This is a genomic window from Tsukamurella pseudospumae (genome assembly GCF_001575205.1).
GTDB lineage: Bacteria > Actinomycetota > Actinomycetes > Mycobacteriales > Mycobacteriaceae > Tsukamurella > Tsukamurella pseudospumae.
This window is the reverse complement of record NZ_LSRE01000018.1, coordinates 53,937-107,323: the sequence shown is the minus strand read 5'-3', so window position 1 is coordinate 107,323 and position 53,387 is coordinate 53,937. Positions and strand designations below refer to the sequence as shown.

Genomic DNA, 53,387 nt, shown 5'->3' with positions numbered 1-53,387 from the left:
GGCGCGAGGCGCCGGGTGCGAGCGCACCGGAATCGCCCGGCGCAGTAACGGTGCTGGTCACGAGGACCGCCTCTCTGAAGACTGAACGAATGTGTGTAACATACATATCGTTGAACACTGCAACTGTATGCCCCGTGAGCATGCGGTGCAACACGGACATTCCGCCGTGCTGACAGAATCAGCGCACCGGTGCAGACCCGAGGGAGGACCCATGGACGACGCGGCCCGCAGGCTCGAGCGCGAGATCAACGCGCTCGGCCAGCACATGCGCGCGCGACCGCGGTCGATGGAACTGCACCTGGACCGCTCCGCCTACCACGTGCTGCTCCTCCTCGACTACACCGGCCCGCGCACCCTCAAGGAGATCGCCACCGAGCTCGAGCTCGAGCAGTCGACCGTGAACCGCCAGGTCAACAAGGCCATCGAGCACGGGCTGCTCGAGGCCGACGGCGCCGTCTCCGGTCCGAAACGCATCCGCCCGACGGCGGCGGGGCAGGCCGCGTACCTGCGCGACCGGGAGATCAAGCTGCGCGGAATCGGCGAGATCCTCGGCGACCTCGACGAGGCCGACCGCGAGGCCCTCATCGGCGGGCTGACCGCCCTGAACGCGGCGCTGGCGGCGCGCGCTACAGCTTCGTCCGGGTGACCGACAGCCCCGGATCGGTCGCGGCGCCGAGGTCGGTGGGCGTCGGGTCCGCGTCGATGACGTGTGCGCCGAGGGTCGCGATCATCACGCCGTTATCGGTGCACAATCGCGGCTTCGGGACGCGCAGCTCGATTCCCGCTGCGTCGCACCGCTCCTGAGCCAGCGACCGGATGCGGGAGTTCGCGGTGGCGCCGCCGCCCAGCACCATCGTATCCACGCCCGTGTCCTGCACCGCGCGGATCGCCTTGAAGGTCAACACGTCCGCGACCGCTTCTTGGAAGGAGGCGGCGATGTCCGACACGTTCAGCGCGCGGCCGGCGGCGTTCTCCGCCTCGACGTGCCGCGCGACGGCCGTCTTGAGCCCGCTGAACGAGAAGTCGTACCGCGCGTCCTGCTGCCGGGTCATGGCGCGCGGGAAACGGATGGCCTTCGGATCACCCTGGCGTGCGAGCTCGTCGATGACGGGCCCGCCCGGGTAGCCGAGCCCCAACAGCCGCGCGACCTTGTCGAAGGCCTCCCCCGCGGCATCGTCGACGGTGGTCCCCAGCTCGGCGATCGGGGCACCCAGGTCGGTAACGTGCAGGAGGTGGGTGTGGCCGCCCGACACGAGCAGCGCCACGCACGGCGGCATCGGGCCGTGTTCGAGGGTGTCGACGGCCACGTGCCCGCCGAGGTGGTTGAGGCCGTAGAAGGGGATGTCCCACGCCGCCGCATAGGCTTTCGCGGCGGCGACGCCCACGAGCAGCGCGCCGGCGAGGCCGGGGCCGATCGTGACGGCGAGGGCGTCCGGACGGTCGATGTTCGCGGCGGCCAGGGCACGGCGCATCGTCGGGACGACCGCCTCGAGGTGGGCGCGGGAAGCGACCTCGGGCACCACTCCCCCGTACCGGGCGTGCTCGTCCTGCGAGGATGCGACCTCGTCGGCGAGCAGTCGCGCCGTCTTCGACTCCGGATCCCAGTCGACGATGCCGACGCCCGTCTCGTCGCACGAGCTCTCGATGCCCATGACGATCATCGCTGTTCCTGCGCTTCCCGCTTCATCGTGTACGCATCCGCCCCGGAGGGACGGTAGTAGTTCTTCCGCACCCCGACGGTGACGAATCCGTTGCGCTCGTACAGGGTCCGGGCCGGATCGTTGTCGGTGCGAACCTCCAGGAAGACCGCGCCGCCGTGCCGGTCGGCCTCGTCGAGCAGGGTGCACAGCAGCGCGTAGCCCACCCCGCGCCCCTGGTACGCCGGGTCGACGCCGATGGTGAGGACCTCGGACTCCGGGAAGAAACTGTTGCCCAGCAGCCCGATCCCGGCGTAGCCGACCAGACGCCCGTCGTCCCGCGCGGCGAACAACCGGGTGTGCCGCTCGGGCACGAACGCCGAAGCGGGCCACGGGCTGTCGCCGTCGAACAGGATCGTCTCCAGTTCGGCGCACCGCTCGGCCTCGTCGGGACGCAGGGACCCGATCGCGATGTCAGGCACGCGCTGCCGTTTCGACGGCGTCGGGGCGACGCAGGTACAGCGGCACGAGGGCCTGCGGATCGGTACCGAACAGGGCCTCCGCGACGGCGACGAGGCTCGCCGGGTCGGGCGATCCCTCGACGATGCGGGCCCCGTCGGTGTTCAGCTCGGCGGGCTTGACGACCCCGGGACCCTCGACGCGGGCACCGTCGGAGTACCGGGCCCAGTAGACCTCTTTGCGGCGAGCGTCGGTCACGACGACCACGTCGCCCTCCTCGCCGTGCGCGATCGCGTCGAGGCTGCAGACACCGTGCACCGGGATGCCGAGGGCATCGCCGAACGCGGCGCCGGTGGCCATGCCCACGCGCAGGCCGGTGAACGGGCCGGGACCGCAGCCCACGACGACCGCGCCCAGGTCCTCCCGGCGGAGCCCCGCCTCCGCCAGACATTCGAGCAGGTACGGCACGAGGACCTCGGCGTGGCCGCGGGCGTGCACGCGATCGCGGCGGGCGAGGACGACGCCGGAATCGGTGTCGACGATGCCCACCGTGAGCGCCGGCGTGGCGGTGTCCAGGGCGAGCACGTGCATACCTGCAGGTTACCGCCTCGATGGCGTCGGACTCGAATCAGCGGGCGCAGGATCGGGCGTACCGCCGCGCCCCGCGGGCAGCATCATCGACCGGACGAACTGCGCGATCACGGCGCGGATCTCGGCCAGCGCGGAGTCCGGCTCGTCGGCGCGGGTGATGTACAGCGCGGATTCGTCGAGCATGCCGAGGATCACGTGGGCGAGAGGACGCGTGGGTTGCGGCGCCATGTGCCCCTTCCCGATCGCGTCCGCGACGAGCGCCTCGATCACCGCGAGCCCGTACTTCTCGCCGCGGGCGCGCCAGCCGTCCCACCCCAGCACGGCGGGCGCGTCGATCATCGTGATCCGCGTGATGCCGGGCGCCGCGATCGCCGCCATGTAGGTGTCGACCGCGAGCAGCATCGTCTCGACGGGATCCAGGTCGCCCGCCTCGAGGACCGCCCGCGCCGCCCCGCCGATCGTCTCCTCCTCCACCGCGTCGAAGACGGCCTCGAACAGTCCGCGCTTGTCGCCGAACTGGTGGTACAGCGCGCCGCGGGTCACGCCGGCACCGTCGACGATCGCCTGCGTACCCACGCCCGCGTAACCGTGCTCGGCGAACAGGTCGCGCGCGGCGGTGATCAGCGCGGCCCGGGTCGCGGCCGTCCGTTCGGCCTGCGTCCGGCGACCGGCCGGTTCCCCACCATTGACTTCCATACAGAGTGCACGTAACTTTCACACCGAGTGTTCGCAACTACGCTCAGACCTTAGCCGGACTTTCCGAAGGGTGTGCCATGCGGTGGTTCTACCTGGTCATGATGGTCGTCGGCACCGTGGTGCCGTGGGTCTTCTTCGGCGGATTCTTCGCCGCCGAGGGCCTCGACCTCCCCTTGTTCGTGACGAGCCTGTTCCGGGGCGGCGCTGCGGCCGGCTTCACCGCCGACGTCCTGCTCTCGATCGTCGTGTTCCTCGTGTGGTCGTCGACCGACGCACAGCGGGTCGGCGTCCGCCGCTGGTGGCTCGTGGTCCCGGCGACGTGCCTCGTCGGGTTGTCCCTGTCGCTGCCGCTGTACCTCTACCTGCGGGAGACCCGCGCCGGTCAGGGACTCGCCGGGCGCGCCTCTGCGGCACCGTCGGGGGTGGCGGCATGAGCCTCGCCTCGCTCCCGTCCGGCACCGTCGACTTCCAGGTGTACGGCCCCGAGACCACCGATCGACCGCCCGTCCTGTTCGTGCACGGCGTGCTCGTCGACATGCAGTTGTGGGACCGGGTGGCGGGCTCCCTCGGCGCAGCGGGGCACCGCTGCTGGTCGGCGACCTGGCCACTGGGCTCGCACCGGATCGCCTGCCCGGACGCCGTCACCGACGGTCCGCGCGGGGTCGCCCGGATGGTCGCCGACTTCATCGAGGACCGGGGCATCGAGGGCTGCACGCTGGTCGGCAACGACACGGGCGGCGCGATCTGCCAGTACCTGCTGCACGAACGTCCCGAGCTCGTCAGCCGGGTGGTGCTCACGGACTGCGACGCCTTCGACGTGTTTCCGCCGCAACCCTTCTCGGCCCTCTTCGCACTGCTCCGCCGCCGCCCGCTGCTGCAGCCGCTGATGGCGACGATGCGGGCTGTCGCCCTCCGGCACTCGCCGCTCGGATTCGGGCTGCTGCTCACCGAACCCGATCCGGAGCTCACGGCGTCATGGGTCCGTCCGGCACAGGTCGCGGCGAAGATCCGCGCGGACCTCGTGGCGCTGCTGCGAGCCATCGATCCGGCCGAGCTGGCCCGGATTACACCGACGATGCGCGACTTCCCCGGCCCCGTCACCCTCGTGTGGGGAACGGCGGACCGGTCCTTCACCCCCGCGCTGGGGCGGCGGCTCGCGGCCGCGTTCGGCGACGACCGGCCGGGCGGCGTCCGCTTCGTCGAGGTCGACGGTGCCCGCACCTTCGTCGCCCTCGACGCCCCGCAGGCCGTCGTGGACGCGATCGTCGACATCGCCGACATCGGCTGAGTCCGAGCCGGTCGAGCTCGACGGATTCCGTGAACCTGTCGGACGTCCGGCGCACTATGAAGGGCATGAGCGAGAACACCGATCCCCTTCCCGACTGGGCGCCGCTCGTCCGCGGCCTGCACGCCCGGTTCCGCACCCGCGACTTCGCCGCCGGCCTCGAGTTGGTCACGGCCTTCGCCGCCGAGGCGGAGGCCGCCAATCACCACCCCGACCTCACCTTGCGGTACGGCACCGTCGACGTGCTGCTGTACAGCCACGACGCGGGCGGCGTCACCGATCGCGATCATCGGCTCGCCGCACGATTCTCGGAGATCGCCCGCGATCGCTCGATCAGCGCGAGCCCCGGGGAGCTGTCGGTGGTCGAGCTCTGCCTCGACACCGCGGACGCCGCCGAGATCGCACCGTTCTGGTCGGCGCTCCTGGGCGCCGAGATCCAGGACGACGACGGCGATCTCGAGGTCCGCGCCCACGGCGCGGACGCGGTGCTGTGGTTCCAACGCACCGAGCCGCACGACGTACCGCGCCAGCGCTTCCACCTCGACGTGTGGGTCGACCCCCGCGAGGCCCGCGACCGCATCGACGCCGCGCTCGCGGCGGGTGGCCGGCTGGTGTCCGACGAACGCGCACCGTCGTTCTGGGTGCTCGCCGACACCCAGGGCAACCACGCCTGCATCTGCACCGTGGCGGGGCGTTAGACCCCGTCGCCGGTCGCGACGCAGCGAGCCGGATGACACCCGTCGAACGCGACAGGATGCTGAATTTCGACGCGGAACTCTACGACGAGGAGACGGGGCTGCCGACATGATCGTCGACACCTCCGCGGTCCTCGCGATGTTGGCGAACGAGCCGGACGCCCATCGCTATGCGCTGGCCGTCGCACTACATCCGGCTCGAATGTCCGCAGGCAACCACCTCGAAGCAGGAATAGTCGCGGACTCGATTCTCGATCCGGTCGTCGCACGACGCCTTGACGAGGTTCTCGCCGAGTCCGACATCGAGATCGAACCGGTTACCCGGCTCCACGCGACCCTCGCCCGCCAGGCCTACCGCGACTTCGGGCGTGGCAGCGGTCACCCCGCAAAACTCAACTTCGGCGACTGCTTCGCCCACGCGCTCGCCGTCGACTCCGGCTAACCCCTGCTCTGGAAGGGGGACGACTTCGGCCGCACGGGCATCGCGTCGGCGCTGCCCGACGAGAGCTAGGCCCCGTCGACCCATTCCCAGGTCACGGTGCGGACGTCGGTGCCCTCTGCCCGGCGCAGCCGGACCATGAGGTGCCGGTCCGCGAGGCGCTCCGCCACGCCCTCGCCCCACTCCACCACGACGACGCAGTCCTCGAGGTCGGTGTCGAGGTCGAGCGCGTCCAGTTCGTCGAGCCCGCCGAGGCGATAGGCGTCCACGTGGACCAGGCCGGGGCCGCCGGTCTCCCCGGGACGGTGCTCGCGGGCGATGATGAACGTGGGCGAGGAGACGCGACCGACGACGCCCAGGCCGGCGGCGATCCCGCGGGTCAGCGCCGTCTTGCCGACCCCGAGCGGACCGTCGAGGATGACGAGGTCACCGGCGGCGAGCTCCCCCGCCAGTTCCCGGCCGAGCGCCTCGGTGTCCTCGACCTCGGGCAGCACCCGCTCGAAGGAACTCACGATCCACTCACCCGCGCAACCAGTTCCGCGATCGCGCGCGCGACCCGCGGAGCGGATTCGAGGATCAGCATGTGCCCGGTGTCGGCGAGCACGACGAGCTCGCAGTCCAGTTCCTCGGCGAGCGCCTTCGATTTGCGCAACGGCGTCATCCAGTCGTGGTCGCCGCACACCACGGAGGTCTCGATCCGGCGCAGCACGGGCACGGCGCCGCGCTCGTCGTACTCCTCCAGCGCCGGCATGAATCCCGCGTACGTACCGAGCGGCGCGGACAGGCTCATCGTCGACGAGAAGTCCGTCATCGTCGCGCTCCGGTCGCCCGGGGCGTAGGCCCCCGCCGTGACGAAGGGGGTCGCGATGGGCTTGATCGCCTCGCGCCCCCGGCCGACCACGGTGGGCAGGAAACGGATCGCGGCGCGGACCACATCCAGCACGGGATTGCGCAGCGCCGCGGCCAGTCCCACGTCGGTGAGCGCGTGCGACGCGGTGCCCAGCAGGGACGCGCCCACCACCCTCGACCCGATCAACTCGGGATGCCCGGTGGCCAGCGCGCAGATCGCCATGCCACCCATGGAGTGTCCGGCGAGCACGACCGGGCCCTCGGGGACGAGAGTCCTGATGACGGTGGCGATGTCGTCGCCCAACAGCCCGACGGTGCTCTGCTCGGGCGTGCAGGACCCGGAGTCGCCGTGGCCGCGGCAGTCGGGGAAGACCATGCGGACGTCGTCACCCCAGCGGGACTGGAGTTCGTTGCGCACCAACACCCACGACCCGGTGCGGAGCGTGAAGCCGTGCACGAACACCACCGTCATCGACGCGGTCCGCGGGCCGACCTCCCGAACGTGCAACGGCACACCGTCGGAGCTCATGACGATCGACTCCCGATCCGACCGGAACACGAGATCGTCGGGCGCGATCGGATCCTCGCCGCCACCGCGCACGCCGAGTGCCCGTGCAGCGGCGGCGATCCCGGTGAGGGCGGCCACCGCGACGCCCGTGCTCAGGCCCGCGAGCAGCGCGGGACCGGGCAGGTGGATGCGCTCGGGGATGTGTACTCGCCCGCGGCCGTCGTCGTTCACAGCTCCCCCGTGTACGTCCGGACGGCGCGCCCACGCACGCCGGTGAGGACCTCGTAGTCGATGGTGCCCAGCTTCTCCGCCCAATCGGCGGCGCGGTCGGCGCCCGGCGCGTCACCGAACAGCACCGCCGTATCGCCCTCGGCGACCCCGCCACCGTCGGGACCGAGGTCGATCACGCACTGGTCCATGCAGACCCGGCCCACCTGCGGGAAGCGGCGGCCGCCGATCGCGACCTCGATGCGGCCGCTCAGCGGTCGCCACACGCCGTCGGCGTAGCCCGCCGGGATCAGGCCGACCACCGTGTCGTGCGGCGCGATCCAGCTGTGGCCGTAGCTGACCCCTTCCCCGGCGCGGATCCGCTTGATCAGGATCACCGGCGCGGCGAAGGTCATGACCGGCCGCAGACCGAAGTCCCTGCCGGGCACCGGGATCCCGCCGTACAGCGCGATGCCGGGGCGGACCAGGTCGAAGTGGAGGTCGGGACGGGTGAGGGCGGCCGCGGAGTTCGCGGCGTGCACCAGGTCGGGCGTCAGGCCGTGGGCGCGGGCATCGGCGACGATGGCCGCCAGCGCGTCGCGCTGCACGTCCAGGAAGGGATGCTCGGGTTCGTCGCCGTGCGCGAGGTGCGTGAACACGCCCTGCAGCCGGACGCGCCCCGCGCGCTCCGCGTCGACGAGGGCGTCCCGGGTGGCAGCCCACTCGGCCGGGGCGACGCCGTTGCGGTTCAGGCCCGTATCGACCTTGACGTGCACCATCGCCGGGCGGCCCACCGCGCGCGCGGCCTCGACCACCTTCGCCAGCTGCCGCGGCGAGCTCACCCCCAGCCGCACGTCGGCGTCGATCGCGCGCTCGTAGCCGCTGGTGCTGAGCCAGCTGAGCAGCGGCACCGTGACGCCGCCCTCGCGCAGTGCCACGGCCTCGTCGATGGTGGTCACGCCCAGCTCCGCGGCCCCGCCCGCGAGTGCCGCCCGCGCCACGGGCAGCGCGCCGTGACCGTAGGCGTCGGCCTTGAGCACGGCCATGAGCGCCGCTCCCGGCGCGTACGCGGCGACGGTCCGCGTGTTGTGCGCGAGCGCGCCCAGGTCGATCTGTGCGGTGAGTCCGTCCAGCCCGGACGCCGGGATCTGTGTGTTCATGGCGTCGTCAGCCTAGCGGCGCAGAAGTTCGCACAGCACGTCCGGCACGGCGGCGCTGATGGCGGACGCGTGGGTGGGGGCCCCGTCGGCGGCGCGGGCGGCGGCGAGGCCGTGCACCCGCGCTGCGCAGGCGGCCGCATCGAGCGGCCCGAGGCCGGACGCGAGGAGCTTGCCGATGATCCCCGTGAGCACGTCACCGGAGCCGGGCGTCGCGGCCCAGGACGACCCCGCGGTATCGACGACGACCCGGCCGTCGGGGCCCGCGACCACGGTGACGTGCCCCTTGAGCAGCACCGTCGCATCGAACTCCCGGGCCGCCTCGCGCGCCGCCGCGACCCGGTCGTTGCCGACCGGGCCGGCGAGCCGCGCGAACTCCCCCGCGTGCGGGGTGAGCACCGTCGGCGCGGTCCGGCCCGCGAGCAGCCCCGGATGCTCCGCGAGCAGGGTCAGGGCGTCGGCGTCGAGCACCGTCGGGAGGTCCAGGTCCAGGCCCCGGGCCAGACGGTCCGCCGCGGCACCGTCGACGCCCATCCCCGGACCGACCGCCCAGGCCTGCACCCGCCCGGCGGTGGCGAGGTCGTCGCTCGCGACCGCCTCGGGCCAGGCGGCGAGCACCGCATCCCGCGCAGTGCCCGCGTACCGGACCATGCCGGACGTGGCGCGGATCGCCGATCCCGTCGCGAGCACCGCGGCGCCCGGGTACGTCGCGCCGCCGGCGACGACGCCGAGCACGCCGAGGCTGTACTTGTCGTCGGCGGCGCCCGGCACCGGCCAGAGCGCGGCGACATCGGCATCGTCGAGGGACCGCAGGTCACCCGGGCCGAGGCTCAGGCCGATGTCGATCGACTCGACCCGACCGCACCGCGCCGGCGCCAGCGCGTGCACGGGCTTGAGCGCACCGAAGGCGACGGTGACGGCCGCCGTGACGGCCGGGCCGTGGACGATCCCGGTGCGCACGTCCACGCCGGACGGCGTGTCCGCCGCGACGATCGGGGCCTCGATCGCGTCCACGATCCGCGCGGCGTCCGGCCGGAGCGACCCGCGGCCGCTGATCCCGACGATGCCGTCGACCACCAGGTCCGGACGGTCCGGCGCCGTCGCGACGCGGCCACCGGCACGTCGGAAAGCGGCCAGCCCGGCGGGGTGCGCACGGTCCGGCGCGAGCAGGACGGCCTCGACGGCGACGCTGCGTCGCCGCAGGTAGGCGCCCGCGAACAGGGCGTCACCGCCGTTGTCGCCGGAGCCGACGAGCAGGGTCACCCGCCGGCCCGCGACACCGCCGGTGCGGGCCGCGAGCTCGGCCGCGCAGACCCGCGCCAGGCCGTACGCGGCGCGCCGCATCAGCGCACCGTCGGGCAGCGAGGCGAGCAGGGGCGCCTCCGCGGCCCGGACCGCGTCGGGAAGGTGATAGTGCCGCACGCCGCCACGGTACGGCAGATCGACTAACGTGAGGGCCGTGACGGATCCGAACAAGCTGGTGAAGCAGTTGCAGCGCCGCGGCCCCCACCGCGTGCTCAAGGGCGACCTCGGCGTGGCGGGCCTCCCCGGCGTGATCTACACGCCCGAGAGCGGCTCGAACCTCCCGGCGGTGGCGTTCGCGCACGACTGGGTGACGCCGGCGAAGCGGTACCGCAAGACGCTCGAGCACCTGGCCTCCTGGGGCATCGTGGTCGCGGCCCCCGACACCGAGCGCGGCGTGCTCGGCGCCGACGGACGGCTCGCGCTGGACCTGGGCACCGCGCTCGACGTGATCACCGAGGTGCGCCTGGGCACCGGCGACATCACGGTGAACCGCACCAAGCGGGGCGTCGTGGGCCACGGCTGGGGCACCGGTGCCGCGCTCATCGCCGCCGCCGCGGACAACCGCGTCGAGTCGGTGGCAGCCCTGTTCCCGGCCCCCACCTCGCCGCAGGCGGAGAAGGCCGCGGTCGGCACGAGCGCGAGCGCGCTGATCCTGGCCTCCGCCGGCGACGAGCATTCGATGACCTCCAACGCCGGCGTGCTGTCCCTGCGCTACGCGGGCCCGACGGAGCTGCGCATCGTCCCCGATGCGCAGGCCGGCGGCCTCGCCGAGGGCATCTCGCTGCGCGGAGCGCTGGGCGCGGGCGGGTCCGACAAGGCGACCCAACGGATCGTGCGCGCCCTGCTCACGGGGTTCCTGCTCGGCGGCCTCGCCGAGGTCAAGGAGTTCAAGGCGTTCGCCGAGCCCGGCGCGGACCTCGGCGACACCTCGTTCGTGTGGGACCCCGACGCGGAGCCCACCAAGCCCAGTGCCATGCAGCAGCTGCGCAGCCTGGTCTGAGGATCAGCCGCCGCTGAGCCAGGACGCGGGCCGGTCCGTCCGGGCGACCACCGCGATCGGTTCGGTGATCACCGCCGGTTCCGGCGCGACGCCCACGGCCCGCATCAGGTCCGACAACACGGTCTCGCGCGCCGCGATCCGCTGCGCGCGGGCATGGTCCTCGGCGTTCCACGCGGGTGTGCTCACGACGGCCTCCTAGGGGACGGTGACGGCGAATTCGGCTCCGCTGCCCTGCTGTTCGGCCGGTGGGCAGGGCTCTTCGGCGGCGCCCGACTGTGCGGGGTCCGGCCGCGCGGGATCCGGCTGTGCGGTGATCTTCGGATTCACCGGGGCAGGAGCGGGACTCGGTGTCGGCGACGCGGTCGCTCCCGTGCCGGCGCCCTCCCCGGTGCCGGTTCCGGCGCTCGGCGCAGCATTCGGGTTGGACGGTGCGCCGCCGTCCGTCGCGCCGGTGGGCGGAGCGGACGGCGTTCCGGCGGGAGTCGCCGCGGGGTTCGGTGTCGGTGTCGCGGAGGGCTTCTCGGCCGTACCCGGCTTGTCGGCAGTCGACTCGCCGGCGCCGGCCCTGGCCGCGGTCCCATCCCCGAGCGGCGTCAGCGTGCCGTCCTCTCCGACCTTCAGCGTGATCCTCTGCTCGGTGCCGTCCGGGCGCCTGGCAGTGATCTCGACGGTCTTGCCGTCCGGACTCAGGGTGGCGGTCACGGTGCGGCCCAGCGCATCCGTGCCGATCGCCTTCGCGCCGCCCTTCTCATCGGTGCCCTTGCCGGCCTTGTCCTCGTCCTGCCCCTTGCCGCCGGTCTTGTCGTTCGAGGCACCGTCGGCCTTGTCGAGGCCCAGCTTCTCGGTCAGCGTGGGCAGGAGCTTCGACAGCCAGGAGGGCATGCCCGTGTCGCCGGCCGACGGCGTGCCGCCGCTCGGCGTCGCACTCGACGGCGTGGTGGCGGACGGCGTTCCCGCGCCGCTCGTCGTCGGGTTCGAGGGGCTGCCGGACGACGGGGTCGCCTTCGAGGCGGTCGGCGTCGCGGTCGTGGGCGAGCTCGTGGTCGGGCCGGCCGACGACGGAGCCGCCGAGGAGGGCGATGTGGACGTCGGGGATGCGGTGGTCGGGCTCGAGCTCGACGGGGCGCCTCCCCCTCCCCCTCCCCCTCCGCCACCGCCTCCGGTGCCGGTGCCGGTGCCGGTCACCGGGGCCGGAGTGGTGGGCGAGCCCGGCGTCGGGGTGGACGTCGCGGAGATCGCGGTGAAGACCGGCGCGGGGAAGGCCGAGGAGTCGGCCCCTTTCGCCGCCGCCGGGACCGCGGCGTACGCCGCCCGGATGGACGTGCCCGCCGTGTCGTTGATCGCGTAGAACCTGGTCAGGTCCGCCTGCAGCTGCTGCTCGAAGGCGGCGACGACGGCGCGGTCCAGGTCGTTCGTTCCGCCGGGCACGATCTCGCGGCCCAGCACTCCCCGGGTGAGCGCGGCCGTGTCGACGGACGATACCGAGAACTCGGTGAGCGCTTTGATCTTGGTCGCGACCGCGGCGACCACGGCGCCCGGGATCGCCTCCGCGGCCTTCGCGGTGGCCTCGATCAGCGCGGCCGCGCTCGTGCTGCGGGTGTTCTGCGCGGCGAGGGTGGTGACCGCGGCTCGGCCCGCGTTGTCGGGCCAGGCCGCGTTCACGGAGTCCTTGGCGGCGCTCTGGTCGGTGATCGCCTGCGCGGCGGCCGTGGCCTGCGCCCGGAGCATCACAGCGTCCCCGCGCAGGGCAGCGAGGTCGATACCGCGCTCGCGGTCGTAGGTCCTGCACACGTCGCGGATCCAGTGCGGCCAGCGCCGGGTGGAGATGCGCCGCGCGATCTCGAGCATCAGCTTGAAGTACTGGAGGGGCTCCGCACCCGCGTCGAGCATCTGGTCGACGGTCTGCTCAGCCACCGGCGCCGGCCCCCGTGACCGCGGTGGCGGCACCGTCGTCCGTGCGGACGTGGGCGCTCGCGGAGTTCGTGAGGCCCGTCCCGCAGGCCGTGGCGCCCGCCTGCCAGGCGGCGGCCACCGTGGCGACCGTCCCCAGCGCCGCCGCGTAGGCCGCGCCGTCGGAGTGGTAGTTCCGCCCGAAATCCCCGGCCTCCGCTGTGAACCCGCGGATCCTGCCGGCGATCGTCCCGAGCGTCTCACCCACCGCCTGGTACCTGCCGCCCGCGGTGCGGATCGCCGCCGCATCGATCTTCGTGCCCATCGCGATCCCCCATCGCCCGCACAACCCCGTCATACATTGGACGCACCAGCAGGCGGATCGGTTCCGCGCGACCCCTCAGATCACGCCGGCCTGCCGCACGGCGTCGAGCAGTCCGGAGGGACGCCGATCCACGGGCAGAGGATCCACCTGCGCGAAGCCGCACCCGATCGCGCGGGAGGCACCGTCGGCCTCGTGGCTGTCGCCGACCATGAGGACCCGCTCCGGCACCAGCGCCAGCGCCTCGGCGGCGATGCGGAAGACCTCGAGGTCGGGCTTGGCGTGCCCCGCCTCGAAGGAGAGGACGAACTCGTCGACGAGGCCGTCGATCCCCTCCCGCTCGAAGGCCGGGCGGATGTCGTAGCCGATGTTGGACAGCACGCCCACCCGGAGGCCGGCGTCCCGGACCGCGCGCAGGACATCGGCGGTGTCGGGGTAGATCGTCCAGTTCAGCGGGTTCGAGAACTCGCCGTAGAGGCGCTCGCGATCGGCCTCGTCGGCGACGCCGGAGTGCTCGAGCACGTGCAGGTAGGCGCCCCGATGGTCCGCGGTCGAGAGGTCGCGGGCGTGCCAGGTGCGCAGCGCCTCGCCCTCCATCGGCACCGGGAGCCCGACGGGGACCGTCATCCGGTGCAGGAGCTCGCGCTGGGCGGCGTCGTCGAGCGGGCGCCCGTCGGCGGCGGCGAGGCCCGCGAACCACTGCGGGTCCGGCTCCAGCCGGAACAGGGTTCCCGAGAAGTCGAACAGCACACCCTCATAACCGGTCATACCCACACGGTACCGGTTATGAAAACGTTTCGATAGGCCCCGTCAGGAGATGAGACCGGCGAGACGCTCGGCGGTGCCCCGCGCGACCTCCTCGGTCGGCGCCTCGACCATGACCCTGACCAGCGGCTCCGTGCCCGACGGGCGCAGCAGGATACGGCCGGCCTCGCCCAGCGCGGCCTCCTCCGCGGCGAGCGCCGCGACCAGGTCCGACGAGGACATCGCCGCGGCCTTGTCGATCACCTTCACGTTCACCAGTACCTGCGGCAGGACGGTGAGCACCGACGCCAGCTCGGCCAGCGACGCACCGGTCTGCGCCATCCGCTCCATGATCTTGAGTCCGGTGAGGACACCGTCGCCCGTGGTGCCGAGCGCCGGAAGCACGACGTGCCCCGACTGCTCCCCACCCAGGGCGTAGCCGCCCGTACGCAGCTCCTCGAGCACGTAGCGGTCGCCCACGGCGGCCGTCCGCAGGGTGATGCCCGCGGCCTTCATCGCCAGGTGCAGGCCGAGGTTGCTCATCACGGTCGCGACCAGCGTGTGGTCGGTGAGCTCGCCGGCCTCGTCCATCGCGATGGCGAGGATCGCCATGATGGCGTCGCCGTCGATGGTCCGGCCGGCGGCGTCGATGGCGAGGCAGCGGTCCGCGTCGCCGTCGTGGCCGAGGCCCAGGTCGGCCTCGTGCGCGAGGACCGCCGCACGCAGGCCCTCCAGGTGCGTCGAGCCGCAGTCCCGATTGATGTTGAGCCCGTCGGGAGCGTCGTGGATGGCGATCACCTCGGCGCCCGCGTCGCGGTAGGCCTTGGCCGCCACCGTCGAGGCTGCGCCGTTGGCCGCGTCGACGACCACCTTCAGTCCGGCGAGCGAGACGTGCACCGCCGACTCGAGGTGCGCGACGTACCGGTCGACGGCGTCGAAGGCGCGCTTGACGCGGCCGATCGCGGCGCCCGTGGGGCGGGGCGGCGCGGGATCGTCGAGGGCCGCCTCGATGGCGTCCTCCTGCGCGTCCTCGAGCTTGTGCCCGCCGCGCGCGAAGAACTTGATGCCGTTGTCGGGCATGGGGTTGTGCGAGGCGGAGATCATCACGCCGAGCGCGGCGTCGTACTCGGCCACCAGGTGCGCGACCGCGGGCGTGGGCAGGACGCCCACGAGCAGGACGTCGACGCCGGCGCTGGTCAGGCCCGCGGAGACCGCCGCGGACAGCATCTCCGACGATGCCCTCGGGTCCCAGCCGACCACGGCGAAGGGCCGCGCTGCGCCCCTTCCGCCATTCGCCGGGTCGCGACGGCCGTTCGGCTCACCTTCAGCCGTGCCCCACCTCTCGTACGGCGCGCCCAGCACCGCCGCCGCGGCCGCGGACAGCCGCAGCGCCAGGTCGGCGGTCAGGTCCTTGTTGGCCAGGCCGCGCACACCGTCGGTCCCGAACAGACGCCCCATGGGTCACCTCACAAGTAGAGAAGAAGGGTGGAAACGAGACCAGGGCAGGCGCCCGCACGGATGCGGGTGCCTGCCCTGGTGAAAGCCTGCAATCAGCGCTTGCTGTACTGCGAAGCCTTGCGGGCCTTCTTCAGGCCGTACTTCTTGCGCTCGACGGCACGCGGGTCACGCGTGAGGAAGCCGGCGCGCTTGAGCGCGGGGCGATCCTCGGGCGAGACCTCGATCAGCGCGCGGGCGATGGCGAGGCGCAGTGCGCCCGCCTGGCCCGACGGGCCGCCACCGGTGAGGTTCGCGGCGATGTCGAAGGACTCGAGGCGCTCGACGGTGACCAGCGGCGACTTCACCAGCTGCTGGTGCAGCTTGTTGGGGAAGTAGTCCTCGATGGTGCGGCCGTTCAGCACGAAGTTGCCGGTGCCGGCGGTCAGGCGCACGCGGACGACGGCCTCCTTGCGGCGGCCGACGGTCTGGATGGGACGCTCGACGACCACGGGGCCACGGGGGGCGCGGGTCTCGGCAGCGGCCTCGGGGGTCTCGGAGGTGTACTCGTTCAGTACGACCTCGGCGTCGCCCTCGACGTTCTCGATGGTCTCGCTCACTGGGCCACCTGCTTGATCTCGTAGGGAACCGGCTGCTGCGCGGTGTGGGGGTGGTTCGGGCCGGCGTAGACCTTCAGCTTGCCGCCGATGGCGTTGCCCAGCTTGTTCTTGGGGATCATCCCCAGAACGGCCTTCTGCACCACGCGCTCCGGGTTCTTGGAGCCGAGCACCTCAGCCATCGTGCGCGAGCTGAGACCGCCCGGGAAGCCCGAGTGGCGGTAGTGCCGCTTGTCGGTGAGCTTGGCGCCCGAGAGGGCGACCTTCTCGGCGTTGATGATGATGACGTAGTCGCCGCCGTCCACGTTGGGGGCGAAGGTCGGCTTGTGCTTGCCGCGCAGCAGGGTTGCAGCTGCGACAGCGAGACGGCCGAGCACCACGTCAGAAGCGTCGATGACGTACCACTGCCGGGTCACGTCACCCGCCTTCGGGGTGTAAGTAGGCACAGGAGATCCTCTGCTCGATGGTTCGGTGCCGGTCCATGCGCGACGAGAGCACCCCCGGCGACCAACGGAGACCCGGGACTCGACTCCGCACAGCCAGGAACTGCGGCGCGGCGTCACACACCAGCGGACCAGAGTACGCGGGTACAAGGGCGCAGGTCAAAACGCCCGACGGTCCGCCGCACCCCCGAACCGGAATCAGGGTGCGGCCCAGGGACGTCCCGGATGTGGCCGAGCACCGTCGGGACATAGATTTCCGACCATGACCTCCCAGACAGTGGAGGCGGCACCGTCGGCGCCCGAGAACGCGCCCGTGCCCGCCTGGACCACCGCCCAGAAGATCGGCTTCCGGCTGCTGTTCACCCTCGGCGGCGGGCTGACCCTGCTCGCCGTGTTCGGCAGCCTGCAGCTGGGAATGATCATGCCCGCGGTGCAGGACCCGTTCGCGCGACTCGGCGCGCTCGTCACGGGCACGGAGGTGCAGCTCCTGGCGCTGCGCGGCGCGGGCGACTCGCTGGGCATCTGGCAGTACCACATCGGCTGGGCGGTGACGGCCGTCGTGATCACGGCGGTGTGGACGCTGCTCGACCGCGGCCGGCGCGACTACCGCGGCCTCGGCGGCCTGCTCTGGCAGGTGGGGCGGATCGCGCTGGCGAGCGGCATGATCTTCTACGGCCTGGGCAAGGCGATCCCCACCCAGATGGCGTTCATGGAGCTGCCGACCTACGCGCTGCAGCCCGCGGGCGACATCAGCCGGATGAACATGCTCTGGGGATTCATGGGCGCGTCCGACGGCTACTCGATCGTGACCGGCCTCGTCGAACTGATCTCGGGACTCCTGCTGCTCTCGCGGCGCACCTGGATTCTGGGAGCCCTCGGCTCGATCATCTCGATGGTTCAGGTGGTGCTGATGGACACCTTCTACAACGTGCCGGTGAAGTTCCTCTGCGTCGAGTTCCTGCTCATCGCGATCACCCTCCTCGCACCCCAGTGGATCAACCTGATCCGCGTCGGATTCGGCCGCGCCGCCGGGCCGATGCCGGCGATCTGGCGTGCCGCGGGCGCCGAGCGGACCTGGCTGCGACGCTGCGGCAAGGCCCTCGCCGTGCTGGCGATCGTCACGATCACCGCCTTCGGCGTGGTGTCGGGCGTGAGCTCCAAGGCCGCGCTCGCCGAGACCCGCAGCGACATCGACGGCGTGTGGCACGCCACCTCGTTCCGGGTCGACGGCGCGGAGGCGACGCTGTCCGCGGACCCGCTGTGGGTCAACGTCGCGATCACCTACCGCGGCCGCGGGATGTGGGAGTCCACCGGCGACGGCTACACGTCGTTCGTCACGCAGGACTCCGCCGCCCGCGCGACCCCCTGGGTCCTCGAGGTCGACGACGCCTCCCTCACGATCAAGCCGCGCGAGTCCGGCCCGGAGACGGTGCTGCGGTACACCCAGCCCGACCGCGACCACCTCACCCTCGCCGGCCGCGTCGACGGCCGGGAGATCACCGCGGCGTTCGAGCGCCGCCCGATGAAACGCGCCTCGGAGGACCTGCGGTTCACCCACCCGATACCCGACGAGGACGCGCCGAGCCTCGATTTCCCCTGACATCCGGTTACATCTGTCACTAGGAGGGACTCGTGAGTGAGCCATACGATTCGGTCATGAGCGCACCGCAGAGCCACGGAACGCAATCGTCGCCCGCCCCGGCCGCACCGCAGCCGTCCGATCCGGGCGCCTCCGATCCGGGCGCCTCCGATCCGGGCGCGCAGTGGTCGGGCGCGCAGAAGCTGGCGTTCCGGTTCCTGTTCGTGATCGGCGGCGGCATCCTGCTGCTGTCGCTCTACGGCAACGTCGGACTGGCGATCATCTGGAAGTTCAGCGGGATCTGGTGGCTGTTCGCCCAGATCGGCAGTTATGTCGCACGCGGGCGGGGCGTGGACATCGTCCTCACCGGCGGCGGCGACAACATGTGGCAGTGGTGCATGCACCTCGGCTGGATCATCGTCGGCATCGTGATCGTGGCGGTATGGACCCTGCTGGACCGGAACCGCGCGGACTACCGCTCGCTGCTGGGACTGCTCGGGGTCCTCGCCCGGTTCTGTCTCGCACTGTCGATGATCATCTACGGCCTCGCCAAGGTGATCCCCACGCAGATGGGTTTCATGGCGCTGCCCTCGCAGCAGTTGCAGCTCACCGGCGACACCAGCCTGTTCACCACACTGTGGGGCTTCATGGGTGCATCCGTCCCGTACATGGTGGCCACGGGCCTGGTCGAGCTCGTCGCCGGCATCCTGCTGCTGTGGCGGCGCACGGCGCTGCTCGGTGCGCTGCTCGCGATCGTGGCGATGGGCCAGGTGTTCCTGCTCAACCTGTTCTACGACGTCCCCGTGAAGATCGTGTCGGGAGAGCTGCTCGTCGTGGCCGTCGCCCTCACGGTGCCGTACCTGCCGAACCTGCTGCGCGTCGTGTTCAATCGCCCCGCGCCGACTCCGGTGACTCCGCTGCCCGTGGCGGGTGCGGGCCGGGCCTGGTCGCGGATCACCGGCGTCGTGCTCAAGTTCGCGGCGGCGGCACTGATGGTCGTCTCGCTGGCCTCCACCGGGGCGATGACGGTCTACGTGATCCACACCCCGCGCTCGGACCTCGACGGGATCTGGCGCACGACCTCGTTCACGATCGACGGCGCGCCGGCCACACTCACGCAACGCGATCCGGCGCCCTGGTCCAACGTGGCGATCACCCTGCGCGGCAGCGAGAGCAACGCCGTGCTCAAGTCCCTGGGCGAGGGCTACGACAGCGTCGTGACCCAGGAACCGTCGGGGAAGACGGTCGCGTGGCAACTCGAGAAGAAGGGCGACGTCCTCGAGATGCGCAAGCACAAGGACGACGCTCCGCTGCTCGTCACGGCGCGGCTCGACGGTGGCCGGTTGCACCTGTCCGCCACCGTCGACGGCAAGCGGATCGAGGGCGTCTACGAGCGCCGGTACATGGAGCGCGATCGCTCGCACTTCCGCCTCGTCCAGCCCGACGGCGACGGCGGTTCCAGCCCCGAACAAGGAGGTTCCTGACATGACCCGACCATTCCGATTCGCGGTCACGGCGCTGCCCGTGCCGCAGCTGGGCGACTGGGCGACCTATGCGCGGTCGATCGAGTCCGACGGCTTCGACGTCCTCGCGCTCCCCGAGAACTACCCGCTCCCGGACGGTTTCACCTCCGCGGCGGTGGCGCTGGGCGCCACGTCGACCCTGGAGGTGGCGAACTACGTGGTCGCCGCGCCGCTGCACGACCCGAAGCACGCGGCGTGGCAGGCGCATTCGCTGGCGACCATCAGCGGCGGGCGGTTCCGGTTCGGCATCGGCACGGGTAGGCCCGACGTGGCCGCCGATGCTGAGGCGCTCGGCGTGCCCTACGGCACGGGGGCGCAGCGCCTGGCCCGGGTCGTCGAGACCCTCGACGCCCTCACCGCGCTCGACGGTGCCGGCCACACCCCGGTGCTCATGGCCGCCGGCGGGCCCAAGGCTCTTGCCGTGGCACGGGATCGGGCCGACACGGTGGCCGTGGCGACGGCCCCCTCCACCTCGGCGGAGCGGCTCGCGGAACTCACCGCGCCGCTGCGGGACCGAGTGGAGCTGGCCTGCTCGATCTTCGCGGTCAACGGCTTCGCCCCCGACTACGTCAGCGCCTTCATCGGCAGCGATCTCGACGCGCTCCGCGCCGTGGACTCCCCCGCGCTGGTCGACGGCTCGGTCGACGAGATCTGCGACACGCTGATCCGCCGTCGCGAGCAGTACGGCTTCTCCCTCATCGCGCTCGGCGGGCACACCCTGGAGGCGATGCGCCCGGTGGTCTCGCGCCTGGCCGGCACGTGACCCGCCGACGGTGCCCGTCCCCGACCGTCCAGGCGTTCCCGGCCCGCGCGGCGCATGATGGAGGCATGCGCCCCGAACTGAGATCCGTCCCCGGTACCGCCCCGACCGGGGTGGTGTTCGCCGATCCGCACGTGACCCCCGACGGCACGACCGTGATCGAGGTGTCGCGGGTGCGCCGCCGACGCAGCGGCGAGTTGCGCACCTCCGCGCTCGGCGTCTACGCGATCCGGGACGGCAAGGCCGTCTGGTCGCCCGCCGTCGACGCGGATCGGATCGCCCTCATCGGCGTGGCCACCGGCTTCGTCGCCGCGACCCTGGCCACCCTCGCCGTGCTGCGGCAGCCGCCGTGGCCGGTGTTGACCGGGACGATCACCAGGGCGCTCGACCGCTGAGCTACGCCACGGATTCGCCGTCGTCCCACGTCCCTGCGGGCAACAGCTCCGAAGGCACGACCTCAGCGAACCGCAGAGTGAGCGCACGCACCTCGTCGGTGCTCGTCCCGGCGCCGTTGCAGCAGCCGCGGTTCACCAGGACCTCATGCCGCAGAGGCAGGTGTTACGCGGACTTCCGCGAGAAGGGCGTTGAGTTCGCGGTCATCCACTGCGCGGACAGCTTCGGCAACATCGAAGGGAAGGGACCTGGCGGTCATCGTCAGTAGTCGCAGCCCGCGTTCGACGGTGGAGAAATGTTCACCACCGAGACGCATCGGGTCGGACACGTACTGTCTGTCGCGCACATCGTCGAACAGCACGGCTACTCGCTCGACGAACAGTTCGCCGAGCGCCTCGATCGTCGGTGCTGTGTCGGACATGACAACCATGCTATCTCCGCCAATCCGATTCCGGTACCTCGCCGATGGGCGTGAATTCTGCGAGACGGCCACGGTCGAACGGCACCGGCGCGCGGGACGGGGAAGTGTCGGACGGAGAGTTCCTCATGACTCCATTCCCCGAGATAGGGAAGGCACGGTCGAACGCGCCGCCGGCACGAATCGTGACCATGATGATCACGCCGGATACCTCCCGGAGATAGGCCACGTCACCAGAACGTTCGTACGCGCGGATGTGAGACGGATCGAGCACCACCCGCGCACACGCGTCCATCACATCGTCGTCCGACCATTCACGAGGAAAGGTGGTCTTCCCGGGCCGTCGTGAGTTCCAACGATGCCCGCCCTTCCTGCTCGAGAGCGCTTCTCCGTCCAAGATGTGCCCGCGAGTGTCGCCCGCCTTCATGACGGCCGGCAACCACGGGTGCGTCAGGAACGGATGTGTCAGTCGCCGGGGCCCGAGCCGACCCCACAGGTCGATCACGTCGGGTCCGAACCCCGTGGCCTCGTACAGATACCTCCGGTTCATCGTACGTAGACCGCGCTCATTCCTCCGGCTCGTCGACCATCGCGACCTGGACCAGCTCGACGCCGCGGGCGCGGGAGACCCACGTACCGCGGCCGGGCGGCTGCGGACACATCTTGACCGTACCGAGGACGGTGCCCTCCTCACGGGAGCCACTCATCACCAGGCCGTCGGCGGCGAGGTCGCGGATGCGGGCGAGGAAGGTCTCGTACAGGCCGCGAGCCAGACCGCCGCTGCGCCGGGCGATGACCACCTTGAGCCCGATGTCCCGCGCCTGCGGCAGCAGGTCCAGCAGCGGAGCGAGCGGGTTCCCGGCGGCGCTCGCGACCAGGTCGTAGTCGTCGACGATCAGATAGACGTCCGGCCCCGTCCACCACGACCGTTCCTTGAGCTGCTGCGGCGTGACATCGGAGCCCGGGCAGCGGTCGCGGAGGATCTGCACCAGGTGCGCGACCATCGGGGTCAGCGTGTCCGACGACGAGGCGTACCCCGCGAGATGATCGCCCTCGAGCGCGCCGAGCAGTGTGCGGCGGTAGTCGACGAGCAGGATCTTGGTCTGCTGCGCCGTGCCGCCCGCGACGAGCGATGCGATCAGCGTGCGCAGCGTCTCGGTCTTGCCGCACTCGCTGTCGCCGAGCACCAGGAAGAAGGGCTGCGACTCGAACTGCAGTGTCGCCGCCGCCAACTCGGACTCACCGACGCCGAACACCGCGTGCGTGGGCGGTGCATCGCGGCGCCCGGGGATGCGGTCGCGCAGCACCAGGTCGGGCAGCATCCGCACCTCCGGGGCACCGTCGGCGTAGCGGGACACCAGGTCGGCCACGACGGCCTCCTGTGCGGCGGGCACGTCGTCCGACGGTGCGCCGCTCGGCAGCGCGACGAGCATGTGCAGCTGCTCCGACGTGATTCCGCGACCGGGCCGCCCCATCGGGACGAGCCCCGCGACGCGGCGGCCCATCTCCGAGTCCATCGGGTCGCCGAGCCGCAGCTCGATCCGGGTGCCGAGTTGGTCCTTGACCGCCGGCCGGATCTCGCCCCACCGCGACGCCGCGACCGCCAGGTGCACGCCGTACGAGAGCCCCTGGGCCGCGATCGCGTTCACCTGCGGCTCCAACACCTCGAACTCCGTGCGCAGCACCTGCCAGCCGTCGATGACGAGGAAGACATCGCCGAACGGGTCCGCGGCGGCCGCCGGATGCGCGCGGTACTGCTCCATCGACTGCACCCCGTGCTCCCGGAACGCCGCCTCGCGCCGTCGGATCAGCCCCGATACCTCGGCGACGGTGCGCCGCACCCGATCCGGATCCAGGCGGCCCGCCACCGAGCCCACGTGCGGGACGCCCGCCAGCCCGGCGAGCGACCCGCCGCCGAAGTCCAGGACGTAGAACTGGATCTGCCGCGGCGTGTGCGTGAGCGCCGCGGACACCACGAGGGTCCGCAGCGTGGTCGACTTGCCGGATTGCGGACCGCCGACCACCGCGACATTGCCCTGCGCGCCGAACAGGTCCACCACCAACAGGTCCCGCCGCTGATCGTAGGGACGGTCGACCACGCCGATCGCGACCCGCAGCGGCGTCGCGTCGTTGCGACGGAGGTGTTCGGCCAGATCCCCGACGGCCGCGGATTCGTCGAGCGGCGGCAGCCACACCTCGTGCGCGGGGAGTCCGTGCCCCGCCAACCGGCCCACCATCGTCTGCAGGAGCGACGGTGCGCCCACCGTCCCGCCCGGAGGGTTCGGTACGCCCTGCCCGACGACGGACCGCCGCACCGGATCTCCGGGTTGCGCCGGAATCCGCTGCAGCCCCGCAGGGAGCCCCGAGGCGCGGCGCTCGATCGGGGAAGCCGCGTTGCGGTACTCGCGCACCGTCGCACTCCCGACGGTCGCGCGCCGGGCGGCCGCGGGCCCGCTGGGCGGCACGTACTCGCCGGAGACGTAGCAGGCGTGGAAGCGGCGCGGCGGGTCGGCGTCGTACTTGAGGTAGCCGGCGCCCGGCGTCGACGGCAGGTGGTAGGCGTCCGGAACGCCCAACACCGCGCGGGACTCGCTGGCGGAGAATGTCTTCAGGCCGATCCGGTAGGACAGGTGCGAGTCCAGTCCGCGGAGCTTGCCCTCCTCCAAGCGCTGCGAGGCGAGCAACAGGTGGATGTGCAGCGACCTGCCGAGCCGTCCGATGGCGACGAACAGCTCCGCGAAATCGGGCTTCTGCGCGAGCAGTTCGGAGAACTCGTCCACGATGACCACCAGCGCCGGCAGCGGGTCGAGCGGGGCGCCCGAACGGCGCGCCTTCTCGTACTCGCCGACGTTGGCGAAGTTGCCCGCCCGCCGCAGCAGTTCCTGCCGCCGGTTCATCTCGCCGGAGAGCGCGTCGCGCATGCGGTCGACCATCGCGATCTCCTCCTCGAGGTTCGTGATGACCGCGGCCACGTGATTGAGCGACTCCAGGCCGAGGAAGGTGGCGCCACCCTTGAAGTCGACCAGAACGAGGTTCAGCGCCTCGGGCGGGTGCGTGGCGACCATCGACAGCACCAGGGTGCGCAGGAACTCAGATTTTCCGGAACCCGTTGCGCCGATGCACAGCCCGTGCGGACCCATGCCGCTCTCCGCGGCCTCCTTGAGGTCGAGCTCGATCGGCTCGCCGTGCGGCCCCACTCCGATCGGGACGCGCAGCCGTTCGCGCGCCGTGCGCTCGCGCCACACCGACTCGGGTGTGATCGCCGCGGCGTCGGCGATCCCGATCAGAGCCGGTAGACCGGGATCGGACGGTCCGCCGTCACCGTCGAAGTCGAGCAGCTCGGCCATCGACGCCGGACGGAACCTCCCGACGCGCCGCGCAGTTACCTGTGCGGCACCCGCGGTGACGGCGTCGGGCCGGGCGAAGAACTCGACGCCCGCGGCACTGCGCGCACCGAGGCGACGGGAGTCGTCGAGCACCAGCTGCAGGCCGGAGCGAACGGCGAGCGAGTCGGGCTCCGGGGCCAGGTCGATCACCGTGACGCCGTCGATGCCGACGGCTGCGTCGAGGACGCCGCCGGGCGTCACTGCGATACCCCGGTCCAACAGGATCACGTGGTGGGGGCGGCCCGGGTCGACGGGGGTCGCGCGGGCGAAGGCACCGCGATCGGCGAGATCCGGTGCGATCGCCTCCTCGAGCTCGGCGGCCGAACCGTAGACCGTCCGGACCGGGCCGAGGGCGTCGCACTGCGTCGGATGCGCGAGGTGCGGCAACCATTTGAGCCAGCCCCATTCGGCGGAGTCGACCTCGGTCGTGGCGACGGCGATCCGCACGTGGTCCGGCCCGTGCAGCACCGCCAGGCTCGACAGCATCGCGCGGGCGGTGTCGAAGACCTCGGCGCGCGGACCGTCGAGCCCGACGGCGGGGAACCCGCGCAGGGCGACCGCCACCGGCAGGCCCGGCACGGACGCGCCGTGCCGGACGAACCGGCGCAGCGCCACCGTCGACACCGGTTCGAGGTCCTCGAGCGGCCCCGTCTCGGGCGGCACGAGCCGGGTGGCGAGCCGCTGTCCGCCGACGCCGACGCGTACGTGCAGGAAGTCCGGATCCGCCGGCCGCCGTTCCCACATGCGCCGTGTACCGACGCATCCCGGTAGCGCCTCCGGGGCCGGATGGATCCACTCCAGCGCCGCCCGCTGCTCGGTGCGGGTGCGGTCCACCTGGCCGCGGATCTGCCCCAGGTAGCGCAGGTAGTCCTTGCGATCCTCGTTGAGTTCGGCCGCGGACGCGCCGTTGCCCCTGTTGTTCATGCCGTACATGCCGAACATCGACATGAGCATCATCAGCGGGAACATCATCATGTAGGGGCTCTGCATCATGGCGCTGCCCGAGGTGAACATCAGCGCGATCATGCCCACCACCGCGACCACCATCACCACGGGGAGCAACTTGCCGAGCAGGCCGCCCGGCACGGCGCGCGGGATCTCGGGTGGCGCCTGCAGCGCCACCTCACCGCCCGGCGTGCGCGGCGGCGCCAGGCGCTGCTTACGCGCGAAACCCTCTGTGACGGGCTCGAAGACCACGTCCGTCATGTCGGCCACTTCCCGTGCCTCCCCCGGAGTGCGGCGCGCCCCCACGCGCCGTCGTGGCACCACCATGCACCGCGCGGCCCGTCGGCGGAAGGGGTTCGACGAAGATCGCCCGAAGGGGAACCGATCGTGGGGCCGGTGCGTCTAATTCATATCGGGCCCTGTGCGGGTCCGGCGTACGGCATGCGAGGGGAGCGCTATGACCGACATCGACATCGCGGAGGAGACGGCCGCGGAAGTGGCCCGGCTGAGCCGGGTCTCGGTACTGTGCGGTGGTGCGCAGGTGGACGTCTCGCTGCCGCTGCTCACCCCCACCGAGGTGCTCATCCCGGAACTGGTGCGGCTCTTCGGCGATCGCATCGGCGAGTCGGCGGAGTCCGCATGGTCGCGACCGTGGCGGCTGGCCCCGGTCGGCGGGGAGCCCCTGCCCGGCCCGCAGACCCCCGCCGACACCGGCATCACCGACGGTGCGCTGTTGGTCCTGTTCGTGGCCGACGCACCGCCTCCGCCGCCCGTCTTCGACGACGTCTTCGATCGGACCGCGGCGGATCTGACGGCCGGCCGGCGGTGGGACGAGCGGGCCGCGATGATCGTGGGCCTCATGGTGCTGGCCCTCGCCGTGGTCGCGACGGGCGCGGTGTCGCTGCGTCTGGGGCTCGCGCCGCGCAGCGCCGACGGCACGGGAGCGGGCGCGGACCGGGTGTTCGCCCAGCTGTGGTGCGGCGCGGCCGGCGCGGCGTTGATCGCCGGCTCGCTGCTGACCGCACGGCGGATGCGTTCGGCCGGGCCGGTTCCCACGGTGCTCGCGGCGTGTGCCGTCGTGCTGGCGGCGGTCACCGGAGTGCTCACGGTACCGCTCGGCGCCGACGGCCGGTACGGCGCGGCGCACGCTCTGCTCGGCGCCGCCGCCGCTGCGGTGACGGCTCTCGTCGCGCTGCGGTTCACCGGCCGCGGCACCGCTGTCCACGCCGCGGTGCTCACGGCGGCCGCGCTCGCGGGCCCCGCGATGTTCGCCGCGATGTGGCTGCCCGGCCGCCGAGCCGCGATCGGGGCCACCATCGCGATCATCGCCTACCTGGTGCTGGTGTTCGCGGCGCGGATCGCCGCCGTCGCCGCCCGGATCCCGTTGCCGCACGTGCCCGCCGCGGGGGAACGGATCGACCCGATCGACGACGACCCGCCGCCCACCGTCGCCGGTGTCGGTGCCGTGGCATCCGGGCTCGTGGACGAGCAGTCCGAGGCGCCGCGCTCGAGCTTCGCCCAACTGGTCTGCACCGGAATCACGGTCGGCGCGGCGGTAGCCGGCGCCGTGGCCGCTCTGACGGTCGGCGCCGGCACCCGAGAACTGCCCGGCCATCACCTGGCATTCGCGATCGTCGTCGCCATCGCGTTCTGCCTCCGGGGCCGCACCCACGCGGAGCCGGTCCAGGCGAGCGCCGGGGTCCTCGGCGGCGCGGTCATCGCGATCGGCACCGCCACGAGCCTGGCCTGGGGCTACGGGTCCTGGCCCACGATCGGACTCGTCGCGCTCGCCGCGATCGCCGGCCTGGCTCTGGCCTGCGGCGCGGTCGCTCCGCGCGTCACCTTCAGCCCGGTCCAACGCCGACTGGCGGAGATCGGCGAGTACCTCACGATCGCCGCCGCCGGCCCTCTGCTGGGCTGGGTATGGGACGTGTACGCGACAGTCCGGAATCTCTGATGGGGCGGCGGATCCGGGCCGTCACCGTCGCCGCGGCGGCCGTTCTCGCGGTGCCGGTCGTGCCGGCTGCCGCGGATCCGCCGGCGCCGGACGGTGCGCCGCGCGGGCCGGTGGCCCCGCTCGCGCCCACGGTCCAACGCACGCAGTGCAACACACTGCGTACGCAGTCCGGAACCGACTACGGCCGTGCCGATCACGCCCTCCGTGCGCTGCGTTTCGACGAGGCGTGGCGGTTCACCCGCGGCGAGGGACAGAAGGTCGCGGTGATCGACACCGGCGTCACACCGCACCCGCGCCTCGGGGAGGTGATCGCGGGCGGGGACTACGTCTCCTCCGGCGACGGCCGCGACGACTGCGACGCGCACGGCACCGCGGTCGCCGGGATCATCGCCGCGCGTCCCGCACCCGGCGACGCCTTCGCGGGCGTGGCGCCCGCGGCGTCGATCATCGCGATCCGTCAGGCCAGCGCCGCGTTCGAGCCGCAGCAGCGCGGCGTCAACAGCCACGGCAACGTGACCACGATGGCCTACGCGGTGGTCCGCGCCGTCGACCTCGGTGCCACCGTCATCAACATCTCCGAGGTGGCGTGCGGGCGCTCGGCCGCCGAACTCGGGGACGACGCCCTGGGGCGCGCCGTGCGCTTCGCTGCGGCGCGGAACGTGGTCGTGGTCGTGTCGGCCGGCAACGTCGGGTCCGGCGGGCCGTGCGCGGAACAGAACACGAATGCCGCGGCGCCCACGACGATCGCGTCGCCCGCACGCTTCGCCGACCAGGTGCTCGCCGTCGGCGCCACCGAGCCCGACGGGCGGCCGGCGGCGTTCTCGCTGGCGGGGCCGTGGGTCACCGTCGCCGCGCCGGGCACGGACGTGACCACGCTCGAGCCGCGCGGAACCGGCCTGGCGAATGCGCAGGCGACCCGCGAGGGCACCGGTCCGCTCGCCGGCACCAGCTTCGCCGCTCCCTACGTGGCGGGTGTGGCCGCGCTGGTCCGATCGCGGTTCCCGCAGCTCACCGCGGCCCAGGTCCGTGCACGTATCCTCGCGACGGCCCGGCGGTCCGCAGGGATGGGCGGGGCGGGCATCGTCGACCCCGTCGCGGCGGTCACCGCGGAACTCCCCGCCGACGTCCCCGCTGCCGGCCGCCTCGCCGTCGCAGCGGCTCCCGCCCCCGATCACGGGCCGCGCACCGTCGCGCTCGGTGGGCTCGGGCTCCTGCTGGTGGCCGCTGTCGGGGCGTGCCTCACGCGCCGGTGAGTCCGGTGCGGCGCAGTGCACCGATCGGGCCGTCAGAGGCGGAATCGCGCGGAGGCGATCGCCTCCAGGACCCGTTCGATCGTTCCGGCCGGGGTATCGGCCGAGGTGTCGAGAACGTGCGGTTCGTACTCGTCGAGCGCATCGAACTGGTCCCACATCGTCACGATCGGATGTTCGTCGACGAGGGCCCCGGGCGTTGTTCGTGCCTGCGCGCGACGGAGCGCGACGGTCCGTGACGGCCGGAGGATCACGTAGTGGACCGCGGCCTCATCCGCGCGGTCGCTGAAGTGATCGAGCATCCACGGACCCACGATTCCATCGAGGACGGTCGTGAATCCGCCTCCCGCGTAGGTGAAGACCGCTCCGGCGATGACCTCCATCACCGTCCGATTCTGCTCCGCCGACTCCGGCTCGTACGGCGGAATCGCCCCGGCGACGATGGAGTGCCAGAAGTCGTCCGTGTGCAGGTGGACTCCGCGGGCGAACGACCTGGCGACGGATGCCGCGACAGTACTCTTCCCGGCCCCCGGTGGCCCGGTGAGGATGACGACGGTTCGCTCCATCTGATTCGTCCCTCCGGTGGCGGTTCGTCGACGACGCGGTGCCACGCACTCTGCCGCGGACCGTGGCGGCGGTCAACCTGATTACCGGACCCGCGCGAGTCGGGAGACTCAGCTGGACACCGTGATCGGCACACCGTCGCGGGTCACGGCGGCGGCCGTCCGCGTGAGGTCCGGCCCTGCGGGCAGGGCCGAGAGCACCGACCAGGCCACGGGCCGCGGCTGGTGCAGCAGCCCGAGGATCTGCGCGGTCCCCGTGTCGGGGATGCCGAACCGCACGCCCGAGTCGGAGACGTAGAACAGGCCATCGCGGCGCTCGCCGCCCGGCTGCGCCGAGACCACGTACTCGCCCGACCCCGCGGGCACGAGCGCCGCGTCCAGGGCGTCGCCGGCACCGTCGGCCCCGGCGAGCGCGACGGGCGTGCCGGGCCCGGATGGCGCGGTGAAGGTGCGCAGTTCGACGGTGCCCCCGCTGTTTCCGTCGGTCGAGGCCGCGGCGCACACGACCGGCGCCTCCCGCAGCGTGCGGAGAGCGGGCCGCCTGTCCGGCAGGTCGGCGACGGGCACCGAGCGCCGGACGGCCGCGGCGGCGACGACCGAGGCGGGCACGGTGGCGATGGGCGCTCCCGTCGGGTCGCCCGCGCGGATCAGGTCGGCGGCCCACTGCCCCACCGGCTGCACCCCGTCGGACAGGACGACGTAGAGGCGGTCCCGGTCGGCGTCGGAGACCCGGACCACATCGGCCACCCGCGATCCGGGGACGGCTGTGGCGGCCTGGCCGCGGCCGGCGATCTGTGGGATCGCGATGTCGTCGATCCGGGCGAACGCGTTGAGCAGGGGCGCACTGACCGCGCGAGCCGCGGCGCCGTCGATGCCCGCGAGCCTCCGGACAACGGGGTCAGCGGGGTCGACCGGCGCGCGGAAACCTCGCAGCAGCAGGAAGTACCGGTCCTCGCGGCGCACCAACACGGCGCCGTCGTCGGCGGATCCCTCGTCGACGGACGTGACCATCGTGTCGAGCGCGTCCCGCGCCGTGGGCTGGTCCGACGGTGCCGGCCGCGTCCGGTCGCAGAGCAGCCACGGCGACGCGCCGTCCTTCCAGGCCGAGACCGGGCCGAGGATCTGGGCCGGTGCGCCGACGATCCCGACCTCGGGCCCCCGCCGGAAGTCGCTGAGCCGCTTGTCCTTCACCGAGGTGGGCGAGGCGGCCTCGCCGACCACGAGGCGCGCGGACGCGAGACCGGTCACGGGGTGCAGCACGTCCTCCACGCGGACGTACAACGCGCCGGACTCCTTGGCCAGCACGATTTTCGCGCTGCCGACGGCACCCTGCGGACGGATCAGTGCGAGGACGCCGCAGCCGCCGGTGACCACCAGCGCCAGGATCAGGCCCACGATGAGCGATCGGGACTGCGAGGCCATGGGATCCGAGATCATCCGCGGATCGCGGCGCAACAGCGCGTGGTCCATGCGCCGCAACACGAAGCGGTATCCGCTGACCTGCGCGCGGGTGGTCAGTTGTCTACGCATTCTCGCTCGCCCTCCCCCAAGGTGCGTGCCGATCCGCTTCCCCCGAAGCGGTCGTGCTCTCGCCGAGACTACGGTACTTTCACAGCACTGCAGGGCGTTTCGGGGGAGACGGCCGGGCTCGAGGGGGAGCATTCATGGATCAGTCACTACCGTCGACCGGACTCACCGCTCCCGGGAGGTGGCACCGCTCGACGTGGCCGGGCACCGGCGCTGTGCTCCTCGCGGAGGCGGGTGCCGCTGTCGCGGGGCTCGGCACCGCGGCGCTCGGCGGGCCGCACTGGGCCGCCGCCACCGCCGCGCTCGTGGTCGGGGGCGGGGCGTTGACCCGAGTGCGCGGGACCTCCGGCGCCGAGTTCGTCGCGGACCGGCTCGCCGTGCGGGCGGCGGCACGGGTCCGGGTCGAGGCCGCGCCCTATCCCGGCGGTGGCGACATCGGAGTGCGCCGCAGCGGCGACGGGCTGACCACGTTCGTGCGCATCGCCGCGTCGACGCCGCACCTGGTGGCGCTGCTGCGCCGGGACGACCCGGCCGTGCCGCTGGGACTGCTCGCGGGGCTGCTCCGGCACGCCGACTCACCCGCATCGCGGATCGATGTCCTGCTGAACGGCGGCCGTGCGCCCGGTGAGCCGCCCAATCCGCGCCTGCGGTACCGGCAGCTCCTCGGACCCGTGAACCGTTGGGCCGCAATCGACATGCTGCTCGGCGTCACGATCGATCCGCGCGAGTGTGCGGCGGCGTGCCTACGACGGGGTGGCGGACCGTCGGGCGAGGGACGCGTGGCCGCGCTGGCGGCGCAGCGGGTGATCGATCTGCTCCGCGCGGCGGGCATCGACGCGGCCGTGGTTCGCCCGGCCGAGGCTGCGCACCTGGACACCGCCCCGCCGTCCGGAGCCGAGCACCTGGACCCCGAGATCCTCTCCCACGGCGGGCTGGGCGACCTGTTCCGCGAGGATGCACCGGGCACCGTCGGAGTGACGCTGCGCGCAGGTACGGATCGCGGAGTCCGGCTGGGCGCCTGGCTCACCGGGGCCGAATCGGGCGACCGCCGGCGGCGCGGCGATCACGAGGCGACCGGCGCGGTGAACGCCCTGGAATCCGTCCACGTGCCGCTGAGCGGGGCCGGCCAGATCCTCGGGTCCGATGCGGCGGGCGGGCCCGTGGGAGTCCGCCTCCACGGGCGCGGCGTTCGGACCGTCTGGGCCGCCGTCGCCGACGATCCGGCCCGCCAGCTCGTCGAGCGCGCCGTCGCGACGGGGGCGCGGGTCCTCGTCGTGACGGGCCGGCCCGCGATGTGGGAGCCGCTCGTGTCCTGGGTGGGATCTCCGCGCCACCTGTGGATCTCCGGCTGGCGCTACCCCGATCCGGTCCCGCTCGGCCCGGCCGACTACACGGTCACCGTGCTCGACGGCACAGCGATCGGGCTGCCGCCGGGCTCGGTCGAGCCCGCGGGCACCGTCTGGCGGATCGAACAGGCGGGGATCTCCCCGGTCTCCGAGGCCGACGTGGTGCTCAGCCAGCCGATGCCGGGGATGCTCACCGTCCGCACCGACGGCGGCGCCGCCACCCTGCGGCTCGTCGCATGACCCACTGTCCCGCGCACGACGGGGCCCGGCGACCGAGCGGTCGCCGGGCCCCGTCGCCGCTTCCGAGCTAGGTCTGCCAGCCCTGCGCGGCCTGCGCGTTGGTCGTCTGCATCGACTGGACCGCGTTCTCGGCTGCCGTCTTGACGCGGGTCAACAGCGAGGTGATCTCCTCGAAGCCCGAGTTCCACTTCGTCTGCACCGCCTGATAGGCGGTCGCGGAATCCGGGTCCTCCCAGGCGCCCTCGAACTTCTTCTGCTCCGCGACGATGCTCTCCGCCTGTTGGAGCAGCACCGTCGTGCGGGTGGTGATGTCGTCGAGCGCGCCGCGGATGGTGGCGTAGTCGTACCGGATGTAGTCACTCATGATGTTCCCCCTGTGTCGTTGTCTGATCAGACGTTCAGCACGCCGCCGAAGCCCGCGTTGATGTCGGAGACGTTCTGTTCCTCCTGCGCGCCGTAGCTGGCGGTGTTGTTCGTGAGCATCGTGCTGATGTCGTTGAGCGCGGTGTTGATCTTGGCCGCGCTCTCGTCCCAGCGCGCCATCACGCCGAGGAACGCCACCTGCGCCGCACCGGCCCAGACCCCCTGCGTGGCCTCCACGTCGCCCCGCAACTGCCCGAGCGTCCCCTTCATCTGCGCGCCGAGGTCGTCCAGCGTCCCGGCGCCGGTCTTCATCGCCGCGAGTTCGGCCTTGGTCGTCATGTCGTACTCCTCCCCGCCGGACGTGCCGGCACGTCGCGACCCGCACCGGTCGGCGCGAGCCGTCCCCGGTCACGGCGTCCAGCCGCCCCCCGGAAGTTCTTCGCAGGCACTCCGCAACGCCCTGCCGATCCGATGCGTGCTCCCCTCGGCCACCGCCATGAACGCTCCGGCGCCGGACCCGCCCGCTGTGCGGACGACGACGCGGCCGCTGGGCGCGTCGATCACCGCGACCACGCCCGCGCACCGGGACTCGCCCGCGTGCACCGTGAACTCGACACTGCGCCGCGAGCGCGTGAACACCTTCGCGATCAGCCGCGCGGGATCCGCCGCGACCCCGATCGCCCGAAGTCCTGCGGCGACGGCGGACGCCTCCCCCGCGGACAACGCCTCCATACCCGCCGCGGCGGGCAAGCACGCCGCGACAGCGGGATCCGCGGGCACACCCGCGCCGAGCAGCGGCGCGACGAGCACGCCCAGCCGGTCCGCGGAGCCGTCGCAGTGCGGCAGGTCGACGGTGGCGGTACCCGCGCTGCGGATCACCCGCGCTGTGCTGAGTCCCGAACGGGCCAGACACAGCCGTGATCCCAGTGCATCGGACGAACGGCCCTCGATCCGCACCTGCGGCGCGGCGAGCACGCCCAGGGCCGCCAGCTCGTCGTCGTCCAGGCCGTCGTCCTGCTCCGCCTGCGCTGGTCGGCCGAGCGCCGGCTCGTCGGAATCGACGGTGCGCCTCGGGTCCGGCGGCGTCCACAGCACCGGGGGTACCTCGGTACCGAACCGTGCCCTCAGCGCGGCGACCGCGTGCGCGCTCACAGCTCCTCCACCAGGCTCTCGCCGTGGGCGCCGAGCACCGCGGGCGCGGCGTGCACCACGAAGGCGTCGGGAGCGTCCTCGTCACCCGCGGAGGGCATGGCGCCCGGAGTGTGGGTGACCGCGTGCTTCGCACCGGCACCGGCCGCCGCGCCCATCAGGCCGGCGGGCATCATCGGTACGCCGCGCCCACCCGTGGCGGTCGTGTTCGCCGCGGCGGCCGGACGTGTGCCGGTACCCGCCTGATCGCGCTGGAGCGCGCTCGCCGGGAACGCGGAGAGCGGCGCGGCCGGGACCCCGACACCACCTGCGCCGCGGCCCGCTCCCGAACCGGAGCCGGAGCGCTTGTCCCTAGCGGGCTTCTCGCGCCCCGCGTCCGTCTTCGGTGGCGGCGCGAAGTCCCAGGGCACCCGCAGTGGCTCCGCGGCGCGCTCGAAGCCCACCATCACGGCGGAAGCCGTGCCGTGCGCGTCCTGCTCGGCCCGTTCGGCGTCCACCGCGGCACCGACCAGTGCCGCCACCGCGGGCTCCGCACCGCCGGCGTCCGCCGCGGCACGAGTGTTCTCCCGGTCCGTGCGCATCCGCGTGGCGTCCGCCACCGAGGGCATCGCCCGAGATGCGGTCTCGTAGGCGGACGCCTGGCCCGCGAGCTTCGCGGCGTACTCCGCGAGGTCGGCCGCATGCCGCGCCAACCAGCGCGCGTACTCCGGGAGCGGGCCGGTGCGCCGGGCCTCCGTGTCCGAGCGCCCCGTGTCCACGGCACCGTCGAGCTGCACGACGAGCCGGTCTAGCTGGACTGCGGCGGCGCCGTACGCGGACGCGAGCCGCGCCGTCTCCTGCGCGGCGGCGGTGAGCGGCTGTGCGCCGGCACCGCCCAACAATTCGCTCGCTAGCCGCTCGGTGGGACGGGAGTACCATTCGACGCCGGTGAAACCCGGATCGCGCGGCACCGTCAGACCGCCAGACCGACGACCGCCGCGAGCTCCCCGTCCCTGCGTTGGACGGCCGAGACATGGCCGCTCACCGCCTGGCCGAGCCTGCGCAGCTCGGCGGTGGACGTCTCCGCGGCGCGGGACTGGGCCTCCCCCATCCGGCGAGCGGTGTTCGCCACCGCCACCGACACCTCGTCCCTCCCCGTGGCCGGCGGCGCCGCGTGTGCCGCGAACCGCTGCTGCGCCCCGGTGAGGTCCTCGACGATCCGCTCGATGCCGCGGGCGATCTCCCGCGCCTCCCGCGGATCCATGCTGAGCCTGGTACCTGTCATGGTCGTGCACTCCCCCCGAAGTTCTTCCCTCATTCATTAGACGCACCGACTCCCGGTACGGTTCCGCCTGTTACAGGCGCAGTTCGACATCGGGCCCGGCAAGGTCGGCGGACGGCGATGCGTCGCCCACCACCTGGGGCCCGACCAACGGCAGATCCCCGAGTACCTCCTCCCCGTTGCCGCTGGTGACGAGGTAGTCGGGCACGGAGTGGTCCGCGCCGGTGGCACGCGCGCCCGACGCGCCGGCCGCACCCATCGGCATCATGCCGCCGCCCATCCCGGTGCGCGTGAGCACCTCCGAGGCGGGCACCGTGCGCGCGCCGCCGTCGACGACAGGGGTGCGCGCCGCCGGCGTTCCCGAACTCGGTTGCGCCAGAGTGGCGGACGCCGCGCCAATACCGGCGCCGGTGAGGCCGACGCCTCCCCCGCCTCCGCCCGCACCCACGCCGCTGCCGGTACCAATACCAGCGCCGGTGGTGGCCACCGGGAACGCGTCCCGGTCCGCGTCCGGCGCGCCGGCATCCTCGGACTCCGTGGTCGACTCCGCCAGGCCGCCGACCGCCTCCGCCGCCGAGCCCGCCAGGCCCACGGCTGTTTTCACGGCACCCGAGACCGTGTCGGTGGCGAGCTTCGCCACGCCCGTGAGAGCACCCGTGACCGCGGAGACCACGCCGGGGACGATCGACGCGGCGGCCTGCGCCGCGGTCGTCGCCGCGGTCATCGGCGGCGACGCCACCGGGACCTTGCGGCCCGCGGCGCCCACCTGCGCGCTGAGCCCCGAGAGCTGACTCTTCGTGCGCGCCACCACCTCCGTCGCGTGCGCGAGGTGCTCCTCGGCGGCCGCCACCGCCGCGGCCTGCCCGGGCGGAAGCCACAGCGACGGCCCGAGCGCCGCGATCACCGACATGAACGAGTCGATGATCGCCTGCAGCTCGGCCTCGCCCGTGCCGACGACGGTGGCGGCCTCGCCGACGGCCGTGGACAACTCCGCGCCCTGTTCGGCGGCCAGGCCCGTGCCGGTCGCGGCCTGGAGCCCCTTGCCCGTGGCCGCCGTCGCGGCGGGCCCCTGCCACACCGACGCGAGCTGCCCGATGGCCTGCATCCCCGTCGACACGCCCTGCTCGAGCGCCTTCGACGCCCCGGACAACGCCGCCGACGGGTCCAGCCCGCTGAAGCTGCCGGAACCGAAGGTGGACAACAGATCCGTCATGGGTTTCACCAGGCCCGCCACGTCGAAGCCCGGGAACTCCGGCGCCTCCGGCACGCCCTTCGGGGCGGGCGGCAGCTCCTGCTGCGGAGGCTTCTCCGGCGCCGTGGGCACCGGGGGCAGACCGAGCGCGGCGAGGACCTCGTTCACGGGCCGGTCGAGCAGCGCCCGGATGGCGGGGTCCAGCCCGGTATCCGTGCCCCCTCCCGCTCCCGTTCCGCCGACCGCCCCGGCACCCGGAGCCACTGGATCGGCCATGGCCTACAGCACCGCCGAGGTCAGCCCCGCGACGTTCGCCACCTCCGTGGCGCCGTACGCCGCGACGGTGGCCGACGACGACGCCGCGATCCCGCCGTACAGCACCGCCAGCTCCGCGACCGACTCGACATGGACCGCCTGCGCCGCGGTGAACGCCGCGAGGAAATCCTGCCCGATCAGCCCCAAGGCCGGGTTCAGCGCCGCGACATTGGCCGCCGCATCCACCGACCCCGCCGTCGCGACCGCCACCCCGATGCCGGCGTTGGCGGCGCCGAACGCCGCGATCGCCGAATTGACCGCCATGAACATGTCTCTCCCCCATCGTGTTCCCGGGGCCCGGTGCGCGAGGCCCTCATCAATTGGACGCACCAGCTCGGGAATCGGATCCCGAAATCTTCCTCCGCCCCGGCGCGTGGTCCTCAGCCGGCGATATCGGCATGGAAGCGCTCCATGACCGCGCCGCGGCGGGCCGCGACCTCCCGCGCCGCGACGGCGCAGACGTCGACGATGCGTCGGCCGAGCACGGCACCGTCGGACCGGCAGGCCGCAGGCGCGAGCGTGAGGCCGACCAGGGCGCACACCCCGTCCAGCTCCACGCGAATGGCGCCGTCCGGGCTGGACACGGCGACCCGGAGGTCGTCGAGCTCGATCCTGGTGCGGCGCAGCACCCGCAGCTGCTCGTGCGCGCGGGCCTCGATGCGGTCCATCTCCTCGCTCATCGGCTCAGACCCGCCGCAGCCACGTGCCGACCGCGTCGTCCGGCCGCTCCTGCGGCGCCGGCGGGTCGGGCAGGCGCATCGCCCGCAGCACCTCCTCGGCGACGCCGGCGCGTTCGAGTTCGGCGCGGCGCCGGAGCCCGGCCGTGGTGGCGGCGTCGCGGCACAGCCGGACGATCGCATCCGCGAGATCCTGCGGCTCGCGGCGCAGTTCGGTCCGCTCGATGGCGATGTGCAGCGGCGTGCCCTGGTCGTTCGCGCGCACCCGCAGCCCACCGTTCGTCGATGTGGCGATGGTCATCTCTCCCCCTTCATGATTCATTCCTCCCGCACGGTGCCGACGGCGCGCTCACACGCGCCCGCCAGCGGTGCCGCCGTACGCCCGGCCTCACAACCCACGCTGAGCTGCGCCGCCCCCGCGACGACCACGTACCAGTCCACGAACCGTTCCGCATCGAGCTGTTCGCGGTAGCCGATCACCTCCCGCCCCGCGACCCGCGCGGCCGGATTCAAGTCGGTGATCCTGCGGTCGCCGCGCCGGGCGAGGGCCGCTTCGAGATCCGCCGCCACCGCCGCGGTGTCCGACGGTGCCCGCAGGCGGGTCCGCACCACGGTGACGCGGCGGCCGTCGCCGGCCTGCGCGAGGCGACGCCCCGGCGCGGGTTCGGTGAGCGCCCAGCCCTGCGGGAGGTCGACGACGGCACCGTCGAAGGCGACGCGGACGAAGGTCTCCGCAGGTGGCACGGGACGCTCGGGCGCCGACGGCGGTGTCCCGGGCAGGCACGCCACCGCACCGACGGCGATCACCCCGACGGTCCCGGCGCCGGCGGTGATCAGCGGCCAGCGCCGGAAATGTGCGGTCGTTCGTCTCGGCGATTCTTCAGACGGACGACCGCACATTCGCGCCACCGCCTCCCGCGGCGGCGCGGCGAGAGCCGCGAGCACCTCCGCCGGGTCCGTCCGGACCACGCGCCAGAGCTTCTCCGCGGCGAGCGCGGCGCGGACGGCTTCGTACACCTCCGGCGGACCGTCGACGAGGGCCTGATCGACCCGCTCGTCGAGGACCGCCCGCACCGCCCGCACCGGATCCGGGTGCGACGAGGCGGCGACGGGAAGCCAGGCACCGTCGGCGGATTCGAGGACGTGAGCCTGCGCGACCGGACCGCGGCACTCGAGAACCAGGGCCCGCCGGCAATCGAGGAGGCCGATCGCGCGGACGACCGCCTCGGCCCGCGGGAGCACCTCCGCCGCGACGCCGAGGGATCCCGCGGCCGCCGCGAGGAGACTCCGCCGCGGTGCGCCGAAGACGCTGGGCGCCAGCACCGTCCAGAAGCGCGACGGCGCGCTGCCGCTCGCCGCATCGGCGAGCCACTGCGCCCACCGGCGGGTCGTCTCGGCGGGCGCCGCGAACTCGCCCGTGGCCGCCGGAGCGGCCAGGGCGTGCACGGCACCGTCGGGCCCGTGTACGTACCATTCATCCCCCGCGCAATCGATGAGAATGCGCGCCGGGTCCCCCAACCCGATCATGCGAGGGAGGTTAGCGCGCGGCGGTCTCCTGCGGAGCCGGTTCCGCGGATTCACGCTTGCGGGCGCGGCGGCGGGTGATCACGGTGACGGCGATCGGGATGATAATCGTCAGCGCCGAGCCGATGAACAGCACCTCGAGATGGTCGCGCAGCAGCGGGATCCCGCCGAGGAAATAGCCGAGCAGCACGATGCCGTCGCACCACAGGATCGAGCCCAACACCGAGAACAGCGTGAACCTGCGGTGATCCATCTTCGAGAACCCCGCCAACACCGGGACCAGCGTGCGGACGATGCCGATGAACCGGGCGAAGAGCACCGTGAACGGGCCGTACCTGTCGAAGAAGGCGTAGGTCTTGTCCACCGGGTCCTGACCGATGAAGCGCATGACCCTGCCGCGCATCACCTTCGGCCCTGCGTACCGACCGAGGGCGTAGCCGCACTGGTCGCCGAGGATCGCCGCGATCGGCAGGAACAGCAGCAACTGCCACAGGTGGGCGAAGGGCTGCGGCTGCGCCGCGAAGATGCCGGCGGTGAACAGGATCGAATCGCCCGGGAAGACGAACCCCACCAGCAGACCGGTCTCGATGAAGATCAGCAGTACCAGGCCGATCAGGCCCGCGGAACCGAGGAAGCCGGTGACGTCGAAGGGGTTCACATCACCCGAGTATCCACGCGGTGAGCGTCGCGATCATGAACTGCGGGCGAACGGCTCCGCAACCTGTCGTCAGTCGCCGCAGCAGCCGCCCGCGTGGGCGTCCACCTCACGCTTGTCCCGCGTGGCGAGGTTGCGCGCCGCGAGCTCGTGGTCCGCGGGGTAGTCGACGCGCACCAGCGTCAGGCCGCAGGCCGCGGCCACGTTGATCGCACTCGAACGCTCGCGCTCGTCGAGGAGCCCGGCGACCCAGTCGGCGGACCGTCGGCCCTCCCCGACCGCGGCGACGGCGCCGACGAGGGAACGGACCATCGACCAGCAGAAGGCATCGGCGGAGACCTGCGCGGTGCAGACCCCGTCGGCGTCCTGCGACCAGGAGAAGCGCTGCAGTTCGCGGACCGTCGTCGCGCCCTCGCGGCGGCGGCAGAAGGCGGCGAAGTCGTGCAGGCCCAACAGCGCATCGCTCGCCGCCTGCATCCGACCCAGGTCGACGGGCCGACGCCAGGGCGCGGTGTCGCGGGCGCGCAACGGGTTCGCGCCGAAGGGGGCGTCGGTGAGGCGGTACTCGTAATGTCTGCGCAGCGCGGAGAACCGGGCGTCGAAGTCCGCGGGGGCGACACCGACCGCGGTGACCCGCACGTCCTGCGGGAGCATGCGCGCGAGGCGGCGCACCAGGCCGTCAGGGATCACCACCGGGTCCGGCAGGTCGAAGTGGGCCACCTGGCCCGTGGCGTGCACGCCCGCGTCGGTGCGGCCCGCGACAGTGAGCTGCACGGCGGTCCGCAGCACCGTCGAGAGGTTCTCCTCCAGCACGCCGCACACCGTGCGCAGTCCGGGCTGGCGGGCCCAGCCGCTGAAGTCGGTGCCGTCGTAGGCGATGTCGAGGCGGTAGCGAGTCATAGCGGTTGCGATTTTACCGCCGCGGCCAGACCGTCCAGGTAGCGCGTCAGCGCGGTGTCGAGCAGCACGTCGGCATCGTAGGGGTAGCTCTTGTGCAGCATCTCCGCCATCGTCGGGAAGCGGTCGGCGGGCGCCGCTGCGCGCAGCTCGCCCAGCTGGGTGTCGATCCACTCGTCCTCGGTGACGCCCGTGGCGGCTCGATCGGCCAGCTCCGGCTCGATCGTCGCGCCCAGGCCCCGCACCAGGTTCAGCAGGCACAGGTACTCCGTGAACGCCGCGCGCGGTTCCAGGCCGGCGGAGCGGAGCGCGCCCAGCAGGTGCTCCGACATCGGCATCGCACCGGGCATCACCGACGGCCGGGTCATCGACATCGCGGCCGCCAGCCACGGGTGGGCCTTCATGGTCTCCCACAGGGCACGGAGGAGCGCCTCGACGTCCTCCCGCCAGTCGGCGGTGCGCGGCGGCAGCTCCAGCTCGCCCAGCACCCGGTCCAACATCGCGGCCTGCAGTTCCTCACTGCTGGGGACGTAGCGGTAGACGGCCATCGTGGGGATGTCGAGCGCCGCCGCGAGCCGGCGCATCGAAACCGCCTGCAGCGACTCCTCGTCGGCGATGGCGATGGCGGCGGCGAGGACGGTGTCCCGGGTGGGCTCGGCCGGGCGCGGACGCCCCGGAGCGAGCACGACGCTGCCCCTGCCGGGCGCGGAATCCACCAGGCCGTCGGCCTGCAGCCGGGCCAGCACCCGGGTGGCCGTACCCATCGCGACGCCGTGATCGCGCATGATCGCCCGGGTCGACGGTGCCCGGTCCCCCGGCCGCAGCCGACCCGCTGCGATGCGCTCGCGGAGCACCGCGGCGATCTCCTCGGCGCGATTCACGCCGCCGCCCGGAGCGGTGCACTAGTGCACTTCTTCGTTCTTCCCACGTCAACACTGTAGCGTGATGCACTCGATACGGCGTACCTTCGCATCATGAATCAGCTACGAATCCTCATCAGCGGCGCCTCCATCGCCGGTCCCGCCGCAGCCCTCCTCCTCGCCCGCCAGGGACACCGCGTCACGATCGTCGAACGCGCGCCGTCGCTCCGGGCGGGCGGCCAGACCGTCGACCTGCGGGGCGCCGGCCGCACCGTGATCGACCGGCTCGGCCTCGGCCCGGCCACCACCGAGCGGCTGCTGGATCAGCGCGGCATCGTCAAGGTCGACGATCGCGGCCGGCGCGGCGCGAACATGCCCGTCGAGGCCTTCGGCGGCAACGGCGTCGTCTCCACCCACGAGATCCTGCGCGGCGACCTCGCCGAGGTCCTCGTCGGCGCCGTCCCCGACGACGTCAAGTACCTGTGGGACGACACCGTCACCGCGATCACGCAGGACGGGAACCGCGCGCACGTCGAATTCGAATCCGCGCCGGCCCGGGAGTTCGACCTCGTCATCGGGGCCGACGGTCTCGGCTCGGCCGTGCGGCGCGCCGCCTTCGGGCCCGACGGAGACGCCCTGCGCCCCATCGGCCTGCGATACGCCTGGTTCACCGCCGCCATCGACGAGGACACCCGGGGCTGGTACCTCATGCACACCGCCCGCCGGGGCCGCGTGGTCTCGGTGCGACCGTCGCGCACCGACGGCACCGTCAAGGCAGGTCTCGCGATCCGCGGCACCGACGCGCGCCGACTGAGCCGCGAGGAGCAGTTCGCGCTGTTCGAGCGGGAGTTCGCCGACATCGGCTGGGTCGCCCCGCAACTGCTGCACGCCATGCGCACCGCCGACGACTGGGCGTACCAGGACCTCGCGCAGGTCACGCTCGACTCGTGGACCCGCGGCCGCGTCGCCCTCGTCGGCGACGCCGGGTACTGCCCCACCCCGCTCACGGGGCTGGGCACCACCCTCGCGCTCGTGGGAGCGTACGTGCTCGCCGGGGAGCTCGAGCGCGCTGATGGTGACGTGCCCGCCGCGCTCGCGCGGTACGACGCCGTGATGCGGCCCTTCATCGGCCCGGCACAGGAGTTGCCGCCCGGCAGCCCGTCCGGGTTCGCACCGATGGGACGGCTCGGCATCGCGCTGGGCGACCTCACCTACCGGACCGCCACGAGGTGGCCGATGCGGCTGGTCTGGGCGGCGCAGTTCGACAAGGCCGACGGCATCGACCTGCCGGCGTACGCCTGAGGCTGTTCACGATGTCGGGTTCTGCGGCGGTCCAGCCGCAGTTCTCCGCACCCGGATGCCGCAGAACTCGATATCGTGAGCGGCGTACCGTCGGGACGATGACCGATACCTCCCAGACCGTCACCGTGGCCACCGATCTCCCGCCCGCCGTGCTGTTCGCGGCGCTGGCCCGCCCCGCGGTGCACGCCGCCGCCGACGGGTCCGGCATGCTGCGCGGCGTCTCCGCCGACAGCCCCGAGACGATCACGGGCGTCGGCGACGTCTTCGGGATGGAGATGACCGCCGAGGACGGGCGCGAGTACTCGGTGGACAACCACGTGACCGCGTTCGAACCGGAGCGCCGCATCGCGTGGCTGCCCGCCGGGCGCGGCAGACCGCCCGTCGGGGTGGAGTGGACCTGGACCTTCGAACCGCAGGACGCCGGCACCGTCGTCTCCGTGACCTGCGACTGGTCGCGCGTGACGGACGAGGCCTACCTCGCGCGGTTCACGCTGCCGCGGGTCTCCGCGGAGAAGGTACGGCGCACCGTCGACGCCGTGATCGCGACGACCCGTACCTGACCCGAGGGGAGGTAGCACCGGGCGCAGAAGAAGTCCCAGGTCGGCACATGGGCCAACACTGTTGAGTCAGAAAGCACGGAACCCGCCGCACCGAAGGGTGCGACGGGTTCCGTGGGTGAAGCGTGGGTGACTACTCCGAGTCGGAGGCGTCCTCCTGCTGCGACTTCGGCAGCGAGTAACCCGCAGCCTCGGCCGAAGCGTCGTCGGCGAACCAGATCTCGGCGACCGTCGACTCGAAGAAGCGGGTACCGGGGCGGTGGTACAGCTTCGAATCGGCGTTGCCCTTGATCGGGAAGCCCTCGGGAGCCTCGTTGACGTCCTCGAGCGGCGCGTGCGCGCCGGCGGGGAGGTCCGAGCCCTCAGCCGAATCCTCGGCCGGAGCCTCGGTCTCGACGATCTCCGCAGCCTCGACGGCGGCGGACTTGGCAGCGGCCTGCGAGGCGGCGACGCGGGTTGCGCGCGCGCCCTCGGTGGCGGCGAGCTGCTCGGTCACGATCTCGATGACGGCCATGGGGGCGTTGTCACCCTTGCGGTTCTCCGTCTTGATGATCCGGGTGTAGCCGCCCTGACGGTCGGCGACCGCCGGAGCGATCTCCGCGAACAGCACGTGCACGACGTCCTTGTTGCGGATCTCCTTCATGACCTCGCGGCGGTTGGCCAGCTTGCCGTGCTTGGCATGGCTGATCAGCTTCTCCGCGTAGGGACGCAGGCGCTTGGCGCGGGACTCGGTGGTCTCGATGCGGCCGTGCTCGAAGAGCGCGGTCGCGAGGTTCGCCAGAATGTGCTTCTGGTGCGAGGCCGAGCCGCCCATCCGGGCGCCCTTAGTGGGCCTAGGCATTGTTTCTCCTGTGGGTGTTTACGAGCTCTTCAGCTCAGAGCTGCTCGGTCTCGGCGTAGTCCTGATCGCCATCGGCGTCGCCCGAGAACGACGCCTCGTCGCTCCAGGTACCGGTGGCCGGGTCGTATCCGTCGACCTGCGACGGATCGAACGACGCGGGGCTGTCCTTGAGGGCCAGACCCAGCGTGTGCAGCTTGACCTTGACCTCGTCGATCGACTTCTGACCGAAGTTGCGGATGTCGAGAAGATCGGACTCGGTGCGGGCCACGAGCTCGCCCACGGTGTGCACACCCTCGCGCTTGAGGCAGTTGTACGAGCGCACCGTCAGGTCGAGGTCCTCGATCGGCAGCGAGAACGCCGCGATGTGGTCGGCCTCGGCCGGCGACGGCCCGATCTCGATGCCCTCGGCCTCGACGTTGAGCTCGCGCGCCAGGCCGAACAGCTCGACCAGGGTCTTGCCGGCCGAAGCCAGCGCGTCCCGCGCGGTCATCGAGTTCTTGGTCTCGACGTCCAGGATCAGGCGATCGAAGTCGGTGCGCTGCTCGACGCGGGTGGCCTCGACCTTGTAGGTCACCTTCAGCACGGGCGAGTAGATCGAGTCGACCGGGATGCGGCCGATCTCGGCGCCCGACGCCTTGTTCTGCACGGCCGGCACGTAACCGCGGCCCCGCTCGACGACGAGCTCGATCTCGAGCTTGCCCTTGTCGTTCAGGGTGGCGATGTGCAGGTCGGGGTTGTGGACGGTGACCGACGCCGGGGGGACGATGTCGCCCGCGGTGACGGCGCCCGGACCCTGCTTGCGCACGTACATGGTGACCGGCTCGTCATCCTCCGACGAGACGACCAGGCCCTTGAGGTTCAGGATGATGTCGGTGACATCCTCCTTCACGCCGGGGACCGTGGTGAACTCGTGCAGCACGCCGTCGATGCGGATGCTGGTCACGGCCGCGCCCGGGATGGACGACAGCAGCGTGCGGCGGAGCGAGTTGCCCAGCGTGTAACCGAAGCCCGGCTCCAGCGGCTCGATGATGAACTTCGAGCGCGCCTCGGAGATGACCTCTTCGCTGAGAGTGGGTCGCTGCGAGATGAGCATTGAGTGATTCCTTCTCTCTGGGCGTCCGCTATTTGACGCCCGTTAACAGGTCGCCGGCGGCGAATCCGCCGGCGACCGTGCAGTGCTTACTTCGAGTAGTACTCGACGATGAGCTGCTCCTGGAAGGGCACGACGATCTGCTCACGCTCGGGCACGCGGTGCACGAGGATGCGCAGGGTCGACGGAACCACCTGGAGCCATGCCGGAGCGGTGCGCTCGGCAGAGGTCTCACGCGCGATCTGGAACGGCGTGGTGCCCAGCGACTTCGGGCGCACGTCGATGATGTCGTACTGCGAGACGCGGTACGAGGGAACATCCACGCGGACGCCGTTCACCGTGAAGTGACCGTGGGTCACCAGCTGGCGGGCCTGACGGCGGGTGCGCGCCAGGCCGGCGCGGTACACGACGTTGTCGAGGCGGGTCTCGAGGATCTGCAGCAGGGCGTCACCGGTCTTACCGGTGGCGGCCTTCGCCTCCTTGTAGTAGCGGGAGAACTGCTTCTCCATCACGCCGTACATGAAGCGAGCCTTCTGCTTCTCCTTGAGCTGCAGGAGGTACTCGGACTCCTTGATCCGCGCGCGGCCGTGCTGGCCGGGCGGGTACGGACGACGCTCGAACGCCTCGGAGCCGCCGACGAGGTCGACGCCCAGACGACGGGACTTACGGGTGACAGGGCCGGTATAACGAGCCATGGTTTCTCTCTCCTACCTTCCCTAGACCCGACGCCGCTTGGGCGGACGGCAGCCGTTGTGCGGCTGCGGCGTCACGTCGGAAATGGTGCCCACCTCGAGGCCGGCGGCCTGCAGCGAACGGATGGCGGTCTCGCGACCCGAACCCGGGCCCTTGACGAAGACGTCGACCTTCTTGACGCCGTTCTCCTGCGCCTTGCGGGCAGCGTTCTCGGCGGCGAGCTGCGCGGCGAACGGGGTGCTCTTCCGCGAACCCTTGAAGCCGACGTGGCCCGAGGAGGCCCAGCTGATCACGTTGCCGTTGGGGTCGGTGATCGAGACGATCGTGTTGTTGAACGTGCTCTTGATGTGCGCGTGGCCGTGCGGAACGTTCTTCTTTTCGCGACGACGCGATGCGCCCTTCTTCGCGCCGGTGGCGGCGCGCGACTTCGGAGGCATTACTTCTTCTTTCCGGCGATGGTCTTCTTCGGACCCTTACGGGTGCGAGCGTTGGTCTTGGTGCGCTGGCCACGCACGGGCAGGCCACGACGGTGGCGGATGCCCTGGTAGCACTGGATCTCGATCTTGCGACGAATGTCGGCCTGCACCTCGCGGCGCAGGTCACCCTCGACCTTGTAGTCCGTGCCCTCGATGAAGTCGCGGAGCTTGGTCAGATCCTCGTCGCTGAGGTCCTTGCTACGCAGATCCGGGCTCACACCGGTCTCGGCGAGAATCTCAGTCGCGCGGGTACGGCCGATGCCGTAGATGTAGGTCAGTGCGATCTCCATGCGCTTCTCGCGCGGGAGGTCGACACCCATGAGACGTGCCATTCTTGGCGGTTTCCTTTTCTCGTTCGGAGGTCTGCTCCCCGCCCGTCCTCGCTGGTTCCGGCGCTTTCACGCCGGCCGAGGCCCCGGCCTCCGAGCCGGGGGTCCCACAGGGGCCGTATGCCCCCGCTGGTGCGGAGAGGTCATCAAAGAGTTCCAAGCGGCGAACCGCTCGAAGCGCGGTGACTAGCCCTGACGCTGCTTGTGACGCAGGTTGTCGCAGATCACCATGACCCGACCGTTACGGCGGATCACCTTGCACTTCTCGCAGATCGGCTTGACGCTGGGGTTGACCTTCACGTCAGTCCTATCCAGTTGTTCCGTGTTTTTCCACGCCGCACCGGGTATCCGGAACAGCGCCACGGCACGCACGACGAAGTCGCGCACGCACGCGATGATCCAGTGTACGCTGCGCGCGCCGCGCTCCCAAATCCGCTGCCGAGCGGCCGCCCGTGCTAGCCTCAGGCGCACACGTGACATGCACTATCCGTCACCGACGATTCCCAATGATTCGATAGGACCGAGACATGCGCATGTCCCTCGCTCGCCGACTGAGCGTCGCCGCGACCGCCGCCGCCGGCGTCGCCACGTCGTTGCTGGTCACCGCCGCTCCCGCCGCCGCCGCGCCGCGCATCGTCGTGGGCCCCGGCTCCGAGATCGACGTGGTGCAGAAGCGCACCGGCGACGGGATCGAGGTCGCCGCCTGCACCCTCGGCGTCCTCGCGATCACGCCGAACGGCGAGCGCGTCGGCGTCACGGCCGGCCACTGCGGACGCGCGGGACAGGACGTCGCCGTGCCCGTGCCCGGCACCGAGCGCACCATCGCCGCCGTCGGCAAGATCCGCCAGTCGTCGAACCCGAAGGTGACCAAGGACGGGCGGGTAGCGGACTTCAACGCACCCGACTGGGCGACCATCACCTTCAAGAAGGACGTCCCGCTGAGCACCTCGCTCGGCCGCGTCAAGCCCACCCGCGTCGCCCGTGCCGTCGTCGGCGACCGCGTGTGCCGCCAGGGCCGGACCACCGGCTGGCAGTGCGGCAAGGTCGTCGACGTCGCGACCACGCGGATCCTCACCGACCTCAAGGGCGATCACGGCGACAGCGGCGGCCCGCTCGTCCGGCTGTCCGACGGTGCCGCGCTCGGCCTCACGACCGGGGGTATCCAACTCTCGACGAACAGCGGCCTGATGTCGGAATTCATCGACCTGCAGTTCGTGTTCGCCCAGGCCGGCGGCCTGCGGCTCGCGGTCTAGCAGCCGGACTCCGGGCAACCGGACCCGATCGACCCGCAGATACGGAAAAGGCCCGCCCCGCGGGGTGGGCCTTTCTCGTCGCTGCGCTACACGGTCACTTGTACCGGTAGACGATGCGCCCGCGCGTGAGGTCGTACGGAGAGAGCTCCACGACCACGCGATCCTCGGGCAGAATACGAATGTAGTGCTGCCGCATCTTGCCGCTGATGTGTGCGAGCACCTTGTGCCCGTTCTCCAGCTCGATGCGGAACATTGCGTTGGGGAGCGGCTCGACGACGCGGCCCTCCACCTCGATGGCTCCGTCCTTCTTCGCCATACCCTCCACGATCCTGTTGTCTTCAGCGGACGCCGTGTGCGACCTGTGCCCCGCCGCGAGCGGCCGGGCATGCGGCCGAACGCCGCGCTACCCATCTATTCTACGCGCTCACGACCCTCCGACCGAATCCTGGCCGAACGCCCCGTCGGAACCGCCCTCGCGGCTGACGAGGTGCAACGCGAGTCCGACCGAGTCGGGGACGAAGTCCGCGGGGTCCGCGGCGACCGCCGCGAGCAGATCCGCCGGCTCCATCCACTCACCGCTCGCGACCTCCTCGGCTTGGTGGACGAGCGCACCGTCGTACGTGCAGACGTACTGGAAGCAGACGAACCGGGTGTGCGCGTCCGCGTACGAACGGACGCCGACGGGCCGCAACTCGACCCCGTGCACGCCCAGTTCCTCGAAGGCCTCGCGGGCGGCACCGTCGTCCGGCGACTCCCCCGCCTGCAGCACCCCGCCCGCGCAGAAGTCGCGCAGGCCCGGGTAGAGGTCCTTGACGACGGTGCGCCGGTGCACGTAGATGCGGCCGGCGCCGTCGAAGACGAGGATCGCCGTCGCGCCGTGCCGGAGGTTCTCCGCGCGCACCCGCGAGCGGAGCGCCGAGCCGGTCTCGCGCCCGGCCTCGTTGAACAATCCGACGATCTCGTCCTGCGGCATGCGCCTCCCCCTTTTCCCACAGTATGAGTCAAACCCTGGACATCGGCGCGCCCGTGCACTTGTATCGGGGCCATGAGCAATCCGGACAGCCCGAACTGGCACTTCGAGACCACGCAGATCCACGCCGGGCAGTCGCCCGACGGTGCGACCAACGCGCGTGCGCTCCCGATCTACCAGACCACGTCGTACACGTTCAACAACACCGACCACGCCGCGGCGCTGTTCGGGCTGGCCGAGCCGGGCAACATCTACACCCGCATCATGAACCCGACCCAGGACGCCGTCGAGCAGCGCGTCGCCGCGCTCGAGGGCGGTGTCGCGGCGCTCCTCGTCGCCTCCGGCCAGGCCGCCGAGACGCTGGCCATTCTCAACGTCGCGGAGTCCGGCGACCACATCGTCAGCTCGCCCTACCTGTACGGCGGCACGTACAACCTGCTGCACTACACCCTCGCCAAGCTGGGCATCGAGGTCACCTTCGTCGAGAACCCGGACGATCTGGAGCAGTGGCGCGCCGCCGTCCGCCCCAACACCCGCGCGTTCTTCGCCGAGACCATCTCCAACCCGCGCGGCCACGTGCTCGATGTCGCGGGCGTCTCCGGCGTCGCGCACGAGAACGGTCTGCCGCTCATCGTCGACAACACCGTCGCGACCCCGTACCTGCTGCGCCCGCTCGAGCACGGCGCCGACATCGTGGTGCACTCCGCGACCAAGTACCTCGGCGGCCACGGCTCGGCGATCGGCGGCGTCATCGTCGACGGCGGGAACTTCGACTGGACCCAGGGCCGGCACCCGAACTTCACCACCCCGGACCCGTCGTACCACGGCGTCGTGTTCGCCGACCTCGGCGCGCCCGCGTTCGCCCTCAAGGCCCGCGTCCAGCTGCTGCGCGACCTGGGCCCCGCCATCTCGCCGTTCAACGCCTTCCTGCTCTCGCAGGGCATCGAGACGCTGAGCCTGCGGGTGGAGCGGCACGTCGAGAACGCACAGAAGGTCGCCGAGTTCCTCACCGGCCAGGAGGCCGTGACCGACGTGATCTACGCCGGGCTCCCCTCGTCGCCGTACCACGATCGGGCGAAGGAGCTGCTGCCCAAGGGCGCCGGCGCCATCGTCGCGTTCGAACTGGGTGGCGGCGTGCCCGCGGGCAAGGCCTTCGTGGACGCGCTCCAGCTGCACAGCCACGTGGCCAACATCGGCGACGTGCGCTCGCTGGTGATCCACCCCGCCTCCACCACGCACAGCCAGCTCAGCGAGCAGGAGCAGCTCGAGGCCGGCGTGACCCCGGGCCTGGTGCGCCTGGCCGTGGGCATCGAGCACATCGACGACATCCTCGCCGACCTGCAGGTGGGCCTCAAGGCCGCCGCGGACGCGTCCTAGGGATCCGCTGATGCACGCGCTGCGGTGGTTGCGTCGGGCCGTCCGGTCCGTCCTGCGGGACGACGATGCCTGGACCGCGGCCGTGCAGCGCGGGTGCACGTAGCGCCCGATCCGCTCGTCGAAGGCACCCCCGACACCGTGAACGACGGAGTCGGGGGTGCTTCGTTCTGCACGCACTCGGATTCCGTCCGATTCGGACAGGGATTTCACCGGGATCGGATTGGGATACGACTGGTAGAGTGATCCCATGGAAGCAACAGTGGATTCCGTGGGCCGGATACTGGTCCCGAAGCAGCTCCGCGACGCGCTCGGCATCACGCCCGGCTCGGTGGTCGACATCTCGTGGTACGGCAGCGGCGTTCAGATCACCCCCGGCGGCCGTACCGCGAAGCTCGAGCGTGACGATGACGGTCGCCTGGTCGCGGTCGGCGACACCCCCTTCGATGACGACGTGCTGTTCGCGCTGATCGACGCCGGCCGCAGATGACGTCGGCGGCACTCATCGCGGTGGATACGTCCGTCGCAGTCCCCCTCTTATCCACCCTGCACCGGCAACACGAAGCCGTCGCCATGTGGGCGTCCGGGAAAAAGCTGGCATTGAGCGGTCACGCGCTTGCCGAGACCTATTCCGCGCTGACTCGGCTCCCGGGCGGGTCACGGGTCGCCCCCACCGATGCGACGGACCTCATCGACGCGAACTTCGAGCAGGTCCTCACGCCGGCGCCCCGCACAACAACCGAGATCCACCGATTGTGCGCGGAGCTGAACATCGCAGGAGGTCCGGTGTACGACGCGCTGGTCGCGTTCGCCGCCCGTGACAACGGCGCCACACTGGCCACCCGCGACGCCCGGGCACGTGGCATCTACAGCCTGGTGGGCGTCACGACGACCTTCGTCGCGCCGTAGCCCGGTTACCGCTCCAGGGCCGCCCGGACCTGGCGCTCCAGGGCGACGGTGGCGGGTCTCGGCAGGTCGATGAGGCCGTCGAGCTCGGACCGGGCCCGCTGGTACGCCTGCTGGCGCTCCGGGCCCGTGGCGGCACCGTCGAGCGCGACGGCCAGGAGGCGTTGCGCCTTGGCGAGGCGTTCCTGCTCGATCGGCGAGAAGTCCCCGCGGCGTCGGCGGTGCGCCTCCTGCTCGGCGACATCGAACGCGGCGGCGTAGGCGTGGACGGCGTCGCGGTACTCCTCCACCCCGTCGACCTGCTCCGGGCCGTCCGGGCGGAGCAGGTCCGCACGACGCTTGGCCTTGTGGAAGTCGACGGTGAGCGGCTCCCGCATGTCGACCATCATCGGGAAGTCGAGGATCGTCGACAGGTCCGTCTCGTACTCGAACCAGCGGGTGTCGACGGCGTCGTGGTCCGCGACCGCGCGCGCGAGTTCCTGCCGCACCTCGGCCGCATCGACCTGCGCGCGGCCCTTCGCCTGCGCCATCGCGGCCTTCGTCTCGTGCTTGATGCGGTACCGCTCGAGCCGGCGGTCCGCCCGCCGGTCACTCCAGCTGACCGCGCCCTTGACGCCGGCCGCGATCACGCCGCTGAAGGGGAAGATCAGCCACCAGAAGTTGAGCCACTCCACCTCACCAGGGTAGCGCGATGATTCGGGCCGCTCAGGACATCGTGTCCGTTCCCGAGCGGCCCGGAATCAGTTCTGCTGCTCCGCGTTCGCAACGATCACGTCGTGCACGTACTGCGCCAGGCCGGGAGCGATGTCGTCGTAGTGCTTGGTGAAGCGCTCGTCGGCGACGTACATCTGCGCGAGGCACACCTGCATCTCGTAGCTGCAGTCGTAGAACTTCTCGATGCTCGCCCGGTGCTGTTCGGCCAGTTCCCCGGCCTCGACGGTGCCGGGCGCGACCCCGCGGGCCAGGCCGTCGGCGAGCGCCGCCTCCAACGCATCGGTGTCGGCCTTGATCGCCTGCCAGTCCGCCTTGGAGAAGTGCCTCGTGCGCTCCGCACTCTGCTTCCACTCGTCGGTCTCGCCCCAGCGCTGCTGCGCCTCCTCGGCGTACTCGTCACCCATCCAGTTGTCGCCGAAGATCTCGGTCTGCTCCTCGGCGGTCAGTTGGATGCCCTGCTTCTTGCTGTTCATCATGTCCTCCACAGCCGCGACCATCCGGTGCAAACGGTCGATCCGCTCGGTCAGGAGCTTGCGTTGCTGCTCCAGGTGCGCCATGGCGTCGGCCGACGGATCGTCGAGCAGGGTCGCTATCTGCTCGAGGGGAAAACCCAGCTCCCGGTACATCAGCACGCGGTGCAGCCGCTCGACGTCGGCGTCCGAATAGGCCCGGTAGCCGGCGCGGGTGCGCGCCGACGGCGGGACCAGCCCGATCTCGTCGTAGTGGTGCAACGTGCGGACACTCACCCCGGTCATCCGCGCGATGACGCCGACCGGGTGGAACCGATGCTTCCCTTCGTTCACAGCGACCACACTGCGGCCTCACGTCGCGTGAGGGTCAAGCGCGGCACCGTCATCGCAGGTCAGGGAGGTGGGTCAGGGACGCGGAGTGAGGATGCGCGGACCGTCGGCGGTGACGGCGACGGTGTGCTCCCAGTGCGCTGCGCGTGCACCGTCGTCCGTGATAACGGTCCAGTCGTCCTCGAGGACGGAGGTGTCCGGGGTGCCGAGCGTGAGCATCGGCTCGATCGCGAGCGTGGACCCGACGACGAGGCGCGGGCCCTTGCCCGGGTCGCCCTCGTTGGCGAGGAAGGGCTCCATGTGCATCTCGCGGCCGATGCCGTGGCCGCCGTAGCCGTCGACGATGGCGAGGTCGCGACCGAGCCGCGCGGCCTGCGCGTAGGTGGCGGTCTCGATGGCGTGCGAGACATCGGTGAGGCGGTTGCCGTCGAGCATCGCGGCGATCCCGGCCTCCATCGCGAGGCGCGTGGCCTCGGAGAGGTCCGCGTCCTCCGCCGACAGCTCGCCGACGCCGAAGGTCCACGCCGAGTCGCCGTGCCAGCCGTCGAGGATCGCACCGCAGTCGATGGACACCAGATCGCCGGCGGCGAGCACCGTCGACCGGTCCGGAATGCCGTGCACGACGACCTCGTTGACCGACGAGCAGATCGAGCCCGGGAAACCGTGATAGCCCTTGAACGAGGGCACCCCGCCGGCCTCACGGATCACCGTCTCGGCGACCTCGTCGAGCTCGAGCGTGGAAACGCCGACGCGGGCGGCGTCGCGGACCGCGACGAGCGCGCGGCCCACGACGGCGCCCGCGGCGGCCATCGCGTCGAGCTCTCCCGCGGAGCGGAAGGGCACGGTCTTCTTCGTGAGGCGGAAACGACTCACTTGTCGAGCTGCGCGGTGACCCGGCCCAGCACCTCGTCGACGGTCCCGAGAGCGTCGATGTGCGTGACGAAGTCGCCGTAGTAGTCGAGCAGCGGCGCGGTCTGGTTCGCGTACACCTGCATGCGGTTGCGGATGACCTCTTCGGTGTCGT

At 71.9% G+C, this 53,387-nt stretch carries 65 protein-coding genes (2 of these 65 cut by a window edge); 19 read left to right on the top strand and 46 right to left on the bottom strand.

Annotated elements, in window-relative coordinates; genetic code table 11:
* Positions 1-61, bottom strand: the start of a protein-coding gene (locus AXK61_RS14675; protein ID WP_068745994.1) for an MFS transporter. 1,388 nt of this gene lie to the left of the window's left edge; only the first 61 of its 1,449 coding nucleotides appear in the window; its start codon is at positions 59-61; its stop codon lies off the left edge, out of view.
* Between the two features lie 150 nt (positions 62-211).
* On the opposite strand from AXK61_RS14675, the gene AXK61_RS14670 reads away from it, so the two are divergent.
* Positions 212-646 carry a MarR family winged helix-turn-helix transcriptional regulator gene (locus AXK61_RS14670; protein WP_068573358.1) on the top strand — a complete coding sequence of 145 codons (435 nt, stop codon included), beginning with the start codon at positions 212-214 and terminating at the stop codon, positions 644-646.
* Here the strand turns inward: AXK61_RS14670 and tsaD are convergent.
* Genes tsaD through AXK61_RS14650 form a run of 4 tightly spaced genes read right to left on the bottom strand, consistent with a single transcriptional unit; the run spans position 627 to position 3,383 of the window.
* Positions 627-1,661, bottom strand: a complete 1,035-nt coding sequence (gene tsaD / locus AXK61_RS14665; RefSeq protein ID WP_068745993.1) for a tRNA (adenosine(37)-N6)-threonylcarbamoyltransferase complex transferase subunit TsaD — start codon at positions 1,659-1,661, stop codon at positions 627-629. The two genes, AXK61_RS14670 and tsaD, sit on opposite strands and share 20 nt — an antisense overlap.
* On the bottom strand, positions 1,658-2,119 hold the full coding sequence (gene rimI, locus AXK61_RS14660; protein ID WP_068573355.1) for a ribosomal protein S18-alanine N-acetyltransferase: 462 nt from the start codon (positions 2,117-2,119) through the stop codon (positions 1,658-1,660). The genes tsaD and rimI overlap by 4 nt, the downstream gene beginning before the upstream one ends.
* A complete protein-coding gene (tsaB, locus tag AXK61_RS14655) occupies positions 2,112-2,687 on the bottom strand; it encodes a tRNA (adenosine(37)-N6)-threonylcarbamoyltransferase complex dimerization subunit type 1 TsaB (RefSeq protein WP_068745991.1) in 576 nt (191 codons plus the stop codon). The genes rimI and tsaB overlap by 8 nt, the downstream gene beginning before the upstream one ends.
* Before the next feature lie 9 nt (positions 2,688-2,696).
* Positions 2,697-3,383 (bottom strand): TetR/AcrR family transcriptional regulator, encoded by a 687-nt coding sequence (locus AXK61_RS14650; RefSeq protein WP_068573351.1) that lies wholly within the window; start codon positions 3,381-3,383, stop codon positions 2,697-2,699.
* A 77-nt stretch (positions 3,384-3,460) separates the two neighbouring features.
* Here AXK61_RS14650 and AXK61_RS14645 point away from each other — a divergent pair, with 77 nt between their 5' ends.
* The 4 genes from AXK61_RS14645 (at position 3,461) to AXK61_RS14630 (ending at position 5,805) form a co-directional block, all read left to right on the top strand.
* The gene (locus AXK61_RS14645) at positions 3,461-3,817 is read left to right on the top strand and encodes a DUF2834 domain-containing protein (protein WP_068573349.1); all 357 of its coding nucleotides are present in this window, start codon (positions 3,461-3,463) and stop codon (positions 3,815-3,817) included.
* Positions 3,814-4,671 (top strand): alpha/beta fold hydrolase, encoded by an 858-nt coding sequence (locus AXK61_RS14640; protein WP_068573347.1) that lies wholly within the window; start codon positions 3,814-3,816, stop codon positions 4,669-4,671. Before AXK61_RS14645 ends, AXK61_RS14640 begins: the two co-directional genes overlap by 4 nt.
* A gap of 65 nt (positions 4,672-4,736) precedes the next feature.
* Positions 4,737-5,366 (top strand): VOC family protein, encoded by a 630-nt coding sequence (locus AXK61_RS14635; RefSeq protein WP_068746041.1) that lies wholly within the window; start codon positions 4,737-4,739, stop codon positions 5,364-5,366.
* Positions 5,367-5,472: 106 nt separating this feature from the next.
* Positions 5,473-5,805 carry a type II toxin-antitoxin system VapC family toxin gene (locus tag AXK61_RS14630; protein WP_068745989.1) on the top strand — a complete coding sequence of 111 codons (333 nt, stop codon included), beginning with the start codon at positions 5,473-5,475 and terminating at the stop codon, positions 5,803-5,805.
* Positions 5,806-5,870: 65 nt separating this feature from the next.
* On the opposite strand, the gene tsaE is transcribed toward AXK61_RS14630, so the two are convergent.
* From tsaE to AXK61_RS14610, 4 genes are read right to left on the bottom strand one after another with little or no spacing between them, the layout of a single operon-like run.
* Positions 5,871-6,314, bottom strand: a complete 444-nt coding sequence (tsaE, locus tag AXK61_RS14625; protein ID WP_231855554.1) for a tRNA (adenosine(37)-N6)-threonylcarbamoyltransferase complex ATPase subunit type 1 TsaE — start codon at positions 6,312-6,314, stop codon at positions 5,871-5,873.
* Positions 6,311-7,390 (bottom strand): alpha/beta fold hydrolase, encoded by a 1,080-nt coding sequence (locus tag AXK61_RS14620; RefSeq protein ID WP_082778103.1) that lies wholly within the window; start codon positions 7,388-7,390, stop codon positions 6,311-6,313. Before AXK61_RS14620 ends, tsaE begins: the two co-directional genes overlap by 4 nt.
* Positions 7,387-8,526: an alanine racemase gene (alr, locus tag AXK61_RS14615; protein ID WP_068573343.1), complete on the bottom strand. Its 1,140-nt coding sequence runs from the start codon at positions 8,524-8,526 to the stop codon at positions 7,387-7,389. The genes AXK61_RS14620 and alr overlap by 4 nt, the downstream gene beginning before the upstream one ends.
* 12 nt (positions 8,527-8,538) lie before the next feature.
* The gene (locus AXK61_RS14610) at positions 8,539-9,945 is read right to left on the bottom strand and encodes an NAD(P)H-hydrate dehydratase (protein WP_068573341.1); all 1,407 of its coding nucleotides are present in this window, start codon (positions 9,943-9,945) and stop codon (positions 8,539-8,541) included.
* 37 nt (positions 9,946-9,982) lie between these two features.
* Between AXK61_RS14610 and AXK61_RS14605 the strand changes: the two genes are divergently transcribed.
* A complete protein-coding gene (locus AXK61_RS14605; RefSeq protein ID WP_068745987.1) occupies positions 9,983-10,828 on the top strand; it encodes a dienelactone hydrolase family protein in 846 nt (281 codons plus the stop codon).
* A 3-nt stretch (positions 10,829-10,831) separates the two neighbouring features.
* Here the strand turns inward: AXK61_RS14605 and AXK61_RS25015 are convergent, their stop codons facing one another.
* From AXK61_RS25015 to rplM, 7 genes are all read right to left on the bottom strand, one after another.
* Positions 10,832-11,014 carry a hypothetical protein gene (locus AXK61_RS25015; RefSeq protein ID WP_068573337.1) on the bottom strand — a complete coding sequence of 61 codons (183 nt, stop codon included), beginning with the start codon at positions 11,012-11,014 and terminating at the stop codon, positions 10,832-10,834.
* Positions 11,015-11,023: 9 nt separating this feature from the next.
* On the bottom strand, positions 11,024-12,742 hold the full coding sequence (locus AXK61_RS14595; RefSeq protein WP_068745985.1) for a hypothetical protein: 1,719 nt from the start codon (positions 12,740-12,742) through the stop codon (positions 11,024-11,026).
* Complete coding sequence (locus tag AXK61_RS14590; RefSeq protein ID WP_068745983.1) at positions 12,735-13,043, bottom strand: hypothetical protein; 309 nt, start codon at positions 13,041-13,043, stop codon at positions 12,735-12,737. Before AXK61_RS14590 ends, AXK61_RS14595 begins: the two co-directional genes overlap by 8 nt.
* A gap of 75 nt (positions 13,044-13,118) precedes the next feature.
* Positions 13,119-13,808 (bottom strand): HAD family hydrolase, encoded by a 690-nt coding sequence (locus tag AXK61_RS14585; RefSeq protein WP_068745981.1) that lies wholly within the window; start codon positions 13,806-13,808, stop codon positions 13,119-13,121.
* A gap of 42 nt (positions 13,809-13,850) precedes the next feature.
* Positions 13,851-15,242 (bottom strand): phosphoglucosamine mutase, encoded by a 1,392-nt coding sequence (gene glmM, locus AXK61_RS14580; RefSeq protein WP_068573329.1) that lies wholly within the window; start codon positions 15,240-15,242, stop codon positions 13,851-13,853.
* Positions 15,243-15,334: 92 nt separating this feature from the next.
* Positions 15,335-15,838: a 30S ribosomal protein S9 gene (gene rpsI, locus AXK61_RS14575; RefSeq protein WP_068573327.1), complete on the bottom strand. Its 504-nt coding sequence runs from the start codon at positions 15,836-15,838 to the stop codon at positions 15,335-15,337.
* Positions 15,835-16,281 carry a 50S ribosomal protein L13 gene (rplM, locus tag AXK61_RS14570; RefSeq protein ID WP_068573325.1) on the bottom strand — a complete coding sequence of 149 codons (447 nt, stop codon included), beginning with the start codon at positions 16,279-16,281 and terminating at the stop codon, positions 15,835-15,837. Before rplM ends, rpsI begins: the two co-directional genes overlap by 4 nt.
* A 259-nt stretch (positions 16,282-16,540) precedes the next feature.
* On the opposite strand from rplM, the gene AXK61_RS14565 reads away from it, so the two are divergent.
* The 4 genes from AXK61_RS14565 (at position 16,541) to AXK61_RS14550 (ending at position 20,535) form a co-directional block, all read left to right on the top strand.
* Positions 16,541-17,878 carry a hypothetical protein gene (locus AXK61_RS14565; protein ID WP_139058027.1) on the top strand — a complete coding sequence of 446 codons (1,338 nt, stop codon included), beginning with the start codon at positions 16,541-16,543 and terminating at the stop codon, positions 17,876-17,878.
* 56 nt (positions 17,879-17,934) lie between these two features.
* Positions 17,935-19,341 (top strand): hypothetical protein, encoded by a 1,407-nt coding sequence (locus AXK61_RS14560; protein ID WP_231855553.1) that lies wholly within the window; start codon positions 17,935-17,937, stop codon positions 19,339-19,341.
* A gap of 1 nt (position 19,342) precedes the next feature.
* Positions 19,343-20,143, top strand: coding sequence for an LLM class flavin-dependent oxidoreductase (locus AXK61_RS14555; RefSeq protein ID WP_068573321.1), 801 nt, complete (start codon positions 19,343-19,345; stop codon positions 20,141-20,143).
* 65 nt (positions 20,144-20,208) lie between these two features.
* Positions 20,209-20,535, top strand: coding sequence for a hypothetical protein (locus AXK61_RS14550; protein WP_068573319.1), 327 nt, complete (start codon positions 20,209-20,211; stop codon positions 20,533-20,535).
* A gap of 143 nt (positions 20,536-20,678) precedes the next feature.
* Here AXK61_RS14550 and AXK61_RS14545 read toward each other — a convergent pair whose 3' ends face one another.
* From AXK61_RS14545 to eccCa, 3 genes are all read right to left on the bottom strand, one after another.
* Positions 20,679-20,954, bottom strand: a complete 276-nt coding sequence (locus tag AXK61_RS14545; protein ID WP_139058026.1) for a hypothetical protein — start codon at positions 20,952-20,954, stop codon at positions 20,679-20,681.
* A gap of 10 nt (positions 20,955-20,964) precedes the next feature.
* On the bottom strand, positions 20,965-21,378 hold the full coding sequence (locus AXK61_RS26055; RefSeq protein ID WP_414930001.1) for an EndoU domain-containing protein: 414 nt from the start codon (positions 21,376-21,378) through the stop codon (positions 20,965-20,967).
* A gap of 139 nt (positions 21,379-21,517) precedes the next feature.
* Entirely contained in the window at positions 21,518-25,543 is a 4,026-nt protein-coding gene (eccCa, locus tag AXK61_RS14535) for a type VII secretion protein EccCa (protein ID WP_068573314.1), read from the bottom strand.
* A 196-nt stretch (positions 25,544-25,739) separates the two neighbouring features.
* Here eccCa and eccD point away from each other — a divergent pair, with 196 nt between their 5' ends.
* Both eccD and mycP read left to right on the top strand, forming a co-directional pair.
* Positions 25,740-27,239 (top strand): type VII secretion integral membrane protein EccD, encoded by a 1,500-nt coding sequence (gene eccD / locus AXK61_RS14530; protein ID WP_068573312.1) that lies wholly within the window; start codon positions 25,740-25,742, stop codon positions 27,237-27,239.
* The gene (mycP, locus tag AXK61_RS14525) at positions 27,239-28,492 is read left to right on the top strand and encodes a type VII secretion-associated serine protease mycosin (RefSeq protein WP_068573310.1); all 1,254 of its coding nucleotides are present in this window, start codon (positions 27,239-27,241) and stop codon (positions 28,490-28,492) included. Before eccD ends, mycP begins: the two co-directional genes overlap by 1 nt.
* A 32-nt stretch (positions 28,493-28,524) precedes the next feature.
* On the opposite strand, the gene AXK61_RS14520 is transcribed toward mycP, so the two are convergent.
* Together AXK61_RS14520 and eccB are read right to left on the bottom strand one after the other, a co-directional pair.
* Positions 28,525-29,055, bottom strand: coding sequence for an AAA family ATPase (locus AXK61_RS14520; protein WP_068573308.1), 531 nt, complete (start codon positions 29,053-29,055; stop codon positions 28,525-28,527).
* A 108-nt stretch (positions 29,056-29,163) separates the two neighbouring features.
* Positions 29,164-30,582 carry a type VII secretion protein EccB gene (eccB, locus tag AXK61_RS14515; RefSeq protein ID WP_068573305.1) on the bottom strand — a complete coding sequence of 473 codons (1,419 nt, stop codon included), beginning with the start codon at positions 30,580-30,582 and terminating at the stop codon, positions 29,164-29,166.
* Positions 30,583-30,716: 134 nt separating this feature from the next.
* On the opposite strand from eccB, the gene AXK61_RS14510 reads away from it, so the two are divergent.
* Positions 30,717-32,165: a type VII secretion protein EccE gene (locus tag AXK61_RS14510; protein WP_068573303.1), complete on the top strand. Its 1,449-nt coding sequence runs from the start codon at positions 30,717-30,719 to the stop codon at positions 32,163-32,165.
* A 67-nt stretch (positions 32,166-32,232) separates the two neighbouring features.
* Here the strand turns inward: AXK61_RS14510 and AXK61_RS14505 are convergent, their stop codons facing one another.
* The 13 genes from AXK61_RS14505 to AXK61_RS14445 all read right to left on the bottom strand — a co-directional run bounded on the left by AXK61_RS14505 (position 32,233) and on the right by AXK61_RS14445 (position 41,079).
* Positions 32,233-32,529, bottom strand: a complete 297-nt coding sequence (locus AXK61_RS14505) for a WXG100 family type VII secretion target (protein ID WP_068573302.1) — start codon at positions 32,527-32,529, stop codon at positions 32,233-32,235.
* A gap of 26 nt (positions 32,530-32,555) precedes the next feature.
* The gene (locus AXK61_RS14500; RefSeq protein WP_068573300.1) at positions 32,556-32,867 is read right to left on the bottom strand and encodes a WXG100 family type VII secretion target; all 312 of its coding nucleotides are present in this window, start codon (positions 32,865-32,867) and stop codon (positions 32,556-32,558) included.
* Between the two features lie 69 nt (positions 32,868-32,936).
* Complete coding sequence (locus tag AXK61_RS14495) at positions 32,937-33,680, bottom strand: ESX secretion-associated protein EspG (protein WP_068573298.1); 744 nt, start codon at positions 33,678-33,680, stop codon at positions 32,937-32,939.
* Positions 33,677-34,627, bottom strand: coding sequence for a PPE domain-containing protein (locus AXK61_RS14490; RefSeq protein ID WP_068573296.1), 951 nt, complete (start codon positions 34,625-34,627; stop codon positions 33,677-33,679). Before AXK61_RS14490 ends, AXK61_RS14495 begins: the two co-directional genes overlap by 4 nt.
* Before the next feature lie 2 nt (positions 34,628-34,629).
* Complete coding sequence (locus tag AXK61_RS25425; RefSeq protein ID WP_068573294.1) at positions 34,630-34,941, bottom strand: PE domain-containing protein; 312 nt, start codon at positions 34,939-34,941, stop codon at positions 34,630-34,632.
* A 70-nt stretch (positions 34,942-35,011) separates the two neighbouring features.
* Positions 35,012-36,406, bottom strand: coding sequence for a WXG100 family type VII secretion target (locus tag AXK61_RS14480; protein ID WP_068573292.1), 1,395 nt, complete (start codon positions 36,404-36,406; stop codon positions 35,012-35,014).
* A gap of 3 nt (positions 36,407-36,409) precedes the next feature.
* Positions 36,410-36,709, bottom strand: coding sequence for a hypothetical protein (locus AXK61_RS14475; RefSeq protein ID WP_331710562.1), 300 nt, complete (start codon positions 36,707-36,709; stop codon positions 36,410-36,412).
* A 116-nt stretch (positions 36,710-36,825) separates the two neighbouring features.
* The gene (locus tag AXK61_RS14470) at positions 36,826-37,125 is read right to left on the bottom strand and encodes a YbaB/EbfC family nucleoid-associated protein (protein WP_068573288.1); all 300 of its coding nucleotides are present in this window, start codon (positions 37,123-37,125) and stop codon (positions 36,826-36,828) included.
* Positions 37,126-37,129: 4 nt separating this feature from the next.
* Positions 37,130-37,423: a hypothetical protein gene (locus AXK61_RS14465; RefSeq protein WP_068573287.1), complete on the bottom strand. Its 294-nt coding sequence runs from the start codon at positions 37,421-37,423 to the stop codon at positions 37,130-37,132.
* Positions 37,424-37,440: 17 nt separating this feature from the next.
* Entirely contained in the window at positions 37,441-38,649 is a 1,209-nt protein-coding gene (locus AXK61_RS14460; RefSeq protein WP_068573284.1) for a type VII secretion-associated protein, read from the bottom strand.
* A 10-nt stretch (positions 38,650-38,659) separates the two neighbouring features.
* On the bottom strand, positions 38,660-39,304 hold the full coding sequence (locus tag AXK61_RS14455; RefSeq protein WP_068573283.1) for a DedA family protein: 645 nt from the start codon (positions 39,302-39,304) through the stop codon (positions 38,660-38,662).
* A gap of 69 nt (positions 39,305-39,373) precedes the next feature.
* Positions 39,374-40,201, bottom strand: coding sequence for a tRNA pseudouridine(38-40) synthase TruA (truA, locus tag AXK61_RS14450; protein ID WP_068573281.1), 828 nt, complete (start codon positions 40,199-40,201; stop codon positions 39,374-39,376).
* Positions 40,198-41,079, bottom strand: a complete 882-nt coding sequence (locus tag AXK61_RS14445) for a TetR/AcrR family transcriptional regulator (protein WP_068745976.1) — start codon at positions 41,077-41,079, stop codon at positions 40,198-40,200. Before AXK61_RS14445 ends, truA begins: the two co-directional genes overlap by 4 nt.
* A 93-nt stretch (positions 41,080-41,172) precedes the next feature.
* Between AXK61_RS14445 and AXK61_RS14440 the strand changes: the two genes are divergently transcribed.
* Both AXK61_RS14440 and AXK61_RS14435 read left to right on the top strand, forming a co-directional pair.
* Positions 41,173-42,360: an FAD-dependent monooxygenase gene (locus AXK61_RS14440; protein ID WP_068745974.1), complete on the top strand. Its 1,188-nt coding sequence runs from the start codon at positions 41,173-41,175 to the stop codon at positions 42,358-42,360.
* Between the two features lie 98 nt (positions 42,361-42,458).
* The gene (locus AXK61_RS14435; RefSeq protein ID WP_068573275.1) at positions 42,459-42,920 is read left to right on the top strand and encodes an SRPBCC domain-containing protein; all 462 of its coding nucleotides are present in this window, start codon (positions 42,459-42,461) and stop codon (positions 42,918-42,920) included.
* Positions 42,921-43,050: 130 nt separating this feature from the next.
* Here the strand turns inward: AXK61_RS14435 and rplQ are convergent, their stop codons facing one another.
* From rplQ to rpmJ, 6 genes are all read right to left on the bottom strand, one after another.
* Positions 43,051-43,758, bottom strand: a complete 708-nt coding sequence (gene rplQ, locus AXK61_RS14430) for a 50S ribosomal protein L17, sunset domain variant (protein ID WP_068573273.1) — start codon at positions 43,756-43,758, stop codon at positions 43,051-43,053.
* Positions 43,759-43,792: 34 nt separating this feature from the next.
* Positions 43,793-44,851, bottom strand: coding sequence for a DNA-directed RNA polymerase subunit alpha (locus AXK61_RS14425; protein ID WP_068573271.1), 1,059 nt, complete (start codon positions 44,849-44,851; stop codon positions 43,793-43,795).
* 86 nt (positions 44,852-44,937) lie between these two features.
* The gene (gene rpsD, locus AXK61_RS14420; protein WP_068745972.1) at positions 44,938-45,543 is read right to left on the bottom strand and encodes a 30S ribosomal protein S4; all 606 of its coding nucleotides are present in this window, start codon (positions 45,541-45,543) and stop codon (positions 44,938-44,940) included.
* Positions 45,544-45,564: 21 nt separating this feature from the next.
* Entirely contained in the window at positions 45,565-45,978 is a 414-nt protein-coding gene (gene rpsK, locus AXK61_RS14415) for a 30S ribosomal protein S11 (RefSeq protein ID WP_068573267.1), read from the bottom strand.
* A complete protein-coding gene (gene rpsM, locus AXK61_RS14410) occupies positions 45,978-46,349 on the bottom strand; it encodes a 30S ribosomal protein S13 (RefSeq protein WP_068522639.1) in 372 nt (123 codons plus the stop codon). The genes rpsK and rpsM overlap by 1 nt, the downstream gene beginning before the upstream one ends.
* A 183-nt stretch (positions 46,350-46,532) precedes the next feature.
* A complete protein-coding gene (gene rpmJ / locus AXK61_RS14405) occupies positions 46,533-46,646 on the bottom strand; it encodes a 50S ribosomal protein L36 (protein ID WP_013127970.1) in 114 nt (37 codons plus the stop codon).
* A gap of 227 nt (positions 46,647-46,873) precedes the next feature.
* On the opposite strand from rpmJ, the gene AXK61_RS14400 reads away from it, so the two are divergent.
* On the top strand, positions 46,874-47,599 hold the full coding sequence (locus AXK61_RS14400; protein ID WP_068573265.1) for a S1 family peptidase: 726 nt from the start codon (positions 46,874-46,876) through the stop codon (positions 47,597-47,599).
* A 94-nt stretch (positions 47,600-47,693) separates the two neighbouring features.
* Here the strand turns inward: AXK61_RS14400 and infA are convergent, their stop codons facing one another.
* Positions 47,694-47,915, bottom strand: coding sequence for a translation initiation factor IF-1 (infA, locus tag AXK61_RS14395; RefSeq protein WP_005140011.1), 222 nt, complete (start codon positions 47,913-47,915; stop codon positions 47,694-47,696).
* 108 nt (positions 47,916-48,023) lie between these two features.
* Positions 48,024-48,572, bottom strand: coding sequence for an NUDIX hydrolase (locus AXK61_RS14390; protein WP_068745970.1), 549 nt, complete (start codon positions 48,570-48,572; stop codon positions 48,024-48,026).
* Between the two features lie 72 nt (positions 48,573-48,644).
* Here AXK61_RS14390 and AXK61_RS14385 point away from each other — a divergent pair, with 72 nt between their 5' ends.
* From AXK61_RS14385 to AXK61_RS14375, 3 genes are all read left to right on the top strand, one after another.
* On the top strand, positions 48,645-49,946 hold the full coding sequence (locus AXK61_RS14385; protein ID WP_068745967.1) for a bifunctional o-acetylhomoserine/o-acetylserine sulfhydrylase: 1,302 nt from the start codon (positions 48,645-48,647) through the stop codon (positions 49,944-49,946).
* A 247-nt stretch (positions 49,947-50,193) separates the two neighbouring features.
* A complete protein-coding gene (locus AXK61_RS14380) occupies positions 50,194-50,433 on the top strand; it encodes an AbrB/MazE/SpoVT family DNA-binding domain-containing protein (RefSeq protein ID WP_068573259.1) in 240 nt (79 codons plus the stop codon).
* A complete protein-coding gene (locus tag AXK61_RS14375; protein ID WP_068573257.1) occupies positions 50,430-50,852 on the top strand; it encodes a PIN domain-containing protein in 423 nt (140 codons plus the stop codon). The genes AXK61_RS14380 and AXK61_RS14375 overlap by 4 nt, the downstream gene beginning before the upstream one ends.
* A gap of 5 nt (positions 50,853-50,857) precedes the next feature.
* Here the strand turns inward: AXK61_RS14375 and AXK61_RS14370 are convergent, their stop codons facing one another.
* From AXK61_RS14370 to AXK61_RS14355, 4 genes are all read right to left on the bottom strand, one after another.
* Positions 50,858-51,523 (bottom strand): hypothetical protein, encoded by a 666-nt coding sequence (locus AXK61_RS14370; protein WP_068573255.1) that lies wholly within the window; start codon positions 51,521-51,523, stop codon positions 50,858-50,860.
* A gap of 66 nt (positions 51,524-51,589) precedes the next feature.
* Positions 51,590-52,366 (bottom strand): MerR family transcriptional regulator, encoded by a 777-nt coding sequence (locus AXK61_RS14365; protein ID WP_082778099.1) that lies wholly within the window; start codon positions 52,364-52,366, stop codon positions 51,590-51,592.
* Between the two features lie 72 nt (positions 52,367-52,438).
* Positions 52,439-53,236, bottom strand: a complete 798-nt coding sequence (gene map / locus AXK61_RS14360; protein WP_082789355.1) for a type I methionyl aminopeptidase — start codon at positions 53,234-53,236, stop codon at positions 52,439-52,441.
* Positions 53,233-53,387, bottom strand: the final stretch of a protein-coding gene (locus AXK61_RS14355) for an adenylate kinase (protein ID WP_068573253.1). 391 nt of this gene lie beyond the right edge of the window; the window shows 155 of its 546 coding nt (coding positions 392-546); the start codon falls outside the window, past its right edge — the gene reads right to left on this strand; the stop codon is at positions 53,233-53,235. The genes map and AXK61_RS14355 overlap by 4 nt, the downstream gene beginning before the upstream one ends.

What these genes read in the sequence shown, in the direction of transcription:
- AXK61_RS14670 (WP_068573358.1), top strand. Translation starts at nt 212, where the DNA reads ATGGACGACGCGGCCCGCAGGCTCGAGCGCGAGATCAACGCGCTCGGC.
- tsaD (WP_068745993.1), bottom strand. Translation starts at nt 1,661, where the DNA reads ATGATCGTCATGGGCATCGAGAGCTCGTGCGACGAGACGGGCGTCGGC.
- tsaB (WP_068745991.1), bottom strand. Translation starts at nt 2,687, where the DNA reads ATGCACGTGCTCGCCCTGGACACCGCCACGCCGGCGCTCACGGTGGGC.
- AXK61_RS14650 (WP_068573351.1), bottom strand. Translation starts at nt 3,383, where the DNA reads ATGGAAGTCAATGGTGGGGAACCGGCCGGTCGCCGGACGCAGGCCGAA.
- AXK61_RS14645 (WP_068573349.1), top strand. Translation starts at nt 3,461, where the DNA reads ATGCGGTGGTTCTACCTGGTCATGATGGTCGTCGGCACCGTGGTGCCG.
- AXK61_RS14640 (WP_068573347.1), top strand. Translation starts at nt 3,814, where the DNA reads ATGAGCCTCGCCTCGCTCCCGTCCGGCACCGTCGACTTCCAGGTGTAC.
- AXK61_RS14635 (WP_068746041.1), top strand. Translation starts at nt 4,737, where the DNA reads ATGAGCGAGAACACCGATCCCCTTCCCGACTGGGCGCCGCTCGTCCGC.
- AXK61_RS14630 (WP_068745989.1), top strand. Translation starts at nt 5,473, where the DNA reads ATGATCGTCGACACCTCCGCGGTCCTCGCGATGTTGGCGAACGAGCCG.
- alr (WP_068573343.1), bottom strand. Translation starts at nt 8,526, where the DNA reads ATGAACACACAGATCCCGGCGTCCGGGCTGGACGGACTCACCGCACAG.
- AXK61_RS14590 (WP_068745983.1), bottom strand. Translation starts at nt 13,043, where the DNA reads ATGGGCACGAAGATCGATGCGGCGGCGATCCGCACCGCGGGCGGCAGG.
- AXK61_RS14585 (WP_068745981.1), bottom strand. Translation starts at nt 13,808, where the DNA reads ATGACCGGTTATGAGGGTGTGCTGTTCGACTTCTCGGGAACCCTGTTC.
- glmM (WP_068573329.1), bottom strand. Translation starts at nt 15,242, where the DNA reads ATGGGGCGTCTGTTCGGGACCGACGGTGTGCGCGGCCTGGCCAACAAG.
- AXK61_RS14565 (WP_139058027.1), top strand. Translation starts at nt 16,541, where the DNA reads ATGACCTCCCAGACAGTGGAGGCGGCACCGTCGGCGCCCGAGAACGCG.
- AXK61_RS14560 (WP_231855553.1), top strand. Translation starts at nt 17,935, where the DNA reads ATGAGCGCACCGCAGAGCCACGGAACGCAATCGTCGCCCGCCCCGGCC.
- AXK61_RS14555 (WP_068573321.1), top strand. Translation starts at nt 19,343, where the DNA reads ATGACCCGACCATTCCGATTCGCGGTCACGGCGCTGCCCGTGCCGCAG.
- AXK61_RS14550 (WP_068573319.1), top strand. Translation starts at nt 20,209, where the DNA reads ATGCGCCCCGAACTGAGATCCGTCCCCGGTACCGCCCCGACCGGGGTG.
- AXK61_RS14545 (WP_139058026.1), bottom strand. Translation starts at nt 20,954, where the DNA reads ATGTCCGACACAGCACCGACGATCGAGGCGCTCGGCGAACTGTTCGTC.
- AXK61_RS26055 (WP_414930001.1), bottom strand. Translation starts at nt 21,378, where the DNA reads ATGAAGGCGGGCGACACTCGCGGGCACATCTTGGACGGAGAAGCGCTC.
- eccCa (WP_068573314.1), bottom strand. Translation starts at nt 25,543, where the DNA reads ATGACGGACGTGGTCTTCGAGCCCGTCACAGAGGGTTTCGCGCGTAAG.
- eccD (WP_068573312.1), top strand. Translation starts at nt 25,740, where the DNA reads ATGACCGACATCGACATCGCGGAGGAGACGGCCGCGGAAGTGGCCCGG.
- mycP (WP_068573310.1), top strand. Translation starts at nt 27,239, where the DNA reads ATGGGGCGGCGGATCCGGGCCGTCACCGTCGCCGCGGCGGCCGTTCTC.
- AXK61_RS14520 (WP_068573308.1), bottom strand. Translation starts at nt 29,055, where the DNA reads ATGGAGCGAACCGTCGTCATCCTCACCGGGCCACCGGGGGCCGGGAAG.
- eccB (WP_068573305.1), bottom strand. Translation starts at nt 30,582, where the DNA reads ATGCGTAGACAACTGACCACCCGCGCGCAGGTCAGCGGATACCGCTTC.
- AXK61_RS14510 (WP_068573303.1), top strand. Translation starts at nt 30,717, where the DNA reads ATGGATCAGTCACTACCGTCGACCGGACTCACCGCTCCCGGGAGGTGG.
- AXK61_RS14505 (WP_068573302.1), bottom strand. Translation starts at nt 32,529, where the DNA reads ATGAGTGACTACATCCGGTACGACTACGCCACCATCCGCGGCGCGCTC.
- AXK61_RS14500 (WP_068573300.1), bottom strand. Translation starts at nt 32,867, where the DNA reads ATGACGACCAAGGCCGAACTCGCGGCGATGAAGACCGGCGCCGGGACG.
- AXK61_RS25425 (WP_068573294.1), bottom strand. Translation starts at nt 34,941, where the DNA reads ATGACAGGTACCAGGCTCAGCATGGATCCGCGGGAGGCGCGGGAGATC.
- AXK61_RS14480 (WP_068573292.1), bottom strand. Translation starts at nt 36,406, where the DNA reads ATGGCCGATCCAGTGGCTCCGGGTGCCGGGGCGGTCGGCGGAACGGGA.
- AXK61_RS14475 (WP_331710562.1), bottom strand. Translation starts at nt 36,709, where the DNA reads ATGGCGGTCAATTCGGCGATCGCGGCGTTCGGCGCCGCCAACGCCGGC.
- AXK61_RS14470 (WP_068573288.1), bottom strand. Translation starts at nt 37,125, where the DNA reads ATGAGCGAGGAGATGGACCGCATCGAGGCCCGCGCGCACGAGCAGCTG.
- AXK61_RS14465 (WP_068573287.1), bottom strand. Translation starts at nt 37,423, where the DNA reads ATGACCATCGCCACATCGACGAACGGTGGGCTGCGGGTGCGCGCGAAC.
- AXK61_RS14460 (WP_068573284.1), bottom strand. Translation starts at nt 38,649, where the DNA reads ATGATCGGGTTGGGGGACCCGGCGCGCATTCTCATCGATTGCGCGGGG.
- truA (WP_068573281.1), bottom strand. Translation starts at nt 40,201, where the DNA reads ATGACTCGCTACCGCCTCGACATCGCCTACGACGGCACCGACTTCAGC.
- AXK61_RS14440 (WP_068745974.1), top strand. Translation starts at nt 41,173, where the DNA reads ATGAATCAGCTACGAATCCTCATCAGCGGCGCCTCCATCGCCGGTCCC.
- AXK61_RS14435 (WP_068573275.1), top strand. Translation starts at nt 42,459, where the DNA reads ATGACCGATACCTCCCAGACCGTCACCGTGGCCACCGATCTCCCGCCC.
- rplQ (WP_068573273.1), bottom strand. Translation starts at nt 43,758, where the DNA reads ATGCCTAGGCCCACTAAGGGCGCCCGGATGGGCGGCTCGGCCTCGCAC.
- AXK61_RS14425 (WP_068573271.1), bottom strand. Translation starts at nt 44,851, where the DNA reads ATGCTCATCTCGCAGCGACCCACTCTCAGCGAAGAGGTCATCTCCGAG.
- rpsD (WP_068745972.1), bottom strand. Translation starts at nt 45,543, where the DNA reads ATGGCTCGTTATACCGGCCCTGTCACCCGTAAGTCCCGTCGTCTGGGC.
- rpsK (WP_068573267.1), bottom strand. Translation starts at nt 45,978, where the DNA reads ATGCCTCCGAAGTCGCGCGCCGCCACCGGCGCGAAGAAGGGCGCATCG.
- rpsM (WP_068522639.1), bottom strand. Translation starts at nt 46,349, where the DNA reads ATGGCACGTCTCATGGGTGTCGACCTCCCGCGCGAGAAGCGCATGGAG.
- AXK61_RS14400 (WP_068573265.1), top strand. Translation starts at nt 46,874, where the DNA reads ATGCGCATGTCCCTCGCTCGCCGACTGAGCGTCGCCGCGACCGCCGCC.
- infA (WP_005140011.1), bottom strand. Translation starts at nt 47,915, where the DNA reads ATGGCGAAGAAGGACGGAGCCATCGAGGTGGAGGGCCGCGTCGTCGAG.
- AXK61_RS14390 (WP_068745970.1), bottom strand. Translation starts at nt 48,572, where the DNA reads ATGCCGCAGGACGAGATCGTCGGATTGTTCAACGAGGCCGGGCGCGAG.
- AXK61_RS14385 (WP_068745967.1), top strand. Translation starts at nt 48,645, where the DNA reads ATGAGCAATCCGGACAGCCCGAACTGGCACTTCGAGACCACGCAGATC.
- AXK61_RS14380 (WP_068573259.1), top strand. Translation starts at nt 50,194, where the DNA reads ATGGAAGCAACAGTGGATTCCGTGGGCCGGATACTGGTCCCGAAGCAG.
- AXK61_RS14375 (WP_068573257.1), top strand. Translation starts at nt 50,430, where the DNA reads ATGACGTCGGCGGCACTCATCGCGGTGGATACGTCCGTCGCAGTCCCC.